Here is a 57,671-nt window from a genome sequence, read left to right on the forward strand (position 1 = left end):
GAAGACCCGGCCGGACCCTGCGCCACCGGCGACGGACTGCTCGGCGCGCCGGCCACCGTGCCGGTGCCCGCGGTCACGCTCGGACTCGGCGACGGGGCTGCCGGTGCGCTCGTGCTGCTCGTCGGCGTCGGGTCGGACGACGGCGTGACCTGCGGCTGCGAAGGCTGGACGACCGGATTGCTCGCGCTGCCCCCGGTCGGCGCCGCGGCGCTCTTGCTCGCGGACGGCTTGGCGGACGCGGACGCGCTCGCCTTGCCGGGGCCCTTGGACGCTCCGGGCGCGCTCGCGCTCGCGCCGGGAGACGGCGTCGTACCGTCGCTCGCCGTCGGGATGTTCCCCGGCGCCACGCTGTCAGCCGCGCCGGACGGCTGCCCCGACCGGGCCGGCAGCGGCGAGGTGTCGACCTTGCCCGCGGGCGGGTCGTGCCGCTGGCCCGGCACCAGGAGCCAGGGCGCGTCGGAACTGCCGGACAGCAGGGTGATCACGATGACGACGGCGTAGACCGCGCAGGCGATACCGATGGCCATGCCGATCCGGCGGTACCTACGGCTCCGGCGGCCGGACTCGTCGACGAAGACGGGCCCGTCGGAGCCGTCGCCCTTCTTCCCTGGATCGTCCAACTCCTCGGCGGAACCGTCGAGTTGGACGGTCACCTCGTCGGGGTCGGTCCCCGCGGACGCGCCCCAGGGGTCGGCCAGGGCGCCGGACGGACCGGTGAGCGATGCATCAGGCAGCGGTGCACCGGTGAGCGGTCCCGCCGGTTCCGTACGTATTTCCTTGGCCGCGACGGGCCAGGACGACCCGGGCGGCTCGGACCGTATGCGGCCGGCATGGCCGCCGTGGCGACCGCCCTCCAAGATCTCCGATCCGCCGGTCGCGCCGTTCACTCCGGTCTCCGGGAACGCCTGGGCCTCTCCGCCTACGACCGGTACGTCTCTGGTCGCGGATGCGGCTTGGGGCCATTCCGGTTGGGCGTCTTCTCGCCACTTTTCCATGCGCACGCACATCCCCCCACAGGACTGTTCCGGGCGCGCGGACGACTCTGAGCACACGCCGTCGAACCGGGCCCCCACCCGGTCCACGCGCCCCCTTACCACACTGCGCTCAGGCCCTGAAGGTAGCGCAGCGGGTACTCACATGTGGTGGGATGCGCCATTTTTACTCCTTTAGCATGTCCACGTCGATGGCTGGAATCCATCCATCGACAGGCCTACGGAGCCATCCCTCGGCGGTGGCGATCTCCACCGCAGCCCGTCGAAGCGCATCGAATCCGGTGTGCACCAGCCCCTTTCGCCACACGAGCGACACGGGGGACAACGGCACCGGATCCACCAGGGGCCGCAACACCGTCCGAGGCATGGCCGGAAAATCCACCACGGCGAGGATCGGGTTCCGCGTCTTCGCCATGACCCGCTCGAACTCCTCTTCGCCTACGGCCATGGGTGCGGGCGCCGCGACCTCGATGCCACGCCCCGCGAACAGCCGGCGCGCGAGATCCGTCCACTCCGGGGTACGCGGATTCCCGGCGCCCGCGTACACCGTCTCGCCCGCCAGCGCGTCCACCGGCACCTCCGCGAGCGACGCCAGCCGGTGGTCCTCGGGCAGCACGACCGCCATCGGCTCGTACCGCACGAGGTGGTGGTCGAGCCCGGCCCGCAGCGCCGGATCAAGACCGGCGAACCGCCCGAACGACACGTCGAGCCGGCCCGCAAGCAACTCCCCCGCGGCCCAGGTCAGTCCACTCTCGTAGCGGGCCATCAGCTCCTGTTCCGGGGCGAGTTCGCGCGCCCGGCGCAGCACCCGGCGCCCGGTGCCCAGGCCCGGCGAGTTGAGGTCCACGAGCAGGGGCCGGGCCTGCCGGAACGCGGCGAGCAGCTCGTCCTGCGCGGCCAGCACCCGCCGGGCGTACGGCAACAGCCGCTCGCCGTCCGGGGTCAGCGTCACCTGCCGGGTGGTCCGCACGAACAACTCGGCGCCCAACTCCCGCTCCAGGCGCCGCACATCACGGCTGAGCGCCTGCTGGGCGACGTACAGACGGGCGGCGGCGCGGGTGAAGTGCAGTTCCTCGGCGACGAGGACGAAGGCGCGCAGGAGACGGGGGTCGAGATGCGGGAGGTGTGGTTGGTGTGGTTGGAGAGGGGCGGGCATCCGGTGAACCTACAACGCGGGTGCGTGAATCGGCGCTGAGCAGGTGTTGGACCCCTTGATCGTCCCGGGGCGACGGTGGGGGCATGCCCCGACACACCGGCTATCGCCGCCTCTTCGCCCTCCCCGGCACCCGCGCCTTCACCGCCGGGAACCTTCTCGCCCGGCTCCCCGCGGGCATGTTCAGCGTGAGCGCGGTCGTGATGATCGCCGGTTCGCGGGGTTCGTACGCCCTCGCCGGCGCGGTCACCGCGACCGGCCTCGCGGCGACCGCACTCGCCGGCCCGTGGCTGGCACGCCTGACCGACCGTCACGGCCAGGCCCGAACAGCCGTACCGGCAACGGTGGTTGCGGTCCTGGGCTCGGTCGCCCTGCTCCTCTGCGTGCGCTACGGCGCCCCCGACTGGACCCTGTTCGCCGCGTACGCGGCCACCGCGACGACCCCCAACACCGGCGGCATGTCCCGGGCCCGCTGGGCCCATCTGCTCGACGGCGACGCCGAGGCGCTGCACACCGCGAACTCCTTCGAGCAGGCGGCCGACGAGCTGTGCTTCATGCTGGGCCCGGCGCTGGCGGGCTTCCTGTGCGGCACGTTCTTCCCGGAGGCGGGGACGCTGGCCGGGGCGGTGCTGCTGCTGACCGGGATCCTGGTCTTCACCGCCCAGCGGTCGACGGAACCGCCGCCGAGCCCGGCGCCGCAGAGCGGGCCGCCCCTGCGCGTGCCCGGCATCCCGCCCCTCCTCGCCGGATTCGTGGCCACCGGCGCGGTCTTCGGCTCACTGGAGGTCGTCACGCTCGCGTACGCGAACGCGGCGGGCCACCGCGCGGCGGGCGGTGCGGTGCTGGCGCTCCAGGCTGCCGGTTCGTGCGGGGCGGGTCTGCTCTACGGCAGGCTGAAACCGGCGACCGCACCCGAACACCGCCTGCGGGGCTGCCTGTTGGCGATGACGGCCCTGATGACTCTGCCACTGCTGGCGGCCGTCACACTCGGTTCCCTGCCCGCGCTGGCGGCGGCCTTGCTGCTGGCGGGCATGGCAACGGCCCCGACGATGGTCACCGCGATGACCCTGCTCCAACACCGCACGCCCGAGGGCCGGTTGAACGAGGGCATGAGCCTGGCGGTGACGGGCCTGCTGCTGGGGATCGCGTGCGGCTCGGCGGCGGGCGGCTGGACCACTGACCACACATCACCGACGACGGGCTTCGCGGTACCGCTCGCGGCGGCGTGTGCGGCGGGTTCGCTCTCCATGCTCGGCAATTTCGCCCGGTGCGGCCCTATTTGAAGGCCGCCAGGTTGCGGGCGACCCACTCGCCGAAGGGGCGGGCCGGGCGTCCGAGGACCTTCTCCACGTCCGGGCTGACCTGCTGCTCCACCGGAAGCGGGGCACCGAGGACGTCAAGGGTGCCGGCGGCGACGTCTTCCGGCATGAACCGCGCCATGACGGCGTGCGCGTCCTCGCGGGGCAGCTCCACGAAGGTCACGTCCTCGCCCAGCACCTCGGAGAGCATCTCGGTCTGCCGCCGGGGTCCGACGGCCTCGGGGCCGGTCAGTACGTACGTCTGCCCGGCGTGACCGTCCTCGCGCAGCGCCGCCGCCGCGACCTCGGCGATGTCCGCCGGGTCGACGACGGGCAGCGCCACGTCGCCGAAGGGCGAGAAGACCGTACGGTTCGTGCGCACCGACTCGGCCCACGCGTGGGCGTTGGAGGCGAAACCGCTCGGGCGCAGGATCGTGTGGTCGAGGCCCGAGCCGCGGACGGCGGCCTCGAACTCGCGCAGCCGGTGGTGCGAGACGGTGTCCGTGCGCGTGCCGGCGAGCTGGGAGGAGACGAGGACGACGCGCTTGACGCCGGCGGCCCTGGCGATGTCCAGGAGGTTCGTCGCCGCCTCGCCGGGGCCGTTGAGCTCACCGGCCAGCAGGATGAAGAAGGCGTCGGCCCCTTCGAGGACCGGCTTGAGGCCGGCGAAGTTCCCGAGGCCGGCCCGGGCCACGCGGACACCGTCCGGAAGACCCGCGGGCTCCGCGTTGCGCGACACGGCCACTACCTCCTCCCCCGCCTCGACGAGCGCGGTGACCAGCGGACGGCCGATGTTGCCGGTCGCTCCGGTGACAACAATCATGAACAGCTCCTGATTCAAAGGGGGTTGGGCGAGATCACCGCTGCTGAGCGGCTGGCCGAACCGGCCGGACGACGCTCCCCGCCGTCACGTCCCGGACGCTAGCATCGGGAACATAGTAGGTACCTATAGGAAAGTGACTTCCCGAAAGGTGACTGCCGTGCAGGAGAACCCCGCGGACCCGCCCCACGCCACCGCTTCCGTGGCGCCGCGCATCCGCGCGGACCAGGCGTGCCCGATCGCCCCGGTCGTGGACATCGTCTTCAGCCGCTGGACGACACCGATCCTGTGGACGCTGAACGAGTACGGCGTCCAGCGCTTCGTCGAGCTGCAACGCAGCATCGGCAACATCACGCCCAAGGTGCTGACGCAACGGCTGCGCCAGTTGGAGCGGGACGGTCTGGTCGTGCGCACCTACCACCCGGAGGTGCCGCCCCGGGTGGAGTACGAGATCAGCGAACTGGGCAGGAGCCTGGCCCCGTTGTTCGCCTCGCTCGCCGTGTGGGCGCGCGAACATCTGCCCGCCGTGGAAGAGGCGCGGAAGACGTTCGACACGGTCGAGACCACGGTCACCGCCCGCTGACGTACGCCAGTCGAACCGCTTGCCCCAATCTCCGCCAAACCCATTGACGCCCTCACAGCCCCTGCATACCTTCCTCCGTCGAAGCGCTTCGACGGAGCTCGTCGAATCGGTTCGACATCCCATCCGACTCCCCTGGAGGCACTGGATGTTGACGGCACGAAGGCGAGCGGCGGCCGCCGCGCTGATCCTGAGCGGATCCCTGCTCCTGTCCGCCTGCGGTGGCTCGGACGGCGGCGGCTCCTCCGACGGCAAGACGCTCAAGCTCTGGCACTACGAGGGCGCCGACAGCGCGATGGGTGTGGCCTGGAACGAGGCGATCAAGGAGTTCGAGGCCCAACACCCGGGCGTGAAGGTGAAGTTCGAGGAGAAGGGCTTCGAGCAGATCCAGAAGACGGCCCCGATGGTCCTCAACTCCTCGGACGCGCCGGACATCATGGAGTACAACAAGGGCAACGCGACAGCGGGCCTGCTCTCCAAACAAGGCCTGCTCACCGACCTCACCGCCGAGGCGACCAAGCGCGGCTGGGACAAGAAGATCCCCGGGAGCGTCGGCACGACGGACATGTACGACGCCAACGGCGTGATGGGCTCCGGCAAGTGGTACGGCGTCACCGACTACGGCGAGTACACGATGGTCTACTACAACAAGGACCTCTTCAAGAAGTACAAGATCGCCGAGCCGAAGACGTTCGACGAACTCACCGCCGCCATGGACCAGTTCGCGGCGAAGGGCGTCACCCCGCTGGCGAACGCGGGCGCCGAGTACCCGGCCCAGCAGTACCTCTACCAGCTCGCGTTGTCGAAGGCCGACCGCACCTGGGTCGACAAGTACGAGCTGTACAAGGGCAAGACGGACTTCCACGACCCGGCCTGGACCTACGCGGCGACCACCTTCGCCGACTGGGTGAAGAAGGGCTACATCGCGAAGACCTCCAGCTCCACCAAGGCCGAGGACGCCGGTGTCTCCTGGATCCAGGGCAAGGCGCCGATCCTGTTCTCCGGCAGTTGGTGGTACGGCCGCTTCCAGACCGAGGCCAAGTTCGACTGGGACACGACTCTTTGGCCGGGCTCGAACCTCACCCTCGGCTCCGGCGGCAACATCTGGGTCGTCCCCAAGGGCGCCAAGAACAAGGAACTCGCCTACGACTTCATCGACATCACCCTGTCGAAGAAGATCCAGAACCTGATGGGCAACAAGGGCGGCATCCCGGTCGCGGCCGACACCTCCGCGATCACCGACCCCAAGTCCAAGGAACTCATCGCCAACTTCAACACCGTCTCCGGCCGTGACGGCCTGGCCTTCTACCCGGACTGGCCGGTCCCCGGCTTCTACGACGTCCTCGTCTCCGAGACCCAGAAGCTGATCACGAACAGCGAGAAACCGGACGCCTATCTCAGCAACCTGCAGAAGGCGTACGACAAGGGTGTCCCGTCGACATGACGGTCACCGTCGAGAAGGGCGCGCGGGCCGCCGGCAAGCACCAGCCACCCGGCCCGCGCCACCCTCGCCCCCGCGACTCCTACGCCCTCTTCCTGCTGCCCGGCGCCCTCGCCGCGCTGGCCGTGATCGTCGTCCCGTTCCTGATGAACACGGCCGTGAGCTTCACCGACTGGCAGGGCATCGGCGACCCCAAGTGGTCCGGGCTCGCCAACTACCGTGACCTGCTGGACGATGCGGAGTTCTGGGCGTCCTTCCGGCACAGCCTGTTCATGGTCGTGGCGATGGCGGCGATACCGACGATCGTCGGACTCGTCCTGGCCGCCGCCCTGTTCGACTACATCGGCAAGCACTTCGGCAGCCGTATCGCCGCGATCCTCCGCGCCTGCTTCTACCTTCCTCAGGTCCTGCCCATCGCGGTCGCCGGCATCGTCTGGAGCTGGATCCTCGCCCCGGACAACGGCTCCCTCAACGCCCTGCTGAAAGCGGTCGGGCTGGGCTCCTGGCAGCAGGACTGGCTCGGCGACCCCGACATCGCGCTGTACAGCGTCATGGGCGTCATGGTCTGGGTCCAACTCGGCTTCCCACTCGTGGTGTTCATGGCCGGACTGCAACGCGTCGACCCACAGCTCTACGAGGCCGCCGAGCTGGACGGCGCCGGCTGGTGGCGCCGCTTCTGGCACATCACGCTGCCGCAGATCCGCCCCGAGATCTATGTCGTCCTCACCTGGTGCACGATCGCCGCGCTCAAGGTGTTCGGCGCGGTGTACGTACTGACGAAGGGCGGCCCGGGCGGCGCGACCGACGTGCCCTCCTACTTCTCCTTCTCCACCTTCTTCGAGAAGACCCAGGTCGGCTACGGCGCCGCGATCTCCACGGTGCTGACCGTGATCATCCTGGTGCTGTCCCTCGCCCTCCTGAAGCTACAGACCAACTCCGAGGAGGGTGAGGGCACATGACGACCGCCCTGCGCCGCTACCCGGTACTGATCGCCCTGTGCCTCGCCGCGCTCTTCATGGTGATCCCGTTCCTGATCGTCCTGGTCAACGCCGTGAAGTCACCGGCCGAGTACTCCGAACACGGCCCGCTCAGCCTCCCCAAAGGCCTCTATCTGGACGGCCTCAAGGACTTCTGGCAGCGCGTCGACTACGGCCAGAAACTCTTCAACTCGGTGCTGATCAGCGGCTCGGTGGCCGTCCTCGCCGCCGTCCTCTCGGTCCTCAACGCGTACGCGATCGGCATCGGCCGTATCCGGGGCCGCACATGGGTCCTGGCCTTCTTCGTCCTCGCCAACATGCTGCCGCAGGAGGCGCTGGTCTACCCGATCTACTACCTGAGCAAGCAGGCCGGCCTCTACGACACCCGGCTCAGCGTCATCATCGTGTTCACGGTGATCCAGGCGGCGTTCGGCACGTACCTCCTCTCGTCCGTGCTCGGCCAGTTCCCCCGCGAGATCATCGAGGCGGCCCGGATCGACGGCGCGAACAAGTGGCAGGTGCTGTGGCGGATCGTGGTCCCGGTCAGCCGCCCCACGATCGGCGTCCTGCTGGTCTTCTTCTTCATCTGGACCTGGAACGAGTTCCTGCTCCCCCTGGTCATGCTGATCTCCAACGACAACCAGACCGTGTCGGTGGCCCTCGGCGTCCTCCAGGGCCAGCGCCTGATGGACGCCACGATGACCAACGCGGCTGCCCTGCTGGGTGTGTTGCCCGCCATCGTCTTCTTCCTCGTCTTCCAGCGGACCCTCACGCGCGGCATCGCCGTGGGTGCCGTCAAGTAGTAAGGGGACCCCCCACGTGAAGTTCACCGACGGCTACTGGCTGCTGCGCGAGGGCGTCACCGCCGCCCACCCGGTCGAAGTCCTCGATGTCACCGCCCCCGACGGCGCCTTGGAGATCCACGCGCCGACCGTGCCCATCCGCCACCGCGGCGACCTGCTGAAGGGACCGGTCGTGACGATCAGCGCCCACGCCCCGATGCCCGACGTCATCGGCGTCACCTTCACCCACTTCGAGGGCGAACAGCCACGAGGCCCCCAATTCGACGTGAGGACGCAGGAGTTCGAAAGGCTGACGTCCTACGACGACGAACACGCGACCCTCACCTCCGGCGCCCTGTCGGTCCAGGTCGCCCGCACCGGCCCCTGGCACGTCGACTTCCTCGCCCACGGCCGGGTCCTCACCGGCAGCGGCCCCAAGGGCATGGGCATCATGCGGGACGCGACCGGCGCCCACTATCTGCGCGAGCAACTCGGCCTCCAAGTGGGCACCTCCGTCTACGGACTCGGCGAACGCTTCGGCCCGCTCGTCAAGAACGGCCAGGTCGTCGACATGTGGAACGCCGACGGCGGCACCGCCACCGAACAGGCCTACAAGAACGTCCCGTTCTATCTGACCGACTCGGGCTACGGCGTCTTCGTCGACCACCCCGGCCGGGTCTCCTTCGAGGTCGGCTCGGAGGCGGTCTCGCGCGTCCAATTCAGCGTGGAGAGCCAGCAGTTGACGTACTACGTCATCTACGGCCCGACCCCGAAGGACATCCTCCGCAAGTACTCCGCCCTCACCGGCCGTCCGGCGCTCCCGCCCGCCTGGTCGTTCGGGCTGTGGCTGTCGACGTCCTTCACCACCTCCTACGACGAGGAGACGGTGACGTCGTTCATCGAGGGCATGCGCGAGCGTGAACTCCCGCTCTCCGTCTTCCACTTCGACTGTTTCTGGATGCGCGAGTTCAACTGGTGCGACTTCCAGTGGGACCCGCGGGTCTTCCCCGACCCGGAGGGCATGCTCGCCCGGCTGAAGGACCGGGGCCTGCACATCTGCGTCTGGATCAACCCGTACATCGCCCAGCGCTCACCGCTCTTCGCCGAGGGCAAAACACTCGGGCACCTGCTGCGCCGGCCGGACGGCAGCGTCTGGCAGTGGGACCTGTGGCAACCCGGCATGGCCCTGGTCGACTTCACCAGCCCGGCCGCCCGCGACTGGTACGCCGCGAAGCTGGAGGCGCTGCTCGCACAGGGCGTCGACTGCTTCAAGACCGACTTCGGCGAACGGGTCCCCGTCGACGTCGCCTACGCGGACGGCGCCGACCCGGAGCGGATGCACAACTACTACACCTACCTCTACAACCGCACGGTCTTCGACGTCCTGCGCAAACACCGGGGCGAGGGCGAAGCGGTCGTCTTCGCCCGCTCGGCGACAACTGGCAGCCAGAAGTACCCCGTTCACTGGGGCGGCGACTGCGAGGCGACCTACGAGTCGATGGCCGAGTCGCTGCGCGGCGGGCTCTCCCTCGGCCTGTCCGGCTTCGGCTACTGGAGCCACGACATCGGCGGCTTCGAGGGCACCCCGACCCCCGCCCTCTTCAAACGCTGGCTCGCCTTCGGCCTGTTGTCGTCCCACAGCCGCCTCCACGGCAGCTCGTCCTACCGGGTCCCGTGGCTCTTCGACGAGGAATCCGTGGACGTACTACGGCAGTTCACCCGCCTGAAGCTGAGCCTCATGCCGTACCTCTACGAGACCGCGCGCACCGCCTCCGCCGAGGGTGTGCCGATGATGCGGGCGATGGTGCTGGAGTTCCCGGACGACCCCGGGTGCGCGCATCTGGAACGGCAGTACATGCTCGGCGGCGATCTGCTGGTCGCGCCGGTGTTCAGCGACGACGGGGACGTCTCGTACTACGTCCCCGAGGGCACCTGGACCCACTACCTCACCGGCCGCACGGTCACCGGCCCGCGCTGGGTGCGCGAGAGGCACGCCTTCGACAGCGTCCCCCTGCTGGTGCGCCCCGGCGCGGTGATCCCCGTCGGCGCGGTGGCCGACCGGCCCGACTACGACTTCGCCGACGGGGTCACCCTGCGGGCGTACGGCCTGGAGCGGGGCGCGCAGGTGACGGTGCCGATCGGCGACGTGACCTTCACCGTCGTACGGGAAGGGGACACGCTCCGGGCGTCCTGCAGTGACGCCTCGCTCTCCTGGGCGCTGGCCGCCGGGGAGCGGACGAAGTCGGGCAGCGGGTTCCTGACCCTGGAGCTGGGCTGATGGTGAAGATCACCGATGTGGCCCGGCACGCCGGGGTCTCCCCCAGTACCGTGTCGTACGCGCTGAGCGGCAAGCGCCCGATCTCCGAGGAGACCCGGCAGCGCGTCGAGGCGTCCATCCGCGAGTTGGGCTACCGGCCGCACGCCGGTGCCCGCGCCCTGGCCAGCAGCCGGTCCAACGTACTGGCGCTGGTGATCCCCTTACGGACCGGCATCCATGTCCCCGTGGTCATGCGGTTCGCGGTCTCCGTGGTCACCACCGCCCGCCGCCACGACCACGACGTGCTGCTGCTCACCCAGGAGGAGGGCGAGGAGGGCCTGCGACGGGTCGCGGACACAGCACTCGTGGACGCGATGATCGTGATGGACGTCCAACTGAACGATCCCCGGCTGCCGTTGCTCCGTTCCCTGGACCGGCCGTCCGTGATGATCGGCTTCCCGGCCGACGCGGACGGACTGACCTGCATCGACCTCGACTTCAAGGCGGCCGGCGAGCTGTGCGTGGAACGGCTCGCGGGGCTCGGGCACCGCGTCGTCGCCCTCGTCGGGTCACCGCCCGAGGTGTACGTCCGCAAAACCGCCTTCGCCCAGCGGGTCGTCCAGGGCTTCACGGCCGCCGCCGACCGCAACGGACTCGCCTCCTCCGTCCACCCGTGCGAGGCGGAACCCGGCGCGGCAACGGCGGTGGCGGAACAACTCCTCCGCGAACAGCCCGCGTTGACCGGGGTCGTCGTCCACAACGAGCCACTCCTGGAACCCCTCGTCGACGCCTTCGAGCAACTCGGCCTGCGCGTCCCCGGCGATCTGTCGATCACCGCGATCTGCCCCGACGAACTCGCCGAGTCCGTACGGGTCCCGGTCACCTCGGTCGCGCTGCCCGCCGACGAACTCGGGTCCAGGGCCGTCGAGTTGCTGATGAAACAACTCGACGGCAAGACCGTGCCCGCCGCGACGCTGCTCGCCCCCCGGCTGACGGAACGCGCGAGCACCGCACCACGCAACGCGCCCTGACCTCACCACCGTTGACGCAAGGCCCTAACCGAAGGAGCCGTGACATGAAAGGCAAGAGAAGAAGACACAGAACCACGCTCGTCGTGGCGTTCGCCCTGATCGCCGCCCTCGGAGCGACGATCCCGGCCACGGCCGAGACCCCGTACCCCTTCCGCGACCCAAGTCTCCCCGTGAGTCAGCGCGTCGACGACCTCCTGGGCCGACTGACCCTCGACGAGAAGATCTCCCTCCTCCACCAGTACGAGCCCGCGATCCCGCGCCTCGGCATCCAGTCCTTCCGTACCGGCACCGAGGCCCTGCACGGCGTCGCCTGGCTCGGCAAGACCACTGTCTTCCCACAGGCCATCGGACTCGCCTCGACCTGGGACCCGACCCTGATGCAGCAGGTCGGCTCGGCGGTCGGCGACGAGGCCCGCGGCTTCCAGCAACAACGCCCGGACGGCTGGGGGTTGAACCTCTGGGCACCGGTGGTGAACCTCCTCCGCGACCCACGCTGGGGCCGCAACGAGGAGGGCTACAGCGAGGACCCCGAACTGACCGGCGCCCTGTCCACCGCCTACGGCTTGGGCCTCACCGGCGGCGACCCGAACCACCTCAAGACGGCCCCCACACTGAAGCACTACCTCGCCTACAACAACGAGGTCGACCGCGCGACCACCTCCTCCGACCTGCGCCCACGGGTCGAGAAGGAGTACGACGAGGCCGCCTTCAAGCCGGCGATCGCGGCGGACGCGGCCACGGGCGTGATGACCTCCTACAACCTGGTCAACGGCCGCCCCGCCACGGTGAATCCGGACCTGGACGACGTCGTAGCGAAGTGGACCGACCAGCGCCTGCTGAACGTCACCGACGCCTTCGCCCCCGGCAACCTCGTCACGCCCCAGCAGTACTACCCGACGATCACCGAGGGCGACGCGGCGGCACTCAAGGCGGGAGTCGACAGCTTCACGGACAACAGCGCGGACCCGGCCCCGACAACGACGGCGATCAACTCGGCCTTGCAGCAAGGCCTATTGAAGGTGTCGGACATCGACAAGGCGGTGACGGACATCCTCTCCGTCCGCGTCCGGCTCGGTGAATTCGACCCGGGCGGCGGGAAGTTCGGCTCGATCGACGCGTCGGTGATCAACAGCCCGGCGCACCAGAAGCTTGCGCGTAAGGCGGCGGCCGAAGGCGCCGTACTCCTGAAGAACAACGGCGCGCTGCCGCTGGGGAGTTCGGCGAAGAACGTCGCCGTGGTCGGCCCTCTCGCCGACACCCTCTACACCGACTGGTACTCGGGCACCCTCCCCTACGCCGTGACCCCCGCGAAGGGCATCGCCTCCAAACTCGGCACCGGTGTGGCCACCAGCGAGGGAGTGGACCGCATCGCGCTGCGCGACACGGCCACCGGCAAGTACGTCACGGCCGGCACCGGCGACGCGGGCGCGCCCCTCACGGAGACCACGAACACGGACACCACCGCCCAGTTCGACACCTTCGACTGGGGCTCGGGCATCGTCACCCTGCGCTCGGCCGCCAACGGCAGATACGTCGGCTACAACTGGTCGAACTTCGTCAACGACCAGACGCAGCCCAACGGTTGGTACGTCCAGCAGCAGTTCAAGCTGGAACAGCAGGACGACGGCACGTACTTGCTGAAGTACGCGGGCTACGAGACGTCCGAGTCCTGGTGGTCGAGCCCGGTCTACCTCGGCCCGACCGACGCGAACGGCACCCTCGGCCTGGTCACCAAGGACCAGGCCGCGCACTACACGAAGGACGTGGTCCGCAGCGGTGTCGCCGACGCGGTGGCGGCGGTGAAGGGCAAGGACACGGCGGTCGTCGTCATCGGCTCCATGCCGTCGATCAACGGCCGCGAGGCCCACGACCGCACCGACATGGCCCTGGCCCCCTCGCAGGAGGCCCTGGTCAAGGCGGTCCACCAGGCCAACCCGAAGACGGTGGTCGTGGTCGAGAACAGCTACCCCACCACACTGGGGGCTGTGCAAAAGGAGGTCCCGGCCGTCCTGTGGACCTCCCACGCCGGCCAGGAGACGGGCAACGCCCTCGCCGACGTCCTCTACGGCGGCGTCAACCCCTCCGGCCGCCTCACCCAGACCTGGTACCGCTCGGACGCCGACCTCCCGCCGATCCTCGACTACGACATCATCAAGTCCGACCGCACCTACCAGTACTTCCAGGGCACACCGCTCTATCCCTTCGGCTACGGCCTCTCGTACACGACCTTCCGCTACGGCACCCTGAAGCCGGTCGCGGGCGGCTACGAGGTCGCGGTCACGAACACGGGGAAACGGGCGGGCGACGAGGTCGTCCAGCTCTACACCCACCAGCGCACATCCCGCGACAAGGAGCCGCTGAAGCAGCTCAAGGCCTTTCAACGGGTCTCGCTCAAGCCCGGGGAGACAAAGACGGTCCACCTGAAGATCCAGCGGAAGGACCTCGCCCACTGGGACGTCACCCGCTCGAAGTGGACGGTGGAGAGCGGTACGTACGACGTGATGGCCGGAGCGTCCTCCACGGACATCCGCGCCCGTACGACCTGGCAGGTCCACGGGGAGACCATCCCACCCCGCGACCTGTCGCGAACGACCCGCGCGGAGAACTTCGACGACTACTCCGGCATCCATCTCGTCGACGAGTCCAAGGCGAGCGGTACGGCGGTGGGCGCGGCGGCGGACGGCGCGTGGCTGAAGTTCGCGGACAGCCAACTGGGCACGAAGGCGACGAAGTTCACGGCCCGGGTGGCGGGGACGGCCGCCGGCACGATCGAGGTCCGGCTGGGCTCCCCGACGGGCAGACTCGTGGGTACGGCACACACGGACGGGACGGCATCGTCGTACGACTACGAGACGGCGACCGCCGACCTGTCGGGCGCGGCGAAAGGCCGTAGCGACGTGTATCTGGTGCTGAGCGACGGCTTGCGACTGTCGACGTTCAGCATTCACTGAACCGCATGACAAAGGCCCCGCCACTCGAAAGTGGCGGGGCCTTGACAAACATGGGATGAGTGGAGATGGCGGGAATCGAACCCGCGTCCACCGGTGCAGAATCAGGGCTTCTCCGTGTGCAGTTCGCTGTGATTTTCTCGGCCCCGGCGATCACGCGAACAAGTCGCCGACGGGCCCAGTCACTGTTTGATTTCCCATCGAACCCCGTGACCGGGCTCGATGGTTTAGTTCCCTAGATTATGCCAGGATCCGGGTCGGGAACACCCCCGGGCTGACACCCTTTTAGGGTCCTTCAGTCGCTGTTATTAGGCAGCGAGGGCGAAGGACTGGGAATCGCTCTTGGAATTGGCGATTATTGGTTGCGACATATGGTTAACGAGATCATTGCCGCTTCCTCGACACGCTTCACCTGCTTCAACAGCCGCTGTCGAAACCGATCATCCCCATGTTTATTTTTCAAGCCTCTCCGTACTTCTCCAAGAGAAGAGGCACACACCTGCTGTGAGGTGCGGTGTCCATCGTACGTGAACAACGCACGTCGATGCCACCGTATTCCTCGCGGCTACTGGCCCCGCTGGCGCCGCTTCGCCGCAGCGATCGCGCGGTCCGACTCCCGCCGGTCCTGCTTCTCGCGCAGGGTCTGGCGCTTGTCGTACTCCTTCTTGCCTCGGGCGAGGGCGATCTCGGCCTTGGCCCGGCCGTCCTTGAAGTACAGGGCGAGGGGCACGATCGTGTGACCCGTCTCCTCCGCCTTGGACCCCAGCTTGTCGATCTCCTCGCGGTGCAGCAGCAGCTTGCGCTTGCGGCGGACCGTGTGGTTCGTCCAGGTGCCCTGGCTGTACTCGGGGATGTGGGCGTTGTGCAGCCACGCCTCACCCCCGTCGATCTGGACGAAGCCGTCCGTCAGCGAGGCGCGCCCCTGGCGCAGCGACTTGACCTCGGTGCCGGTCAGGACGAGCCCGGCCTCGTAGGTGTCGACGATCGCGTAGTCGTGCCGGGCCTTCTTGTTCTGCGCGACGATCTTGCGCTTGCCGTCCTTGGCCTTCGCGGCCCCGCCGCCCTGCTTGGGCTGGGACTCCTTGGGTACGTACATTCCCTTGCTCATAGTGCTGCCCATTTTCGCACTACGAGGGGGTCCGAGGGAAAGGCGATTACCGAGAGCGGAACGGACGGCTAGGACGCGTCCCCGAGACCGCTCAGTACCGTCTCGGCCCGTTCCACGGCGGCCTGCCCCTGTGCGGTGACATCGAGGTCGGGGGTGATGCCCCGGCCGTCGACGGTGTGGCCGGAGGGGGTGCGGTAGTGGCCGACGGTGAGTTCGGCGACGGCGCCGTCGGGCAGTTGGCTCGGCATCTGGACGGAGCCCTTGCCGAAGGTCCTGGAGCCCACGACGACCGCGCGGCCGCGGTCCTGGAGGGCACCGGTGAGCATCTCGGCCGCGCTCATCGTGCCGCCGTCGACGAGCGCGACCAGGGGTCTGGTGGTGTCGCCGCCCGCGTCGGCGTGCAGGGCGTGCTGCCGGCCGTCGACGTCGTAGGTGGCGACGAGGCCGCCGTCGAGGAAGGCGGAGGCGGTGGTCACGGCCTCGGTGACCAGGCCGCCGGAGTTGCCGCGCAGGTCGAGGATGAAGGCGGAGTCGGCGGGAGCCTGTCGTACGGCGGTGCGGACGATGTCGCCGACGCCCTTGGTGAACGCGGCGATCCTGATGACGGTGACCCCGTCGGCCGGTCTGGTGACCGTCACGGAGTCGGTGGAGAGGCGGGCGCGGCGTACGGTCTCGCTCCACGCGTGCGTGCCGCGCTCCAGGCCGAGGGTGACGGCGGTGCCGGCGGCGGCGTCCTGGGCATCGCCGCGCAGTAAGGAGACGACCTCAGTGACCGGCTGTCCGTCCACGCTCTCGCCGTCGACGCTGCGCAGCCGGTCGCCCTTACGGACCCCGGCGGTGGCCGCGGGCGACCCGGACTGCACCTTGGTCACCTCGATCCGGCCGTCGCGTTCCCGGCGGGCCCAGAGCCCGACGCCGGTGTACTGGCCGTCGAGGGCCTCCTCGAACTCCTCGTACTCCCCTTGGGAGTACACGGCACCCCATCGGTCCCCGCTGCGGCTGACGGCCCGCTCCGCGGCCTCCATGGGCGACTTGCCGTCGGCCTTGGCCTCGGCGGCGGCCTTCGCGACGTCCTCGTGCGCGACAGGCGCCGAACGGGCCGCGCCGGCCGCCGCTTTCCGCTCGGCCCGGTCGGGTTCGTCGAACGACCCGGTCGCCGCACCGGCCACCAGCACACTCGCGAACACCAATGTCAGGGCGGCCCCGCGGCGGATGCGGCGGGGCTGACAGAACAGGTCACGACCTGACATGGCGGTGAGTCTAGGACAACGCGAAGGGCCGCACGGGCGGTTGCCCGTACGGCCCTCTTGGCATGCGTCACACCTTGAGGTACTTGCGCAGCGCGAAAAACGCTGCCAGCGCCGGCATCAGGAGGCTCGTCGCGAGGATGAGGGGGAGCTTGGTGAGGACGGCGTCCCAGCCGATGAAGTTGATCAGGTTCAGCTTGTGGGCCAGGTCCAGGCCGTGGTCGATGATGAAGTACCGGGCGATGACCAGGAATCCGCAGGCGACGGTGCCGCCGATCAGTCCGGCGACCGCGGCCTCCATGATGAACGGCGCCTGGATGTAGAAGCCGGACGCGCCGACCAGGCGCATGATGCCGGTCTCACGGCGACGGCTGAACGCCGAGACGCGCACGGTGTTGACGATCAGCATCAGGGCGACCACCAGCATCAGCGCCATGACCGCGCGGGCGGCCCAGTTCATGCCGTTCAGCAGCCCGAAGAGGTTGTCCAGGATGCCCTTCTGGTCCTGCACCGACTGGACGCCGTCACGGCCGTCGAAGGCGGTCGCGATGACCTGGTACTTCTCCGGGTCCTTGAGCTTGATGCGGTACGACTCCTGCATCTGGTCCGGCGTGAGGGAACTGGCCAGCGGGGAGTCGCCGAACTGCTCCTTGTAGTGCTTGTACGCCTCGTCCTGCGACTCGTACGTGACCTTCTGGACGACCGACATCTTGTCGAGGTCGGACTTGATCTGTGTCTTCTGGTCGTCGGTGACCGCGCCCTTGGCGCAGTTGGGGTCGGACTCGGCGTCGCTCTTGTTGCAGAGGAAGATCGAGACGTTGACCTTGTCGTACCAGTAGCCCTTCATCGTGGTGACCTGGTCGCTCATCAGGAGCGAGCCGCCGAAGAGGGCCAGGGACAGGGCTACGGAGACGACGACCGCGAAGGTCATCGTCAGGTTGCGGCGGAGACCGACACCGATCTCGGAGAGTACGAACTGGGCGCGCATGGCGGCTTCTTCAGGCCTTTCCGTGGACGGACATCAGACGGCGGTCGATCGGCTGTCAGTGCTGGTAGCCGTAGACGCCACGCGCCTGGTCACGGACGAGGCGGCCGCCCTCCAGCTCGATGACGCGCTTGCGCATCTGGTCCACGATGTTCTGGTCGTGCGTCGCCATCACCACGGTGGTGCCCGTCCGGTTGATCCGGTCGAGCAGCTTCATGATGCCGACGGAGGTCTGCGGGTCGAGGTTGCCGGTGGGCTCGTCCGCGATGAGGAGCTTGGGCCGGTTCACGAAGGCTCTCGCGATGGCCACGCGCTGCTGCTCACCACCGGAGAGTTCACCGGGCCTGCGGTCCTCCTTGCCGCCGAGCCCGACGAGGTCGAGCACCTGGGGCACCGACTTGCGGATCTCGCCCTTGGACTTGCCGATGACCTCCTGCGCGAAGGCCACGTTCTCGGCGACCGTCTTGTTGGGCAGCAGGCGGAAGTCCTGGAAGACGGTCCCCAACTGGCGGCGCATCTGCGGCACCTTCCAGTTGGAGATGCGGGCGAGGTCCTTGCCCAGCACGTGCACCTGGCCCTGACTGCACCGCTCCTCGCGGAGGACCAGCCTCAGGAAGGTGGACTTTCCGGAGCCGGAGGACCCCACGAGGAACACGAACTCGCCCTTCTCCACTTCCAGGGAGACGTCCCTGAGAGCGGGGCGGGTCTGCTTGGGGTAGACCTTGGAGACACTGTCGAATCGGATCACGGGTGCACCACGGGTAGCCGGGGGTAGGTGAGCGTGACCATACGCGACCCGGGTGTGCCCGCGCAGTCGGCGTCCGGGGTTGTGCGAGGCTTGCACGTTTTGTCGCGGATTTGAAGGGCTGGAACGCACAGGGTCGGGGCAGGATAAGGCGAGCCGCGCCGAATCCCGCGGAACCTGGCACAGTGGAGGGGGAACGGGGAACGTTCTCGTCTACCGAGGCGTTGAGTCAGTGGAAGCCGGTGCTAGGAGGGCGAGCGCATGACGTACGACCGGTTGGTGTGCGCGAACTGCGCGGCGCCCGTGAACGAGGGCCGCTGCCCCGTCTGCCGCGCGAACCGCGAGCGGCTGCAGCAGGAGAACCCCTGGGGCAATCTCAACCCCATGGCGCTGATCGCCCTGCTCGCGGTGCTGATCGCGGCGCTGGCGCTGGTGGCGCACCAGACCGCGTAGGCGGCCGACAGGAGCACACACGAAGGGCCCGGAGCGAGCGCTCCGGGCCCTTCGTCGTACGACGTGCGTACGTTCCGTACGGGGGCGGCTACCGTCAGGCAGCCGCTCCGCCGCGGCCGCCCGCGAGGCGCGGGAGCACGCGGAAGCCGATGCCGCCGGCGATCATCGTCGCGGCACCGATCAGCAGGAACGCGGTCTGACCGGCACCGGTCTCGGCGAGCTGGTCGCCGCTGCCCTGGGCGCCCTGGGCGGCCGTGTCGGAGCCGGTGTCGGTGAGGGCGGAGGTGCCCGCCTCCTGGGCGGAGGAGCCGCCGTCGGGGTTGGTGTTGTTACCGCCCGTGGAGCCGGAGCCGCTGGTACTGGTGTCCGTGGGGCTGGCCATGGTCGGCCCGTCCGTGGGCTCGGTGGGGTTGCCGGTGGGCTCGGTCGGGTCGCCCGGGGTGGGCGGCACCGACGTCGGCGGCACCGAGGTCGGAACACCTGTCGGGATGCCGGTGGGCACAGTCGCCGTCGGCGTCGGCGTCGGCGTCGGCGTCGGCGTCGGCGTCGGAGACGGCGACCCGTCCTGGGCACAGATGAACCCGAGCACGCAGCTGTCCGCCTCGGCGGCGGATGCGGCACCGGCCGCGGCGATCGAGGCGCCGGCGGCGATCACGGCACCGGCCGCTATCCGCGCGACACGGATCCGCGTCTTGTTGGTCATTAGGTTGCTACCCCCATGTAGCTCGTCGTCAGTGGTGCATCGGTGTCCGGGGCCGTGATCGACGGGGTCGGCAGCTGGCGAAAGCTCAACTCCCCCGGTTCACATGCGCCCCAGAGACACGCATGCCACGCTTCACCCTTCCCATTTTTCAAAGCAACGTCAAGGGCGTTGCGAGCGCAATGTCCAAGTACGGGTTCTTTACTGCGGGTTGGAACCTGTGAGTGTGATGTAAAACCCAGACATCACGGTGTACGCGGGGAACACAAAAGGCAACTGCCGCCCGGTGGACGGCAGTTGCCTTGTCGACAGAGACACGCGCAGGCTTACTTCTCCTGCTGCTTGCGCCAGCGAATTCCGGCCTCCAGGAAGCCGTCGATCTCTCCGTTGAACACGGCCTCGGGGTTGCCCACTTCGTACTCGGTGCGCAGGTCCTTGACCATCTGGTACGGGTGCAGGACGTACGAACGCATCTGGTTGCCCCAGGAGTTGCCGCCGTCGCCCTTGAGGGCGTCCATCGCGGCCTGCTCCTCCTGGCGGCGGCGCTCAAGCAGCTTGGCCTGGAGCACGTTCATCGCGCTGGCCTTGTTCTGGATCTGCGAGCGCTCGTTCTGGCAGGAGACGACGATGCCGGTGGGGAGGTGGGTGAGGCGGACCGCGGAGTCGGTGGTGTTGACGCCCTGGCCGCCGGGACCCGAGGAGCGGTACACGTCGACGCGCAGCTCGGACTCGTCGATCTCGATGTGGTCGGTCTGCTCGACGACCGGCAGGATCTCGACACCGGCGAAGGAGGTCTGGCGGCGGCCCTGGTTGTCGAAGGGCGAGATCCGCACCAGCCGGTGGGTGCCCTGCTCGACGGAGAGCGTGCCGTAGGCGTACGGCACGTGCACGGCGAAGGTGGTCGACTTGATGCCGGCCTCTTCGGCGTACGACGTCTCGTACAGCTCCGTCTTGTAGCCGTGGCGCTCGGCCCAGCGCAGGTACATGCGCTGGAGCTTCTCGGCGAAGTCGGAGGCGTCGACGCCGCCGGCCTCGGCGCGGATGGTGACGACGGCCTCGCGGGAGTCGTACTCGCCGGAGAGGAGGGTGCGGACCTCCATCTCGTCCAGCGCCTTCCTGACGGCCGTGAGTTCGTTCTCGGCCTCGGCGCGGGTGTCCGGGTCGTCCTCCTCCTCGGCCATCTCGAAGAGGACCGAGAGGTCGTCGATCCGGCCGCGCAGGGCCTCGGTCTTGCGGATCTCGGCCTGGAGGTGGCTCAGCTTGCTGGTGACCTTCTGCGCCGCTTCCGGGTCGTCCCACAGGGAGGGCGCTGCCGCCTGCTCCTCAAGGACGACGACATCTGCCCTCAGCTTGTCCAGGTCCAGGACGGCCTCGATCGACTCCATGGTCGAGGAGAGGGACTTCAGCTCTTCGGATACATCGACGACTGCCACGCCCCCAGCGTAACGGCTCCGCCAAGCGGGGTGTGCGCGTGGTGGAGGAGCGAGGTCAGGGCGAGGCCGGTGCCGAGTTGTTCGTGTCCGGGGAGTTCGCGCCGGAGTCGTCGCCCGAGGTGGCCGCCCAGGTGCCGACGCCCACCGCCGCGATCAGCAGCACCGCCGCCGCCCCCAGCGTCAGCCGCCTGCGCCGGGTCGTCGCGCGGTGCCGGGCCGAGCCGGGGCGCGGTGCGCCGGCCGGGCGGGGTGCCCGTGCCGTCCCGCGCGGGCCGCCGGCCAGCTCGTCCGGTGCGGGGACCCGCATCGAGGTGTGGGTGTCCCGGTTGGAGTCGGCGGGCTTGGCGCCCGGCACCAGGGGTACGGCTCCGCGCCGTACCCGCTCCCCGCGCGCGGGGGTGGTCACCGGGTCCTCCTCCAGTTCCGCCTGCTCTTCCTCGGTGTCGGGCTCGTCCACGTCCAGCGGGGGCATCCCGGCCAGTATGGGGAGCTGTTCGCGCAGGCGGGCGCCGAGTTCGGAGGCCCGCAGCCGGGAGGCCGGGGCCTTCGCCAGGCACTGCACCATGAGCTGCCAGAGCTCGTCGGGGATCCCGGGCAGCGGTACGACGGTCTCGGTCACATGGCGGCGCAGCACCGCGCCGGGGTGGCCGCCGCCGAAGGGGGTGAAGCCGGCGAGGAGTTCGTACAGGACGGTCGCGAGGGCGTAGATGTCGACGGCCGCGCGCGGGGGCAGGCCCTCGACGATCTCGGGGGCGAGGTAGTCGGGGGTGCCGATGATCTTCGTGGCGCGGGTGCGGCGCGGGGAGTCGATGAGTTTGGCGACCCCGAAGTCCGTCAGCAGCGCGGGGTGCGCGCCGCCGGGGCCGAGCGGTCCCTGCATGTCGAGGAGCACGTTCTCCGGCTTGACGTCCCGGTGCACCACCCCGGCCGCGTGGGCGGCGGCCAGTCCGTCCGCGATGTCGGCGACGATCGCCACCGCCGCCTCGGGGGCGAGCCGGCGTTCCCGGTCCAGGCGGGTGCGCAGGTCGGTGCCGCGGACGAGGTCCATGACGAGGGCGAGGTCGTTGCCGTCGACGACCATGTCCCGTACGGACACGATGTTCGGGTGCTCCAGGCCGAGCAGGGCGGTGCGCTCCTGGACGAAGCGTCCGACCAGCTCCTGGTCGGACGCGAGGTCCTCGCGCAGCAGCTTGACGGCGACGGGCCCCTCGGGACCCTCACCCAGCCACACCGTGCCGGCGCTGCCCCGCCCCAGGATCTGGTTGGCGGTGTACCGGCTGCCGATCTTCCGTGCCAAGACTGCTCCTACCAGACGCGCGTGTTGTCGTTAAAACTACGCGTCGGATGGGCCAACCTTCACCGCGGCGACGGAAATCACCCACTGGGTGTCGACAAATCACCAAGCTCGCCGCTCAGTTGCCGCTACTCAGCTTCCCCATCCACCCGCTCACGGTGTCGTACATGTGGGTCAACTGCTGCCAGTAACCCCTGGTCGTGTGGAGCCAGTCCTGCAACGGGGTCAACTCCCAGACCAGCCAGCCCGCGACGAAGAGCAGGACGATCGTGAACAGGCAGCCCTTCAGGCAGCCGAGTCCGGGGATCTTCATCGGGTTGGCGCTGCGCTGCCGCGACTGGCGGGGCTCACGCGCCGGCTCCTGCGGCCGCTGCTGGGGCTGCCGCGGCGGGGCGTACTGCTGCGGCTGGTGCTGCTGCGGGTGGCCGTAGCCCTGCTGCTGCTGTTGCGGGCGCTGCGAGGGCCGCTGCTGCGGGCGCTGCGGGGCGGCCTGGCGGGGCTGCTGCTGTTGCTGCTGCGGGCGCGAGACCTGGCGCTGGGGGCGGCGGCGCAGCGGGTCCTCGCCCGGGTCGACGTAGGGCTGGTACTGCGTCTGTTCGTTGCGGTCGCGGGCCGCGCGGAGCTGGTTCTGCCAGGGGTGCGGCTGCTCGGGGCCGCCGCCGGACTGGTTCTGTTGTCCCTGTTGTCCCTGCTGGCCGTACTGGTTCTGCGGCATGACCGTGGTCGGGTCGGCCGCGCCGCGGTGGGGCATCACGGTGGTCGGGTCGGCGGCACCCGCGGGGCCGCCGGTGTGCGGAAGCACGCTGGTCGCCGCGTTCGGGTCGTACGCGCCCGCGCCGTGCGACAGGACCTGCGTCGGGTCCGCCGCGCCGGGCACGCCCGGTACGGCGGCGGGCGCGGGGTCGGGGGCGAGGAGCATCCCGACGCTCTCGGCGGCGGCGATCTGCGCGGAGTTCGCGTGCACGCCGACGCCCTCGGCGACGACGCGCAGGCCCCGGGCGAGGTTCTCGGCGCTGGGCCGTTCCTCCGGGTTCTTGCGCAGGCAGCGCTCGATGACCGTCCACAGGGGGTCGGGGACCGTCGAGGGGCGGCGCGGTTCGGCGCTCAGGTGCTGGTGGAGGACTTCGAGGGCGGAGCCGCCGGAGAACGGCGGGTGGCCGGTGACCAGCTCGTACATCAGGATGCCGGCGCCGTAGATGTCCACGGCGGAGGTCTGCGGGCGGCCCTCGGCGGACTCGGGGGCGATGTACGCGGGCGTGCCGACGAACTCCTGGGTGCGGGTCAGCCCCGGGGAGTCGGCGAGGCGGGCGATGCCGAAGTCGGTGAGCAGCGGGTGCATCTGGCCGCCGCCCTGCTTGAGCAGGACGTTCGCCGGCTTCAGGTCGCGGTGCACGACGCCGTCGGCGTGGCTGGCGGCCAGCGCGTCGGCGACCTGGGCGGTGAGCAGGGCGGCGCCGACCGGGCTGAAGGGGCCGTTCTCGCGCAGGTAGTGGTGCAGGTCGGGGCCCTCGACGAGGTCCATGACGAGCGCCAGCAGATCGCCCTCGACGACCAGGTCGCGGACCCGGACGATGTTCGGGTGGGTCAGGCGCAGCAGCACCGACCGCTCGCGCAGGAACCGCATCACGATGTCGGGATCGTTCGCGAGCTCTTCCTTCAGGACCTTGATCGCGACGGTCTCGCCGGGCTGGCCCTGGACGGCCGCCTCGGCACCAGCGGTCTCGCGCTGGCGGGCCCGCCACACGGTGCCCGTGGCGCCGCGTCCGATCGGCTCCTCAAGCAAGTATTTGCTGCCTACCGGCCGCACGACTGCGCTCCCTGCTGCTTGCCTGTGTTCCGGTCCACTGTAGTGCCGCCCCTCTTGGGGCTATCTACGTAAGCATCGGCGTACATGTTCGGCATGCTCGCCTTACATGTTCGAAGGAAAGACGCTTACCCCGGTCTTGTGGTTGCCGAAGCCGGACATGACCGGTCTCACTCGATCACCGGTGCGGCACTGGTCAGGCACTTTTGGGGACAGAGCTGACCAATCAAGATCACTTGCTGCCGGGCCCCGGGCGCGTTGTCAGTGGCAGGTGCGAGGATGCGTGCAGTACTGGCCGATGTGCTCGTGTGGGGGCGGGGAGAAATCCGTGCCCGGGCAGAAGGGACCGCTGACGGCGATGCAGATCCGGCTGACCGTCGTAGACCCGCTGGGGCCGCCCGCGCAGCCGCGGGGCCGCTCCGCGAGCTGCGATGTGCTGGTCACCGCGCCCGCCGGCACAGCCCTGGCCGCGGTGGCCTCGGCGCTGGCCTCGGCGGTCTCCGCCGACGCGGCCGCCGCACAGCCCGAGCGGAGCCGAGAGCCCGGCGGCCCGATCGTGCTGTACGCGGGCGTGGAGCGCCTGGACACCCAGCGCTGCACACTCGGCGAGCCCCCGCTGACGGACGGCGCGGTGCTGTCCCTGGGCGCCCCCGCCGAGCCCGAGGCCCATCCCGAGCTGGACGACGCCCCGACCCAGCTCCATGTGATCGCCGGTCCGGACGCGGGCGGGGTGCACCTCCTCCATGGCGGCCAGATCCACATCGGCCGCTCCGCCGACGCCGACGTCCCGCTGGACGACCCGGACGTCTCCCGGCTGCACTGCGCGGTGACGGTCGACCCCGGCGGCCGCGTCTCGGTCGCCGACCTCGGCTCGACGAACGGCACGACACTGGCGGGCACGCGCGTGGGCACCCGCCCCGTGCGCTTCGCCCCGGGCGCGCTGCTGCGCATCGGCGAGTCGGCCCTGCGGCTGACCCCGTCCGGCGGCCCGGGAGCGCGCGCCGAGACGGCCCCCGACGGCGAGGGGCACGTGCGCGTGTCCCCCGGCACCCCCGCGGCCTCACGCGGCGAACCGCTCGTGGTGCCCGGCCAGGGCAGCGCCCCGAGCATCGAGCACCGTGTCGTCCAGGACGGCGGGGACACCCACGCGGGCCGCTTCGGGGTCTTCGGCGAAACCCCCGGGGACCTGAGCCCCGAAGAGCGGTTCGCCGCTCCTACGACGACCACCCGCCTCCCCACCGGCGACGACTCCGGCGACCACGGCGGACGCAAGGGCACACCGCTCCGGGGCACCGATGTGCCGCCGGGTGTGCGCAGGCGCGGCGGGATCGGCAAGTGGGCGCGCCGTCTGACGGGCGGCCGCGACGAGCCGACGGCCGAGGACACCGATGCCCCTTACGAGGCCTACGACGAGGAGGGCACCGACGAGAGCGCGTCGCCGCCGCCCGTCGTCCTCCAGCAACCGGACACCTGGCCCGACCCGGCGGCCCTGCTGCTGACGGCCCTGGGCCCGGGGCCCCGCCTGTGGGAGCGCGCCCCCGGTCACCCGGAGGCGCTCACCGTGCGGCTCGGCACCGCGGACCGGGCGACCCCGGACGGCTCGGCGCTGCTGCCCGCGGTGCCGGTGACCTCCGGACTCCGCGAGGTCGGCGCACTGGGCCTGGCCGGTCCGCGCGCGCGGCTCTCGGGGCTGGCCCGCGCGGTGGTGGCCCAGCTCGCCGCCCTGCACTCGCCGGACGCCCTGGAGATCGTGCTGATCAGCACGGACCGCGCGCGGTCGGTGGCCGAGCGCACCGCCGAGTGGTCCTGGCTCGGCTGGCTGCCGCATCTGCGCCCCGGGCACGGCCAGGACTGCCGTCTCCTCCTGGCCTACGACCGCGAACAGGCCACGGCCCGCACCGACGAGCTCCTCCGCCGTCTGGAGGACCACGCCATGGACACGCGCGGCGCGGGCCGGCCGAACGTCGTCCCCGGCACCGCCTTCGCCTCCGGCCGTCGCACACCGGGCATCGGCGCACAACGCGGTTCCATGGAAGGGCAGTCGGGGACCCCCTCGCCCGTCCCCGCACAACACGGCTCGGCGGACGGCCGGTCGGGGACCGACTCCGCACCGCACGCGGGCGAGGACCGACACCGGCACGGCGTGTCAGGTGCGGCCACCAGGTACAGCACCAGCGACGACGCCCACCACCACCGGTCCGGCACCCCCGACCCGTCGGGTGCCGCCCGGCAGCGCCCGTCCGACACCGAGCCCGCCGATGCGGTCCGCGGCTCCGCCCACCGCCCTTCGTGGGCCCGCGCCGACGACGGTGACGGTCCGGCGGACGGTTTCGTGGGGCCGTACACCGTGCTCGTGGTGGACGGTGATCCCGGTGGGGCCGATGTGCGCGAGGCGGTGGCGCGGCTGGCGCAGGACGGGCCCCGGGCCGGTATCCATGTCGTGTGCCTCGCCGAGACGGAGCCGGCCTCGCCCGCCTCGCCGGTGACGGAGACGTACGAGGCGGCGTGCACGGCGGCGCCGACGTTCCGGGAGTGCGGCGCGGTCGCCCTGCTCAGCGGTGATGTCGCCACGGCGCTGCGGCTGCTGCGGGTCGCCCGCGACTCCGGGGGCCCAGGTCCCGTAGGCCATGGCACCGTCGCCGCGGTGGACGCCGTCTCGCTCGCGTGGGCCGAGCGGTTCGCGCGGGCCCTGGCACCACTCCGGGCGGACGGTCCCGGCGGCGAGCGGCACACACGCGTGTCGGCACCACTGCCCCAATCCGCGCGCCTACTCGACGAGTTGGGCCTTGCCCGGGCCACCCCGGCGTCCCTGCTGGCGCGCTGGGCGGACGCGGGCGACGACAAGGAGGCGCTCGGCGGGCGGGCCTGGGCGGTGCTCGGAGCCGGACCGCGCGGGCCGGTCCACGCGGACCTCGCCACCGAGGGACCCCATCTGCTGATCGAAGGGCCGCCGGGCAGCGGCCGTACGGAGCTGCTGCGGGCGGTGGTCGCCTCGCTCGCCGCCGCCGAGCGCCCCGACCGGCTCGGCATCGTGCTGATCGACGGCCGGGACAGTGTCGGCGCGAGCGGCGGCCATGGCGAGGGCCTGCGGGTCTGCACGGACGTTCCGCATGTCACCACCCATCTCACCGCCAACGACCCTGTGCGCATGCGGGAGTTCGCGCAGTCCCTGAGCGCGGAGCTGAAGCGGCGGGCCGAGTTGCTGGGCCGGGTCGGCTTCGCCGAGTGGCACTCGCGGCACGAGGTGTCGGGCCGGATCATCGCCCAGCGCGGCGCGTCCGGCGCCGGGGATCTGGAGAGCCCGCCCAGTTCGACGATCCGGCTGCGCCCCTCGGCGGCGGCTCGTCAACAGACCGAGGCGGCACCGCCGTTGCCCCGGCTGGTCGTGGTGGTCGACGACCTGGACGCACTGGTGAAACCCCCGCTCGGCTCCCCGGGCCGCCCTGCCGCGGGTTCGGTGATACGCGCGCTGGAGGCGGTGGCCCGCGAGGGCGAGCGGCTCGGCGTGCACCTGGTGGCGGCGGCCGCCGTCGAGGCCCGTACCGCCGAAGCGGAACCCGCCCGGCACGCCACGCTCCGCGTCACCCTCGACCCGGTGACCCAGGGTCCGGACGAACCGGCCCCGGGGCGCGGCCACTTGACCGTCCCGGACGGCCGGACCACCCCCTTCCAGGGCGGTCGCGTCACGGGCCGTATCCCGCGTACGGCGACGCTGCGCCCCACGGTCGTCCCGCTGGAGTGGCAGCGCATGGGCGACCCCCCGGCCCGCCGCCCGGTCCGCGAACTGGGCAACGGACCGACGGACCTGGCCCTCCTCGCCAGCGCCCTGGAGAGGGCCACGCGTTCGGTGTCGGCGGCGGAGGTCCCGTCGCTTCTGTGAATCGGCTCCCCGTGCAACCCCACGTCACGACCCAATCACGATCGCGGTCTTGACAGCGGACGCCATCTTGCCGCCTTCAAGTACCGGGCGTAGACCAGTGCGCACGGAAGCGTTCGAGCGTTCGACGAGGAACGAAGAACGGGGCAGTGATGCGCAGCACGAGCAGCACACACCGGACACGCACCACCGTACGCACAGCGGCGGTTGTCGCCGCGGGAGCGCTGACGCTCTCGCTCACCGCCTGCGGAGGCAGCGACAACAAGAGCGACGACAGCACATCCAGCAGTCCCTCCCAGACCGCCGGCACGGTCACCCTCCCCAAGCTGAACGGCGCGAGCCTCGAAGTGGCCGCCGTGTGGACGGGTGCCGAGCAGAAGAACTTCAAGGCGGTCCTGGCGGAGTTCGAGAAGCGGACGGGCGCCAAGGTCACCTTCGTGCCCGCCCAGGACCCGATCATCAACTTCCTCGGCTCGAAGGTCGCGGGCGGCCAGCCCCCGGACATCGCGATGCTGCCGCAGCCCGGCGCCATCAAGCAGGCCGTCGACAAGAAGTGGGCCAAGCCCCTCGGCGCCGACGCGATCAAGGAACTGCAGAAGAACTACTCGCAGGGCTGGCAGGACATCGGCAAGGTCGGCGGCAAGCAGTACGGCGTGTACTACAAGGCCGCCAACAAGTCGCTGATCTGGTACAACGCCAAGGTCTTCGAGAACGCGGGCGCCAAGGAGCCCAAGACCTGGCAGGAGTTGCTGTCCACCGCGCAGACGGTCTACGACTCCGGGGTCACCCCGTTCTCGGTCGCGGGCGCGGACGGCTGGCCGCTCACCGACTGGTTCGAGAACGTGTATCTGTCGCAGGCGGGCCCGGAGAAGTACGACCAGCTCGCCCAGCACAAGATCAAGTGGACGGATCCCTCCGTGAAGGAGGCCCTCACCACGCTCGCCCAGATCTGGGGCAAGAAGGCGTATGTCGCGGGCGGTCAGAACGGCGCGCTGCAGACGGAGTTCCCCGCGTCCGTGACGCAGACGTTCACGGGCGGGGACCAGCCGAAGGCCGCCATGGTCTACGAGGGCGACTTCGTGCAGGTCAACATCGGTGAGACCAAGGCGAAGGTGGGCACCGACGCGAAGGTGTTCCCGTTCCCGGCGGTGGGCTCCAGCGCGCCCGTGGTCTCCGGCGGCGACGCGGCCGTCATCCTGAAGGACTCCAAGGCGTCCCAGGCGCTGGCCACGTTCCTGGCCTCGCCGGACGCGGCGACGATCCAGGCGAAGCTCGGCGGTTATCTGTCCCCGAACAAGAACGTGCCGGACTCGGCGTATCCGAACGCGGTGCAGCAGAAGATCGCCAAGTCCCTGATCGCCTCGGGCGACGACTTCCGCTTCGACATGTCGGACCAGGCCCCGCAGGCGTTCGGCGGCACCCCCGGCAAGGGTGAGTGGAAGGACCTCCAGGACTTCCTGAAGAACCCGACGGACATCGCGGGCACGCAGGCGCAGTTGGAGAAGGACGCGGCGGCGGCGTACGCGAGCGGGAGCTGAGCCCGGCATGGCATCGGCAGCGGCGGAGGCCCCCGGGGCCTCCGGCCCCCATCGCCCGCGCCCGCGCAAGAGCGTGACCGGCACCCGCAGGACCGTGGCAGTGCTGTTCCTGCTGCCCGCCCTGGTGCTGCTCGGCGCGCTCGTGGTCTACCCGATCGGGTACTCGCTGGTCCGCAGCTTCGGCAACCAGGCCGGCGACGGCTTCGCCGGATTCGACAACTACAAGGCCCTGTTCACCGACGACGGCATCCGCACCGCCCTGAAGAACAACGTCATCTGGGTGGTGTTCGCGCCGACGGTCGCCACCGCCCTCGGTCTGATCTTCGCGGTGCTGACAGAACGGGTGCGCTGGGGAACGGCGTTCAAGCTGGTCGTCTTCATGCCGATGGCGATCTCCATGCTGGCCGCCGGCATCATCTTCCGCCTCGTCTACGACCAGGACCCGCACAAGGGGGTCGCCAACGCGGTCTGGGTCGGCATCCACGACACTTTCGCCTCGTCGTCGGCGTTCCCCAACGCCCACCCGGGCCGCGAGTCGCCGCTCAAGGCCGACCACGGCGGCTTCATCACCAGTACGACGGTGCACACCGGCCAGACCGTCACGCTCCCGCTGGTCGGGGTCGCCCCCGACCAGATGCCCGACAGCGCGAAGAAGGCCGCGGCGGCGAAGGCGGAACCCGGAAAGATCACCGGCACCACCTGGCAGGACTTCACCCGCGGCAAGGGCGTCGGAAAGCTCGGCGCGGTCGACCCGTCCGAACTGGGCTACGGCGGGATGCGGATCGAGGCGGTAAAGGGCGGCAAGGTGGTCGCCTCGACCAAGGCCTCCGGCGACGGCACCTTCACGCTGCCCGCCAAGGCCGACGGGGCCCAACTCCGGCTTCCCGCAGGCAACTTCAAGCAGCCGTACAACGGTGTGGAGTGGCTGGGCCCGTCGCTGGTCACGCCCGCCATCATCGGCTCGTACGTGTGGATGTGGGCCGGGTTCGCGATGGTCCTGATCGCGGCCGGGCTCGCGGGGGTACCGCGTGAACTGCTGGAGGCGGCACGGGTCGACGGCGCCAACGAGTGGCAGGTGTTCCGCAGAGTCACGGTGCCGCTGCTGGCGCCGGTGCTCGCGGTCGTCGTCGTCACGCTGATGATCAATGTGCTGAAGATCTTCGACCTGGTCTTCATCATCGCCCCCGGCTCCTCGCAGGACGACGCCAACGTGCTGGCCCTGGAGCTGTACCGGAAGGGCTTCTCGGAGGACCAGCCCGGTATCGCCAGCGCGATCTCGGTGTTCCTGCTGCTGCTGGTGATTCCGGTGATGCTCTTCAATGTGCGGCGGCTGCGGCGGGAGGTACGGCGATGACGACCCATGCCGGAAGTCTCGGTCAGACAGGGCCGGTTGAGGTCGTCAAGGCGCGGGAGTCGCTCGGCGGGCGGCTCGCGGGGGCGGTGAGCGGCGGGCTGGTCCGGGTGTTCCTGATCGTCGTCGGCCTGTTCTGGCTGGTGCCGACGATCGGACTGCTGCTGTCCTCGCTGCGCTCGCCGGAGGACATGAACGCGAGCGGCTGGTGGAAGGTCTTCAGCCAGCCCTCTCAACTCACCTTCCACAGCTACAAGACGCTTCTGGAGAACAGCGACATCACCAACTCGCTGTGGAACACCGTCCTGATCACGGTCCCGGCGACGGTCCTGGTCGTGGTGATCGGCGCGCTCGCGGGCTACGCGTTCGCGTGGATGGAGTTCCCGGGCCGCGACTGGTGGTTCCTGGGCGTGGTCAGCCTGTTGGTCGTGCCGGTGCAGGTCGCGCTGATCCCGATCGCCGAACTCTTCGGAAAGATCGGCCTGTTCGGGACCATCTTCGGGGTGATCCTGTTCCATGTCGGCTACGGGCTGCCGTTCGCGGTGTTCCTGCTGCGGAACTTCTTCGCGGAGATCCCCCGCGAACTCCTGGAGGCGGCCCGCCTGGACGGAGCCGGTGAACTGCGCCTGTTCGCCCGCGTCGTGATGCCGCTCGGCGGGCCCGCGATCGCGAGCCTGGGCATCTTCCAGTTCCTGTGGGTGTGGAACGACATGCTGGTCGCGCTGGTGTTCACCAAGTCGAGCACCCAGCCGATCACGGTCGCACTGCAGACCCAGGTACGCCAGTTCGGCAACAACATCGACGTGCTGGCACCCGGTGCGTTCATCTCCATGGTGATCCCGCTGGCCGTGTTCTTCGCGTTCCAGCGGCAGTTCGTGTCCGGAGTGATGGCGGGCGCGGTCAAATAGTCATAAACCGCACGCAGTTCGAGGGGTGGGCCCGTCATCGGCCCGCCCCTCTCTGTTCACCGTGCGTCCCCCGTATGCCGTACGCGCCGTAACCAAGTCACTCCATCGGCCGTTCCCGGGCAGAACGCCCGCGCCGACCGACCCATGGATGTCCCTTGCCCAGGTTCAGTGTCATTGTCCCCGCGTACATGGTCCAGGCGTATCTGCACGAATGCCTGGAATCGGTGCTCTCCCAGTCGTATCCCGATCTGGAGCTGATCGCGGTCGACGACTGCTCGCCGGACGCCTGCGGCGCGATCATCGACGAGTTCGCGGCCCGCGACGCCCGCGTACGGGCCGTCCACCTCCCCGAGAACCAGGGCCTCGGGCGCGCCCGCAACGCCGGGCTGGAACAGGCGACCGGCGACTACCTGATCTTCCTCGACAGCGACGACACGCTCACGCCCGACGCGCTGCGCTCGATCGCCGACCGCGTCAAGGAGACCGGCGAACCGGACGTCCTGGTCTTCGACTACGCCCGCACCTACTGGTCGGGGGAGGTCCAACGCAACAAGGTGGCCGCCCAGTTGACCGAACAGGGCCCGGCCCCCTTCCGGCTGGAGGACCGCCCCGGGCTGCTCCGGGTCATCATGGTGGCCTGGAACAAGGCGTACCGGCGGGAGTTCGTCGAGCGCGAGGGCTTCGCCTTCCCGCCCGGCTACTACGAGGACACCCCGTGGACCTACCCGGTGCTGATGGCGGCGGAGACGATCGCGACCCTCGACCGGGTCTGCGTCCACTACCGCCAGCGACGCCAGGGCAACATCCTCGGCACCACCAGCCGTCGGCACTTCGACGTGTTCGACCAGTACGACCGGGTCTTCGCGTTCGTCGACGCGCGTCCCGAACTCGCCCAGTGGCGGCCGGTGTTGTTCCGCCGCATGGTCGACCATCTGGCGACGGTGTTCACCAAGCCGGACCGGCTGCCGCGCGGCACCCGCGCCGAGTTCCTGCGCAAGGCCCGCGCCCACTACCGGCGTTACCGCATTCCCGGCACCGCGGTCCCGCTGCGCACCCGGCTGCGGCACACGTTCGTGCACTTCGGCGTGCACCGCACGTTCCGGGCCGTGCAGCGGGCGATGAGCTGGCGGCGCAGGGCGGTCAAGCTCACCACCAAGCTGCTGCGCACGCTCAGGGCGGCCGTCCTCCAACTGCACTACCGGGTCCAACTCCGGCTCCCACTACGGGATCGCGCGGTGTTCGCCGCCTACTGGGGGCGCGGCCACAGCTGCAACCCGGGCGCGCTGGAGACCGCGTTCCGCACCCACGCCCCGCACATCCGCACCGCGTGGATCGCCCGCCCCGAGCACCACCACACGATCCCGGCCGCCACCCGCCGGCTGCGCCCGAACACCGCCGCCTACTGGACGGCGCTGGCCCGCTCCAAGTACCTCGTCAACAACGTCAACTTCGACCGCAGGCTGGTCAAGCGCCCCGGTCAGACCCTGATCCAGACCCAACACGGCACCCCGCTCAAGCACATGGGCCTCGACCTCCAGGAACGCCCGGCAGCCGCACGGGACATGGACTTCGGCGAACTCCTCAAGGGCGTCGACAAGTGGGACCACGTCCTGTCCCCCAACCGCCACACCACCCTGACCTGGGAGCGCGTCTACCCCGGCAGCTACACCACGCTCGCCTACGGCTATCCCCGCAACGACGTGTTCCAGCAGGCGACTTCGGCCGATGTCGCCCGGCTGCGCGAGTCCCTCGGCATTCCGCCCGACACGATCGCCCTCCTCTACGCCCCGACCCACCGCGACTACCGCCGCACCCAGCGCGCCCACCTCGACCTCGACCGCGTGCTGCGCCGACTCGGCCCGCGCTTCGTCGTACTGGCCCGCGCCCACTACTGGCACGGGGGCCCGCTGGGTCCGGTCGAGAAAATCCTCGCCTCCGGCCGGATCATCGACGTCACCGACCACCCGAGCGTCGAATCGCTCTGCCTGGCCTCGGACGCCCTGGTCACCGACTACTCGTCCCTGATGTTCGACTACGCCAACCTCGACCGGCCGATCGTCATCCACGCCGACGACTGGGAGGCCTATGAGGCGGCTCGCGGCACCTACTTCGACCTGCGGGCCTTCCCGCCGGGCGCGGTCGCGCGCAGCGAGGACGAACTGATCGACATCTTCGCCACCGACCACTGGCGCGGCTCCCGCTCGGCACAGCTCCGCGCCGCGTTCCGCGAGCGCTTCTGCCCCTACGACGACGGTCGCGCCGCCGAACGGGTCGTACGCCATGTGGTGTTGGGCGAAACGGACCTCCCGCCGGTCGTCCCGCTCGCCGACCGGCACCCAGTCCCCTCGGCCGCCGCGAGCCTCACCCGCTCCCCGCTCGCCACCGTGCCGCAGCCCACGACATCCCTGCCGATCACCGACCGCCTCTGAACGCCGTTCCCACACCGGGGAGTTCGCATGCCCTCAAGCCCCTCCCGGCCGACACCGACCCGGCCGTCCACCTGGCGTCCGCACGGGCGGCCCGGCCGTCGCGCGCACTGAACCGGATCTGAACCGGAGTTGATCCGGACCACTGGAGAAAGAGCAGAATGCCCCGCTTCAGCATCATCGTCCCGTCCCACGGAGTGGCCGGCCGGCTGTCCCAGGCCCTGGACTCGGTCCTCGCGCAGTCCTACGGCGACTTCGAGCTGATCCCGGTCTGTGACGCCCCCGGCTCCCCGGCCGCCGACGTCGCCGCCGGTCACGCCGGGCGGGACTCCCGGGTGGCCCCGGTGCACTCACCACCGTCCGCCGGTCTGAGCGGCGCCCGCAACACCGGCCTGCGGGCGGCGACCGGCAGCTACGTCCTGTTCCTGGACGGCGACGACACGCTCGCCCCAGGTGCACTGGCCGCGCTGGACGCCCGGCTGGCGGAGACGGGCGACACCGAAGTCGACGTCGACGTCCTGTACTTCGAGCACGAGCGGACCCCGTGGTGGGAGGGCGAGCCCACCAACCCGGCCGCTCCGCTGCTGGCGAAGACCCCGGCCGGTGCCTTCTCCCCCGCACAGGCACCGCAGTTGACGGGCATTCAGCTCCCGGCGTGGAGCGCGGCCTACCGCCGCGCCTTCCTCAACGAACACCAACTCGATTTCCCCGAGGGCCCGTTCACGGACCTCGGCTGGGGCGGCCTGGTCACCGTCGCCGCCGAGCGGGTCGCGGTGCTGCGCTCGGTGGTCGTACGGCATCTGCTGCGCAGGCAGGGCAGCCGGCTCAACCTGCCGGGCGCGCACCACCACCAACTCCTCGACCAGGTCGACCTGGTGCTCGGCGCGGCCCACGACCTGGCTCCAGAGCGCCTGCACGCGCTCTTCGAGCAGCTCTTCGCGGTCGTACTGAAGACGGCTTCCCGGCCCGAGCGCCTCCCCTCCGGTCACCGCGCCTTCTTCCGCCGGGCCGGTCGGCTGTACCGCGCGCACCGGCCCGCCGGTTTCCGCACGCCGGGCGGGAGTCTGGGAGTGCAGCACCGGCTGCTGGCGTCGGGGGCGTACTCCGCGTTCCGGGCCCTGCGCGGCGCCAACCGGTCGGCCTCGGAGGCCGCCGAGCGGGTCCCCCGTCCCCGGATGCTTCGCACCCGGCTGCGCTACGCCCGCGACCTGCGCCGTCCGCTCGACCCCAACCTGGCTGTCTACTGCGCCTATTGGGGCCGGGGTTACGCGTGCAGCCCGGCCGCGATCCACGCCAAGGCGGCCGAACTCGCCCCGCACATCCGCTCGGTGTTCCTGGTCGAGCCGGACGCGGTGGACGCCGTACCGAAGGGCGTCGAGCACGCCGTCATCGGCAGCCGGAAGTACTGGGAGGTGCTCGCTCGCGCCAAGTACCTGGTGAACAACGCCAACTTCGCGGAGGGCGTCGTCAAACGGCCCGGGAGCGTGCACGTCCAGACCCAGCACGGGACCCCGCTGAAGAAGATGGGCGTCGACCAGTCCACGTACCCGGTGGTGGCCGCCGCGACCGGCAGCTTCGCCAAGTTGCTGGGCCGGGTGGACCGTTGGGACTACAACATCTCCTCGAACCGGCACTCCACCCAGATGTGGGAGCGCGCCTTCCCGGGCCAGTACGAGGCGTTGGAGTACGGCTATCCGCGCAACGACGTCTACTACACGGCGACCGCCGACGAAGTGTCCCGCATCCGACGGGAGTTGGGTGTTCCGGAGGGCAAGACGGCCGTCCTGTACGCGCCCACCCACCGCGACTACCAAACCGGTTTCGACACCGGCCTCGACCTGGAGGCCTTCTGCGCGGCGGCCGGCGATGACGTGGTGGTGCTGCTGCGCGCCCACTACTTCTACGACCAGGGACGGGCGAGGAGCAGCGGCCGGATCATCGACGTGACCGGGCACCGCTCCTCCGAGGACGTGTGCCTGGCAGCCGACGCGCTGGTCACGGACTACTCCTCGATCATGTTCGACTACGCCAACCTCGACCGGCCGATCGTCGTGTACGCCGACGACTGGGACGTCTACCGGGAGACGCGGGGCGTCTACTTCGACCTCATGGAGTCTCCGCCCGGCCCGGTCGCCCGCACGCCCGAGGAACTGGCCCAGGTGTTCCGCGACGGCTCGTACGCGGGAGCCGCTTCCACCGCGCTGCGGGCCGAATTCCGGTCCCGCTTCTGCGAGTTCGACGACGGACTGGCCGCCGAGCGGGTCGTACGCCGGGTGTTCCTCGGTGAGCCGCCGGAGGCGATCCCGCCCGTGGTCCCGCTCGCGGAGCGCGTCCCGGCCCCCGCCGCCACCCTCGTAAGGAGCTGAACCCGAAGTGCCCCGCTTCAGCGTCATCGTCCCCGTTTTCAAGGTGCAGGGCTTTCTGCGCGAGTGCCTCGACTCGGTCCTGGAGCAGTCCTACCGGGACATCGAGGTGATCGCCGTTGACGACCGCTCGCCGGACGGCTGCGGCGCGATCCTCGACGAGTACGCGGCCCGCGACCCGCGCGTGAGCGTGCTGCACCTGCCGGAGAACGTGGGCCTCGGCCGCGCCCGCAACGCCGGACTGCCCCTGGCCACCGGCGACTTCCTGTTCTTCCTCGACAGCGACGACACCCTCACCCCGGGCGCCCTGCGCGCGATGGCCGACCGGATCGACGCGACCGGTGACCCGGACGTCCTGGTCTTCGACTACGCGCGCACCTACTGGTGGGGCGGCACCCGGCGCAACGTCCTGGCGCACGTCCTCACCGAGGTCGACGACACCTTCACGGTCGCCGAACACCCGGAGATCCTGGACCTGTTGATGGTCGTGTGGAACAAGGTGTACCGCCGCGAGTTCGTGCAGAAGCACGCCTTCGAGTTCCCCCCGGGCTACTACGAGGACACACCCTGGACGTTCCCGGTGCTGCTCAGCGCCGAGCGGATCGCCACCCTGGACCGGATCTGCCTCAACTACCGGCAGCGGCGGCAGGGCAACATCCTCTCCACCACCAGTCGCAAGCACTTCGACATCCACGACCAGTACGAGCGGGTCTTCGCGTTCGTCGACTCCCGCCCCGAGCTGGCGAGTTGGCGGCCCTACCTGCACCGCAAGATGGGCGAGCACTGTCTCGACATCCTCGGCAAGCCGGACCGGCTGCCCCCCTCCGACAAGGCCGAGTTCTTCCGCCGTACGGCCGAACTGTTCGCCAAGCACAAGCCCGCGGGCGTGCCCGTGGACGCCGAAGTCCGTGCCCTGGAGGGCAGTTACACGCTGTACCGCGTCAAGCGGCAGTCGGGCCGGGCCGGTCGGCTGCTCGAAGGACGGGCGCTGCAAGCACGCAAGTCGGCGGCGGGGCGGGTCAAGGGCGGCTGGGCCGCGCTGCACGCCCGCCGGTCGCTGGATCCCAACCTCGTTGTCTACTCGGCCTTTTCGCATCTCGGGGTCCTCGGCGACCCGGCCGCCGTCTACCACAAGGCGAAGGAGATCGCCCCGCACCTGAGGGGCGTGTGGGTGGTCCGCGACGCCGAACAGGCCGCGCTGCTGCCACCGGACGTCGAACACGTCCTCCTCGACACCCCGCGGTACCACCAACTCACCGCGCGCGCCAAGTACTTCGTCAACAACGTCAATTGGCCCGGCACCCTCACCAAGCGCCCCGGCAGCGTCCACATCCACACCCACCAGGGCACCCCGCTCAAGTACATGGCGTCCGACCTGCTGGACAAGCCCGGCGCCCGGTACGGCGTCGACGTCCCGCAGATGCTGCGCCGCGCCGACCGCTGGGACCACAGCCTGGTCGCCAACCGGCACTCGGAACTGGTGTGGGAGCGGGCGTATCCCTGTCACTTCACCTCGGCGCGGACGGGCAGCCCGCGCAACGACGTCCTGGTCGGAGCAACACCGGGAGCGGGGGCGGAAGTTCGGGAGCGACTGGGCATCCCCGCCGGGCACACGGTCGTGCTGTACGCGCCGACCCGCCGCGAGTACATCCGGGGCGGACACGTCGACCGTCTCGACCTGGCCCGGTTCGCCGAGGACCTCGGCCCGGAGCACACCCTCGTCGTACGCCTGCACCCGTCCCTCGCGACCGGTCCCGCGCGCGGCCTCGGCCTCGCGGACCTGCACCGGCGCGGTGTCCTGGTCGACGCGACCGACGAACCGTCCGTGGAGGACGTCATGCTGGCCTCGGACGCGCTGGTCACCGACTACTCGGCCCTGATGTTCGACTACGCCAACCTCGACCGGCCGATCGTTCTGCACGCCGACGACCGAGAGGCGTACGAGGCCAGCAGGGGCACCTACTTCGACGTCACCGCCGCGCCACCGGGTCATGTGTCGGGTTCCTACCGGGAGTTGGCATGGCTGTTCGCGTCGGGCGCCTGGCGGGACGAGGACGCGGCGCGGCTGCGGGCCGGATTCCGGTCGCGCTACTGCGAGTTCGACGACGGGAGGGCCGCCGAGAGGGTCGTACGCACATTGTTGCTCGGCGAGGACAACTGGCGGCCGGAACCCGGATCCGCCGCGCGGGTCCCCTCCCCCGCCGCCGGTCACGACCAGTTGGCGTCCTCATGAGGCCCCGTACGTGGGTGCTGGTGCTGGCCGCCGTGTTCGCGGTGCTCCAACTCGCCAACGTCACCGGGCGGGACACCCCCGACACCAAGAACTACCTGTCGTACGCGCTGAGTCTGCGCGGTGAGAGCAAGCGCGAGGCGGCGACCGTCACCATCGACTACTACTGCGCGAGCAAGGGGGAGACCGCGCGGCGCAACCAGTCCGTGAACGTGCGGAACTTCCACGGCAAGGACCCGGCGGCGCGGGTCGCGAAGAAGTGCCGGGCCGCCCAGTGGCGGGTGGTGGAGGCGCAGCAACGGGCCGGGAACAAGGGCGGGTTCATCACGCCGTTCATGTCCGAGCGGTTCATGCGGATCTTCGAAGTGCGGCCCGGATACCCGGTGTTCCTGGTGCCGTTCGTCACGCTGCTCGGCCCGGTCTGGGGGCTGTGGTCGGCGAGTGTCGTCCTCACCGTCGCGGGCGGCATCCTCGCGTTCCTGATCTTGCGCACCCTGTCCGTGTCGGTCCCGCTCGCGCTGACCGGGCAGGCCCTCTACTACGTCCTGCCGTGCGGGACGACCGCGATGCGCCCCATGACCGAGGGCCTGATGATGGCGCTGACCCTGGCGGCGGTGTGGGGCTGCGCGCTGGTGTCACAGGGACGCCGTACACGCGCCGGACTCGCCCTGATCGGCGGCTCCTTGCTCCTGCTCTTCACGGTCAAGCACTCGCAGGCCCTGTTCCTCGGGCTGTGCCTGGCCGGTGCGGGCGCCCTGGTCGCCGTAAGACGGCGTCGGCGGGCGTGGTGGGCGGTCGCCGCGCTCGGCGGGGCGGCCGCCGTAGGAACGCTGTTGCTGGCGAGTCTTCTGCACTACCCGTCGCAGACCGACAGCCTCCAGGACCTGCTCACCGATCACTACGCCTACCCCGACCGCACCCGGCTGTGGCCCGAATTCCTGCACCTGGAGGCGGACTTCTGGCTGGAGTGGACGCGGCAGCAGTTGTGGCAGCCGGTGCTCGTGGCGGCGTTGGGCGCCGGTGCGTGGGGTGCGCTGCGGCGGCCGGTGTTCGGGGTGTTCCTGATCGGGGCCGCGTTCACCGGCATCCTCACGCAGGCCGCCCACCCCGACATCAGTGTGTGGGGCGGGCGGTTGATCGTGCTGGTGTGGCTGCTGCCGGCGGTCGGGGTGCCGTTGCTCCTGGAGACCGTCGTCCGCGCGAAGGCGGTCGTGCCGGTGCCGGTCCAGGCGCAAGGGCAGGAGCTCGACGGGCAGGCTCACTCGATGCGGTGAGGTGACTACTCGATGACGAGGTCGACCTCTATGTTGCCGCGGGTCGCGTTCGAGTAGGGGCAGACCTGGTGGGCGGTCTCGACCAGCTTGCGGCCGGTCGCCTCGTCCAGGGTGTCGGGCAGCTCGACGCGCAGGGTCACCTTGAGGCCGAAGCCCTCGCCCTGCTTGCCGATGCCGACCTCGGCGGTCACGGCGGCGTCGGTCACGTCGACCTTCGCCTGCCGGCCGACGAGGCCGAGGGCGCTGCCGAAACAGGCGGCGTAACCGGCGGCGAAGAGCTGCTCGGGGTTGGTGCCCTGGCCGTTGCCGCCCATCTCCACCGGAATGCCGAGCTGAAGGTCGATCTTGCCGTCGTTGCTGACCGCGCGGCCGTCACGGCCGTGGGTGGCGGTGGCTACGGCGGTGTAGATCGCGTCCATGGAAACCATCCCTCTCGGAACTTACGGAACTTACGGAACTTCGGAAGTCTTGACGGAGGTGCCCGGCCCGGGGGTCCGGGCCGCCTCACGGCGATAATTAGAGCACACAATTCAATTGCCCACAACTAAATGGCTCGCTGGCGCTATCCTGGAACCATGACCACCACTCCCACCACCGACTGGCTCCGCCTCGACCAGCAGATCTGCTTCTCCCTGAACGCCGCGTCCCGCGCGTTCGGCGGTGTCTACCGCGTGATCCTCAAGGACCTCGGGCTCACGTACCCGCAGTACCTGGTGATGCTGGTGCTGTGGGAGCACGGCGAGCTGCCCGTCAAGAAGCTCGGCGAACACCTGCGACTGGACTCCGGCACCCTGTCCCCGCTGCTCAAGCGGCTGGAGACGGCCGGTCTGGTACGGCGTGAGCGCAGCGCCCGCGACGAGCGCTCGGTGGAGGTACGGCTCACCGACGAGGGCGTCGCCCTGCGCGAGCGCGCCCTTGAGGTACCGCGCCGCATCGTGGGCGCGACCGGCTTCGACGTCGAGGAGATCCGCGCCCTGCGCGAACGCCTCGACGAACTCACCGGCGCGCTGGACGCGGCGACGCTGGAGCAGCCGTAGACGACACCGGGTCCACCGACCCCGGTGGCATCCGGCGGATGTAGAGGGCGAGCTTCACGCGTCCGCTCACATACTCCCGCCCACGCGCGAACTCCCCGTCCACGACGTCGAGTTTGACCCGGTCGGTGGGGTCACCGGGCACCCACCTGGACGGCAGCAGATTCGACTGCGCGACGATCCACACCCGGTCCACCCCGGCGAGCCGCGCCCGCAACTCCCTCGGCGCCACCTCCCGCCCGCTCAACGTCCCGGACCCGGCCCCCGGCTCCGCCAGCGCCAGGTCCCGCGCACCGACGAACGGTCCCGGATACGCGGACGTCGTCACCCGCCAGAACGACGGCAGGAACAGCACGGGGTCACCGGGCCGCAGCTCACGACCGGCAATCGCGGAGATGGCGGCGAGGTTCTCGGGGCGGCGGGCCGCGTCACGGTCGTTCCGGTAGGCGGGGAGACCGTGAAGGAAGGGGACGGTTACGGCGAGGATGCCGGCGAGGGTGATGAGGGGGGTGCGGTGGAGGGGGGTGCGGTGGAGGGGGTGGCGAGTGAGGTGGGAGGGGGTGCGGTGGGCTTCCGGTGATGCGGGGGCGGTGGATCCGGGTGTGCGGTCAACTCCGGTCAGTGGAAGGCGTCTTGGAGATTCGACTCCAGCTCCGGCTCCGACTCCGACTCCAGCTCCGGCTCCGACTCCGACTCCAGTTCCGGCTCCGGCTCCGGCTCCGACGCGGTGACCGCTGGAGGCCCGCGCGCCGACCAACTGGGGGCGACTCTCAGCACCGGCCGCCTCGGCCGCTCGGGCCCGCGCACGGTCGGCTTCCGGTCGTGGGAGAGCGCCGGGTCGCAGTCGGCCCGCCAGCTCCAGCAGGCGGTCCGCCCCCGCCGCCACCAGCAGCGGCGCCCCCGCGAGCGCGTAGAGCACATACCGCTCGTGGAACAGCGGCCGGAACTGCGACACCGTCAGCAGGATCACCGGCGGCACCACCAGCAACGGCAGCGCGACCGACGCGAGCCGCCGTGTGCCGAGTCCCACCAGGATCAGCAGGACCGAGGTCCACAGGACGACCCCGGTCGGGGTGACGGCGAGGAACTCCCGGGCCAGCCGCTCCGTCGTGTCCCGGTCCGGCACCCTCAGCCAGGCCACCTGGCCGGACTGCCGCTGGGACACCCAGGCCAGGGGCAGCAGGACGGCCACCGCCACCCCCGCCGCACGGGTCCAGCCGGCCCACACCGCCCTGGGCACCCGCGCCGCCGCCAGTGTCAGCGCGTGCGCGCAGAGCACCAGGACCGCGAACTCGTGCAGCAGAAAGGTCACGGCGAGGACAGCGCCGTACGGCCACCACGACCGTCCGTCGAGGGCCCGCACCAGGAGCAGCGTCGCGCCCGCCACGCCGGCCGCGACGAGGGCGTAGGAACGGCCCTCCTGGGCGTAGTGGCCGATCAGCGGGGTGATCGCGTAGAGCAGGCCGGCCCAGAGGCCGACGCGGGGGCGGGCCAGGCGTGTGCCGAGGGCCGCGACCAGGCCCGCCGTCGCGGCGGCTCCGCAGACGGACGGCAGGCGGAGGGCCACCTCGCCGGGGTGGACGGCGAGGACGGCGTGCATGAGGAGGTAGTACAGGCCGTGCACCGCGTCCACACCGTGCAGCAGCCGCCAGATCTGCGGCACCGTGCGCCGCCCGACCAGGAAGGTGACGGCCTCGTCGCCCCACATGCCGCCGCGATCGAGGCCCCACAGCCCCAGCGCGAGCATGACGGCCACCGGCACGACCACGGCCACGACCTCCGCGCGCGTCCACCGCGCACGCCCGTACTCACCCTCACCTTGGCTGTCCACCTGGCTGATTTTGTACTGTTGGCAAGCTCTTACCGTCGATTGACGGTGTATCAGCATTCCTGCGGCATTCACCCGGCTTACGATCCGCGATGATGAACGCCGTCCGCGGACACCGCCGCCTCGCCCTCACCCTCGCCTGGCTCGCCACCCGCGCGGGCATGCTGCTCCTCCTCGCCCTCGGCGGCCTCCCGCTGCTCGGCGGGGGCGAGGTCGCGCGGGAGGTGTGGGAGCTGTACCACCACTGGTACGGCGTCCTGTCGCACGGCGCGTTCCCGGCGCACGACCCGATGTGGCAGTACCCGCCGGGCGCCGGCCCCGTCCTGCTGGCCCCCGCGCTGCTGCCGGGCCTGACGTACTTCCAGGCGTTCGTCGCCCTCACCCTCGCCACCGACGCCCTGATCACCCTGACCCTGGTCCGCGCGGGCGCCCGTCCCGGGCACGGCCTGCGCGGCGCCGCGTACTGGATCTGCGGCCTCCCCCTCCTCCTGCACATCCCGTTCGTCCGCTACGACGTGCAGGTCACGGCGTTCGCCGTCATCTCCCTGTTGACGTTGTCGCGCTCCACGCGTGCGTGCGGCACGTTCGCGGCGCTGGGCGCGTTGGTGAAGGTGTGGCCGGGACTGGTGCTGCTGGGGATGCCGAGGGGGCGGGCGACGCGGTCGGTGTGGTCGTGGGCGGTGGGGACGGGGGCCTTGTCGCTCATGATGCTCGTGGCCTTGTTCAACAATCCTTTCGCCTTCTTGCGCCAACAGGGCGGCCGGGGCGTACAGATCGAGTCACTCGGTGGCACGGCCCTCGGCCTGGCGACCCACGCCGGCTGGCCGGGCCGGGTGCGCTACCGGTACGGCGCGATGGAGTTCACGGGACCGTATGTCTCCGCCGTCGCCGACGCCTCCCTCGCGCTCACGGCGGTCGCCTTCGCGCTGCTGCTCCTGTGGCGGCTCCGGGCCCGCCGCTGGACCGCCGCGACGCCGTACGACGCCGCGCTGAGCGCCGTCCTGCTGTTCACCGTGACCAGCCGGGTGATCAGCCCCCAGTACATGATCTGGCTGCTCGGCCTGGCCGCCGTCTGCCTGACCTCACGGCACACCACTCAACGCCCGGTGGCCTGGCTGATCGCGGCGGCCACCGCGGTCAGCGCCGTCGAGTTCCCCGTCCTGTACGACGACGTCATCCACAGCACCTGGACGGGCTGCGCCCTGATGGCCGTACGCAACGGTCTGCTGGCCGCCACGGCCGTCCTCTCCTTCGTCCGCCTGTGGCGGTCGTCGAGGCCGCTCCCCGCGACGACGCACACGCGCGTGCGGCCCTCCTCCCCGTACGGGGAGTCCGAGCAGCTGTCCGCGGCACACTCCGGCGCCTGATTGACTGAGGACGCAAGCGCGTGACATCGAGCGAGGGAGGGGACGGCCGCACATGACCTGGCTGATCACCGGCGGCGCCGGATACATCGGGGCGCACGTCGTGAGGGCGATGACCGAGGCGGGCGAACAGGCGGTCGTCTACGACGACCTGTCCACCGGTATCGCCGAACGCGTGCCCGACGGTGTGCCCCTGGTGGTGGGCTCGACCCTGGACGCGGAACGGGTGGCCCGCACCCTCGCCGACCAGGACGTCACCGGAGTCGTCCATCTGGCGGCGAAGAAGCAGGTCGGCGAGTCGGTGGACCTGCCGTTGCACTACTACCGGGAGAACGTCGAGGGCCTGCGCGTCCTCCTGGAGGCGGTCACCACGGCCGGCGTCCCGTCCTTCGTGTTCTCGTCCTCGGCCGCCGTCTACGGCATGCCGGACGTGGAGCTGGTGACCGAGGAGACGCCGTGCCTGCCCATGTCGCCCTACGGCGAGACCAAGCTCGCCGGTGAGTGGCTGGTCCGCGCGACAGGCCGGGCGACCGGCCTCTCCACAGCCTCCCTGCGCTACTTCAACGTGGCCGGAGCCGCCGCCCCCGAACTCGCCGACGTCGGCGTCTTCAACATCGTCCCCATGGTCTTCGAGAAGCTCACCGAGAACGCGCCCCCGCGCATCTTCGGCGACGACTACGTCACCCCGGACGGCACCTGCGTCCGCGACTACATCCACGTCGTGGACCTGGCCGAGGCCCACGTCGCCGCGGCCCGCGCCCTCCAGGCCTCCCCTGGCCGCGCCCTCACCCTCAACATCGGCCGCGGGGAAGGCGTTTCGGTCCGCGAGATGATCGACCACATCAACGCGATCACCGGCTACGACCGCCCCCCGACCGTCCACCCGCGCCGCCCCGGAGACCCGGCCCGCGTCGTCGCCTCCGCCGACCGCATCGCCACCGAACTGGGCTGGAAGGCCAAGCTCGACGTCCAGGACATGATCTCGTCGGCGTGGGAGGGCTGGGTGCGGTTGCACCCTGGGGCCGCACGGTCCTGAAGGGCCGGGATCTGATGGGCAGTTGCTCAAGAGTGGAACGCGCCGTAGGCGCCGTCCTCGGCTCCGCCGTCGGCGACGCTCTCGGCGCGCCCTTCGAGTTCGGGCCCGAAGGCGCCTTCTCAGCCCGGTTTCCGGCGCCGGGTCACGGCGGCGAGATGTGCGGGGGCGGCGGCTGGGACCCGGGCGAGGCCACCGACGACACGCAGATGGCGGTACTGGTCGCGGAGTCGCTGATGGAATGCGGGGGCCTCCAACTCCCCGACGTGTTCAGGCGGTTCAGGCAGTGGGCGGCCTCCGAACCGAAGGACATCGGCCTGCAGACCGAGGCCGTGCTGACCAGCGGCGACCCCTGGGACCTGGCCGCCGCCCTGCACTTCCGGACAAGCCAACGGGGCGCCGGGAACGGCTCGTTGATGCGCGCCGCTCCCTCCGCCGTGTACTTCGCGCGCGAGGGACGCGACGCCACGATGGACGCCGCCCGCCGCATCGCCGCGCTCACTCACGGAGACCGCGCCGCATGGGAAGGCACCGCCGTCTTCCACGAGTTGACCCGCATCGCCCTGGCCGGCGACGACCCCCTCGACGCCGTCGAGGAGACACTCCGATCCGTCCACCCCGACCACCGCGAGCGCTACGCCGTCGCCCTCTCCCCCGACTGGCACCCCGACCTCGCGACGGAGTTCAACGGCGCCGTCTGGCCCTGCCTCGCCTCCGCCCTCTGGGCCCTACGAACCACGTCCTCCTACGAGAACGCCCTGCGCGCCGCCATCGACCTCGGCGGCGACACGGACACCGTCGCCGCCGTGACGGGCGGCCTCGCGGGGGCGGTGTACGGCAGCGCGGCGATCCCTGAACGCTGGACCGAGGCCCTGCATGTACCCCTGCCGGGGTTCGGTGGGCGGGTGCTGGGGGCCGCTGAACTCGGGGAACTGGCGCGGGGGTTGGAGAAGGCGCGGGGCTAGGGCCTGTGCGGCGGACGGGTCGCGGGGATGAGGCGGCGACTGATCAGCGCTGGTGGGCGGGGCGCGTTGCGTACGGCGGCGAGGCGAGGGCGGGGGTGCTGCGGGTTGCTGAACTCGGCGCACTGGCACGGCGGTTGGGCCGGCGGCGGGGCTAGATCCTGTCCAGCGGATCAGGTCGCGGGAAAGCGGCGGCGCCCGATCAGCGCTAGTGAGCGGGGCTCAGCGCGTGCGACTGCGAGGCGGGGGCGAGGTGGAGCGTCTGCGGCCGACGGCAGCTCCGCAGATGCGTGCGCCGGGCCCCGCGCGACTGCGGCATGATCACCGGACGGGCCCCAGCCCTACAGCGCCTTGAGCCCCTCCGTGGTCGCCCGGGCGAGCGCCCCCAGGTATCCCTTCGGCAGCTTCGGGCTGCGGATCACCACGGCACGCCAGTACAGGGGGCCGGAGATCAGGTCCAGGGCCAGGTCCTCGTCCATGCCGGGGCGGATCTCACCACGCCGTTCCGCCGCCGCCAGGATCTTGCTGGCCACCCCCTCCTGGCCCTCGCGCAACGCCTTCTGCATGGCGTCGGCGATCTCCGGGTTGCGGGCCGCCTCCGCCTGAAGGTCCGGGATGATCTGCGAGGCCACGGGGTGGCGCAGGGCCCGTGACGTCACCTCGTACAGCATCCGAAGGTCACCCTCCAGCGAACCGGTGTCCGGCGTCGGCAGCCCCATCACCGCGATCGCCGACACGACGTCCAGCACCAGGTGCAGCTTCGAACGCCACCGGCGGTACACCGCCGTCTTGCCCACCCCGGCGCGACGCGCGATCCCCTCGATCGACATCCGGGCATACCCGACCGCCGCCAGCTCCTCGAAGACCGCTCCCCGAATGGCTTCGGTCACATCCTCGCGGAGTACGGCCGCCCCTGCGGGGGTGCGGCGGCGCTGACGTGTCTGGGGCTCGTCGGCGTTTGTCGTCATAGTCCAAGCATAGGGGCGTTGCGACGAAACGGTTGCGTTCCGACGCGGGGTGCGCGTGGCGCAGGGGGCACGCGGGGCGGGGGCCGCGTTGCGACGAAACGGTCGCGCCGCAGCGCGGACGGGGGCGGCTCGTCGCGACGCAACCGGCTCGTCGCCGCGACGGACCGGCGCCGTCCTCGCGACGGACCGGTGCCGTCCTCGCGACGCTCCCGCAGCGTCCGCACGACGCAACGGGTCCGTCCGCACGACGCGACCGTCCCGTCACGTCACGTCCCATCCCGTCCGCACACCACCCCCACCCAGAGCGTAACGACGCAACAGCCCCGTCCCGACCCAAACCTAACGGCCCCATCACATCCGTCACGACGAAACGGTTGCGTTCCGACGCCGAATCGGCCTACGCTCACGTTGCGACGATACGGTCCCGTCCCGACGTAAGAGAACGTAAAGAGAAGCGTAAGGAAACGCCGGGCAACGGGACACGGCAGCCGGACGCACGCACCCCCTCCCCCCGAGCGAAAGCAGCGGATGTGAGCCAGGTCCTCCACACACCGCCCCATTCGCCGGCCCCGGCCGACGAAGACGACCTCGCGGCGCTCGCCGCACGCCACGGCCTCACGGTCAGTGGCGCCCGCCCCTCCCTGGCCGAGTATGTCCGCCAGTTGTGGGAGCGACGCCACTTCATCACCGCGTTCGCCACCGCCAAGCTGACCGCGCAGTACAGCCAGGCGAAGCTGGGCCAGATCTGGCAGGTGATGACACCGCTGTTGAACGCGGCGGTGTACTACTTCATCTTCGGCATCCTGCTGGGCACCAAGCGCGGCGTGCCGGACTACATCCCGTTCCTGGTGACGGGCGTGTTCATCTGGACGTTCACGCAGAGCTCGATCATGGCGGGCACCCGGGCGATCTCCGGCAACCTCGGCCTCGTACGGGCCCTGCACTTCCCGCGGGCCGCGCTGCCGATCTCGTTCGCGTTGCAGCAGCTCCAGCAGCTGTTGTTCTCGATGGCCGCCCTGGTCGTGATCCTGCTCTGCTTCGGTGTACCGATCAGCTTCTCCTGGGTGCTGGCGATCCCGGTACTGGTGCTGCAGTTCACGTTCAACGCGGGCGTCTCGATGATCATGGCCCGGATGGGGGCGAAGACGCCGGACATCGCGCAGCTGATGCCGTTCATCCTGCGCACCTGGATGTACGTCTCCGGTGTCATGTGGAGCATCGACAAGCTGACCAGCAAGGACCACCTGCCGCACTTCGTGACGCTCGCCCTGGAGACCAACCCGGCGGCCGTCTACATCGACCTCATGCGGTACGCGCTGATCGACAGCTTCCACTCCAGCCAGCTCCCCCCGCACGTGTGGCCTGCCGCGACCGGCTGGGCACTGATCGCCGGCGTCGGCGGCTTCATCTACTTCTGGAAGGCTGAGGAGACGTACGGCCGTGGCTGAGCAGACCATCGAGTACAGCACCGAGCGGACCCCCGTGGCCGCGGACAGTACGATCCCCACCGTCGTCTGCGACGGCGTCGACATCATCTACCGGGTCAACGGAACCGGCGCCGGACGCGGCACCGCGACCGCCGCCCTCAACCGCATGATGCGCCGCAAGCAGAGCGAGAAGGCCTCGGGCGTGCGCACCGTGCACGCGGTCAAGAAGGTGTCCTTCGTCGCCTACAAGGGCGAGGCGGTCGGCCTGATCGGCACCAACGGTTCCGGCAAGTCCACGCTGCTCAAGGCGGTCGCGGGCCTGCTCCCGGTGGAGAACGGCCGCATCTACACCCACGGCCAGCCCTCCCTCCTCGGCGTCAACGCGGCCCTGATGGGCGATCTGACCGGCGAGCGCAACGTCTATCTCGGCGGCCTCGCCATGGGCATGTCCCGGGAGCAGATCAAGGAGCGCTACCAGGACATCGTCGACTTCTCCGGGATCAACGAGAAGGGCGACTTCATCACCCTCCCCATGCGGACGTACTCCTCCGGCATGGGCGCCCGGCTGCGTTTCTCCATCGCCGCCGCCAAGGACCACGACGTACTCCTGATCGACGAGGCGCTGGCGACGGGCGACCGGTCGTTCCAGCGGCGCTCCGAGGAGCGGATCCGCGAGCTGCGGAAGCACGCGGGCACGGTCTTCCTCGTCAGCCACAACAACAAGTCGATCCGCGACACCTGCGACCGCGTGCTGTGGCTGGAGCGCGGCGAGCTGCGGATGGACGGGCCGACGGAAGAGGTCCTGGAGGCGTACGAGGCCTTCACGGGCGGTGCCGACAAGCCCAAGGCCAACTAGCACCAGCGTCACCAGTCGGCGAACGAGGGCGCCCCGAGCCATCACGGCCCGGGGCGCCCTCGTTGTCGTAGGAACTACGAAGTCGGACTACGAAGTCGTAGGGGCTACGAATGCGTAGGGACTACGAATGCGTGCGCAGCAGTGTCCTCATCGTGCGCATCGCCACCGACAGGTTGGCCAGGTCGAACATCTCCGAGCCCTGGATCTCGTCCAGGGTCGTGCGTGCCCGGCCCAGGATCGCCGCGTTCTTCTCCTCCCAGGCCGTGAAGCGCTGTGCGGGGGTCGAGGTGCCGTTGCCCGCCGCGAGGATGTCGGCGGTCAGGGCCGCGTGGGCCGCGTACAGGTCCTCGCGGATGGAGGCGCGGGCCATGGACTGCCAGCGGTCGGCGCGGGGCAACTCGATGATGCGGTCCATGAGTTGGGTGATGTGGAGGCGGTCGGCGAGGTCGTAGTAGACCTCGGCGACGTCCATCGGGTCCTTGCCCGTGCGGTCGGCCACCGAGACGATGTCGAGCGCCGGGAAGGCGGAGGAGAACCCGGCCACGCGGGTGGCGAGTTCGGCGGGGACGCCGGCGCCGGACAGCTCGTCGTAGATCTGCTGGTACCACTCCAGGTCAGCGCCGCGCAGCAGCTTGGGGAGCTGGGACCAGACCTGTTCGACGCGGTCACCGAAGAACTCGACGGTCTCGGCGAGTTGGAGCGGCTGCGGCCGGTTGTTGAGCAGCCAGCGGGTGCCGCGCTCGCACAGGCGGCGCGAGTGCAGGCGGATGCGGGTCTGGACGGGCGCCTCGACGGTGTTGTCGAGTGCCTCGACGCCGTCCCACACCTCGGCGGCGTGGAAGATCGCGCGGGCCGCGGTCTGCGCCCGGACGATCTCCTCCAGGGAGGCCCCGGTCTCCTCGCGGAGGCGGTGCAGGAAGCTCGTACCGCCGGTGTTGACCGTGTCGTTGACGAGGACCGTGGTGACGATCTCGCGGTGCAGCGCGTGGGTGTCGATCTGCTCGGCGAACTTCTCGCGCAGCGCGGTCGGGAAGTAGGCGTGCAGCAGGGTGCGCAGATACGGGTCGTCGGGCAGCGAGGTGTGCAGCAGCTCGTCGGAGACCGTGATCTTCGTGTACGCCAGCAGGACGGCCGTCTCGGGACCGGTCAACCCCTGTCCCTGGGCGAGGCGTTCGCGGATCTGGCGGTCGGTGGGCAGGAACTCCAGCGCCCGGTCGAGGTGGCCCTCGCGGACCAGGGTGCGCATGAAGCGCTGCTGAGCGTGGAGCATGTCCTTGGACTGGGCGAGCGCGTTGGCGATCGCGGTGTTCTGCGCGTAGTTGTTGCGCAGGACGAGGGCGCCGACCTCGTCGGTCATCTCGGCGAGGATCTTGTTGCGCTGCTTGACGGTCATGTCGCCGTCTGTGACCAGGCCGTTGAGCAGGATCTTGATGTTCACCTCGTGGTCGGAGGTGTCCACGCCCGCGCTGTTGTCGATCGCGTCCGTGTTGATCTTGCCGCCCCGCTGGGCGAACTCGATCCGGCCGAGCTGGGTCAGGCCCAGGTTGCCGCCCTCGCCGACGACCTTGACGCGCAGGTCGGCGCCGTCGACACGGATCGCGTCGTTGGCCTTGTCGCCGACGTCCGCGTGGGACTCGGTGCTCGCCTTGACGTAGGTGCCGATGCCGCCGTTCCACAGCAGGTCGACCCGTGACTTGAGGATCGCCTTCATCAGGTCGGCGGGCGTCATCTTGGAGACCTTGTCCTCGATGCCGAGGGCCTCGCGGATGTGTCCGTTGACGGGGATCGCCTTGGCCGTGCGGGGGAAGACGCCGCCGCCGGCCGACAGCAGCTCCGTGTTGTAGTCGGCCCAACTGGAGCGCGGGAGCTCGAACATGCGGCGCCGCTCGGCGTACGAGACGGCCGCGTCCGGGTTCGGGTCGAGGAAGATGTGCCGGTGGTCGAAGGCGGCGACCAGGCGGATGTGCTCGCTGAGCAGCATGCCGTTGCCGAACACGTCTCCGGACATGTCGCCGACGCCGACGACCGTGAAGTCCTCGCTCTGGGTATCGACGCCCAGCTCCCGGAAGTGCCGCTTGACGGATTCCCAGGCACCGCGCGCGGTGATGCCCATCTTCTTGTGGTCGTAGCCGGCGCTGCCGCCGGAGGCGAAGGCGTCGCCGAGCCAGAAGTTGTAGCTCTCGGCGACCCCGTTGGCGATGTCCGAGAAGGTCGCGGTGCCCTTGTCGGCGGCGACGACGAGGTAGGTGTCGTCCTCGTCGTGCCGGACGACGTCCGCCGGGGGCACGACCTCGCCGGCCACCAGGTTGTCGGTGATGTCGAGCAGGGCCGAGATGAACATCTTGTAGCTGGCGATGCCCTCGGCGAGCCACGCGTCCCGGTCGACGCTCGGGTCCGGCAGCTGCTTGGCGACGAAGCCGCCCTTGGCGCCGACCGGCACGATGACGGTGTTCTTCACCATCTGCGCCTTGACCAGGCCGAGGATCTCGGTACGGAAGTCCTCCCGCCGGTCCGACCAGCGCAGACCGCCGCGCGCGACCTTGCCGAACCGCAGGTGCACGCCCTCCACGCGCGGCGAGTACACCCAGATCTCGTACGCCGGCCGCGGCGCCGGCAGGTCCGGGATGGCCTGTGGGTCGAACTTCATCGACACGTACGCGTGCGGCTTGCCGCCGACCGCTTCCTGGAAGAAGTTCGTGCGCAGCGTCGCCTTGATGACGGTCAGGAAGGACCGCAGGATCCGGTCCTCGTCGAGGCTCGCCACCTGGTCGAGGGCCGCGTCGAGCTCCTCCAGGAGGGCGTCGACGATCTCGTGCCCGGCGCGCTGCCGGTCCGGCGACATCCGCGCCTCGAACAGGGAGACGAGCAGCCGGGTGGTGTGGACGTTGTTGCGGAGGGTGTCCTCCATGTAGTCCTGGCTGAAGGTGGAACCGGCCTGCCTCAGGTACTTGGCGTACGCCCGCAGCACCATCGCCTGCCGCCAGTCGATCCCGGCGCTCAGCACCAGCGCGTTGAACCCGTCGTTCTCGGCCTGCCCGGTCCAGGTGGCGGCGAACGCCTCCTGGAACCGCTCGCGGCCGTCGTCGCCGAGGTAGTCCCCGTTGCCGCTCTGCGACTTGGGCATGCGCAGCCCGAAGTCGTAGATCCACGCGGTCGTACGGTCCGAGCAGCGCAGTTCGTACGGCCGCTCGTCCACGACCTCGACGCCGAGGCGGCTGAGGACCGGCAGCACGGCGGAGAGGGAGACCGAGGCGCCCTTGCGGTAGATCTTGAAGCGGCGCTCTTCGGGGGCGGCGCCCACCGGTTCGTAGAGGCTGAGCGCGAAGCCCTGTTCCTCGGTGAGCTGTTCCAGGTGGACCAGGTCGGCGACGGCGGCGCGCGGGTTGTGGTCCGCCTTGTAGCCCTCGGGGAAGGCGTTGCCGTAGCGGCGTACGAGTTCGGCCGCGCGCTCCTCGCCGCACTCGGCGTTCAGTGCCTCGCCGAAGCCGTCGGCCCAGGAGCGGGCGGCCTCGACCAGGCGGGCCTCGATGCGGTCCTTGTCGTTGTCGGACAGCTCGGGCAGTTCGGTGCCCGGCTCGACGCGGACCACGAAGTGCAGCCGGGAGAGGATCGACTCGGTGTTCCAGGCGGTGAAGTCGACGCTGGTGCCGTCGAGTTCCTCCTTCAGGATGTCGATGATCCTGAGGCGCACGCCGGTGGTGTAGCGGTCGCGCGGGAGGTAGACGAGGGCCGAGTAGTAGCGGCCGTACTCGTCCTGGCGGAGGTAGAGCCGCAGCCGCCGGCGTTCCTGGAGGTAGAGCACGGAGGTGACGATCGAGCGGAGTTCGTCGACCGGGGTCTGGAACAGCTCGTCGCGCGGGTACGTCTCCAGGATCTGGAGCAGGTCACGTCCGTCGTGGCTGTTGGGCGAGAAGCCGGCGCCCTCCAGCACCTCGTCGACCGTGCGCCGGATGACCGGGACCCGGCGGACGGACTCGGTGTAGGCGGCGGAGGAGAACAGTCCGAGGAAGCGGCGCTCGCCGACGACCTCGCCCTTCTCGTCGAACTTCTTCACGCCCACGTAGTCGAGGTACGACGGGCGGTGCACCGTGGACCGGCTGTTGGCCTTCGTCAGGACGAGGAGCTTGTGCTCGCGGGCCTTGGCGCGGGCGTCGGCCGGGAGCCGCTCGAAGGACGGGCTCACCGGGTGGCTGTCCTCGCCGGTGTGCTGCGGGTCGGAGCGCAGGATGCCGAGGCCGGTGCCGGGGACGGCGGCGAGGGAGTCGTCCTCGCGGAGCTGGTACTCGCGGTAGCCGAGGAAGGTGAAGTGGTCGGCGGCCAGCCAGCGCAGCAGCTCGCGGGCCTCGCCGACCTCGCTGGAGGGCAGGTCGGAGGCGGTCGGCTCGGCGGGCAGTTCGTCGGCCATCCGCAGGGCCGCGTCCCGCATCTTCTCCCAGTCCTCGACGGCCTCGCGGACGTCGGACAGGACGCGCAGCAGGTCGGCGTTGATCTGCTTCAGGTCGGCGCGGTCGGTCTCGCGGTCGATCTGGACGTGGATCCAGGACTCGGTGTGCGCGTCGTGCGGCAGCTCGTCGGCGGGCGGGGTGGTGAGCACCTCGATGAGCTTGCCGGTGAGGTCGCGGCGGACGACGATCTGCGGGTGGATGACGACGTGGATGCCCCGGCCCTGGCGGGTCAGTTCGTTGGTCACCGAGTCGACGAGGAAGGGCATGTCGTCGGTGACGACCTCGACGACGGTGTGGCTGCACGTCCAGCCGTTCTCTTCGACCGTCGGGGTGTGCACCCGTACGTTGGCCGTGCCCTGGGGTCGGGTCTCGGCCAGTCGGTAGTGGGAGAAGGCGGCGCCGAAGATGTCGACCGGGTCGCGGTCGGCGAGGTCCTCCGGGGCGGTGTGCAGGTAGTAGCGCTGGAGGAACGCGAGCACGGTGTCCCGGTCAGGGGTGCTCTCGTCCGTCGTCCCGGTCGGTAGATGCCCCCCGACCGGGCTGTTCTCAGCTACCCGGGCAGCCCGTTCGAGCAGCTCGGCCTTGGCTTCGTCCAGCTTGGTCTGCATTGTCCTCTGGCTCCTGTCGCGCGCCGTTGCGTGACGTAGAAGGAAGTTCGGTGTCTTCCCCTGCGGCTCGACGCCACGGCCCGGGGTGTCCGGTCTGCTCAGACGCTATGCCGCAGGGTGAGATGAGCGGTGGGTTATCGGCCATTTTCGGCACGCCCGAAGGGTGTGACGCTGATCTCTGCGGCGCCGGTACCCGGGGTGTGCGCGGCGTCCTGGGAGCCCTGTGGGCTCCGTCCCGCCCGCGAAAGTCTGTTGGACAGACCCTGGGACCAGCGACCGCCGCCCGGTCACGGATGTAGTCCGTGGTCGCCGGGCGCGGAGCAGGGGCGACGATGCCCCCGCGAAATATCGCGCTGATCACGCCACAAGGCTATCGCTCCTCACCGGGGGCTCGTCATGAGCCGGTTGTGTACAAAACCGAGGGTGGAACTTTGACGTTATGCACAGGGGCGCGGAGAGTGAAATCGTCGTATTCACGGGCAGTCGGGACGGTGCCGGGGTCCGCGCCGCGCGGCCCCTTGGCAAGTGCCCCGGCGCGCGGCACGTTGCCCATGAGCCCATGAGCCCTTGAGCCCATGGCGCCCGGCCAGGACGCATGCCACGGCCACGGAGGAGCGCACCGACATGACAGCGAAGATCCTCATCGTCACCGGCGACGCAGCGGAGTCGCTGGAAGTCCTCTACCCCTACCAGCGCCTGCGCGAGGAGGGCTACGAGGTGCACATCGCGGCTCCCGAGCGCAAGAAGCTCCGGTTCGTCGTCCATGACTTCGAACCCGGCTTCGACACCTACACCGAGAAACCCGGCTACACCTGGCCCGCCGATCTCGCCTTCTCCGAGGTCGATCCCGGCCAGTACGCGGCCCTCGTCATCCCCGGCGGCCGGGCCCCCGAGTACCTCCGCAACGATCCCGAACTCCGCAAGATCCTCAAGTCCTTCTTCGACACGGACAAGCCCGTGGCCCAGATCTGCCACGGCCCCCTGCTCACCGCCGCGATCGACGGCCTGCGCGGCCGGCGCGTCACGGCCTATCCGGCGCTCGAACTCGACATGCAGTCCGCCAGAGCGACCTTCCAGGACACCGAGACGGTGGTCGACGGCACCCTGGTCTCCGCCCGCGCGTGGCCGGATCACTCCCGCTGGATGCGGGAGTTCCTCACGGTGCTGCGGGCGAAGGCGCCGGTGACGTGAGGCCGCGGTGCGGCGTCTCCTGAGTCGCCGCACCCCCGGTCACGCGGCCAGCCGCTCCGCCTCCGCGACGGCTTCGGCCAGCGAGTCCACCACGGGCACGCCGACGACTTCGAGGCTGGCCCGGCTGTGCGAACCGCCGGTGTAGAGCACGGCCCGCGCGCCCACGTGCAGCGCGGCCACCGCGTCGTCGGCGGCATCGCCGATCACCACGGTGCGCGCGGGGTCCACGCCGGTCAGCGCCTCGAGGTGACGCACCATGTGCTCGGCCTTGCTGCCGCCGGAGGGTCCGGTGCGCCCGTCGACCCGTATGAAGTGCGGCTCTATCCCGAACTCACGCACCAGCGGGACGAGTTCGTCATGGACGTACATGCTGAGGATCGACTGACTGCGACCCCCGGTCCGCCACCCCGCGAGCAGCTCGACCGCGCCCTCGGTGAGCCCGCAGACGACGCGGTGCTCGGCGTAGTAGCGGTGGAAGGCCTCGTCCATGACCTCCCACTCGGCGTCGGTGGGCAGCCGTCCCAGCAGCCGCTCGTAGAACTTCGGCACCGGCACGCAGTACAGCGCCCGGTACTCCTCCATCGTGATCGCCTTGAGCCCCAGCTCGGCGAAGGCCGCGTTCGTCGCCCCGATGATCGCGTCATTGTCGTGGAACAGCGTGCCGTTCCAGTCCCAGACGATGTGCGCGTTCGTTTGCATCCCCATGCCAAAAACGTACCCGCCGCCACTGACAATCAAGAGAACCGCAGGTCAACTGGCATCTTCAGCCGTCTGGCCGCCGCCGAACAGGCTCAGTCGCCCAGCCCGACGAGGTTCGGGATCTCCTGCGTCGCGTACCAGAGCAGCTCGTGGTCCTCGGCCCCGTCCACGACGAACTGCGCGTCGTCGTCCCCGCGGTCCGCCGCCGCGAGCGCGTCGGCGGCGGCGCCGACATCGCCCTCCGCGTCACCCATGTCCACGTGGACGGCCGCCGCCTTGGCCAGCGCCACGGTTCCGCTCACCCGCACCTCGCCGAGCGCCGCCGGGTCGAGTCCGCGGTCGGGGTCGCCGTGCGCCGCGCCGTCGGGTACGTCGACGGCGACCACGACGCGCCGCCGCGGCGCGTCGGCGTCGGCCGCCAGCAGCCGCAGCGAGGCCAGCGCGGCCCGGTTCAGCGCCGCGTACTCCAACTCCTCGATGTCGTCGGAGAGATACCACTCGCGCAGCGCGGGCGTGACGGCGTACGCGACGAAGGGTCCGGTCCCCAGCTCACCCGTCTTGTACGCCTCGGCGAGACCGGAGAGGGTCAGGGGGACGTAGACGCGCATGGCTGGTCGCTTTCGTAGTCGGAGAGGGCCTCGCGGAGGACGGTGCCACGCCTCCGGGAGGTCCTCCAGGATACGTGCGCGTGTCCCCCATCGAGTCCCCACCCGCACCGTCGGGGGCGTCCACCCCACACCGCAGATTCACCCGGCGCGCCCCTGCGGCCACCGCCTCCAGCGCTTCCCGATCACTCGGATAAGTGAACGTTCCGGCTCTTCCGACCCGCCCCGCCACGTCCTTGCAGCCCCCACCCACGGCCCCGTACAAGATCCCCAACCACAAAGTTACTTCCCGGTACATCCCGGGCCGATCCAACGGGGACCCCCATGCACAAGGTCATGACCAGGACCGCCCAGCACACCCCGACCCGCCCTCCGACCCGCCGCGACCCTCGGCGGCCCGGTACGGGGGCGCCGCGCGGGCAGGGCGGGGGCATGTCCCGTACCACGGCTGCGGGTGCGGCGACCGCGGCAGAACGGGCCGAGGCCTGTACGCCCCCCACACAGGCGCCGAGCCACGGCACAGCCCCGGCGACTTCAACTCCCGTGACAGGCCGCCCCGCACACCGCGCCGAACCCTCCACCGTGCCCGCCCAGGCCGCCCCCGGCCGCGCCCCCCAGCCGCGCCCCACCGACCTC

General features: G+C 70.3%; 40 protein-coding genes, 1 other RNA gene and 2 pseudogenes (1 of these 43 cut by a window edge). 25 read left to right on the forward strand and 18 right to left on the reverse strand.

The window, feature by feature from the left end:
• Positions 1-887 (reverse strand): annotated as a pseudogene (locus AB0M63_RS35105) (hypothetical protein); the annotation flags it as partial.
• A gap of 271 nt (positions 888-1,158) precedes the next feature.
• Positions 1,159-2,148: a LysR family transcriptional regulator gene (locus AB0M63_RS35110; protein WP_366022170.1), complete on the reverse strand. Its 990-nt coding sequence runs from the start codon at positions 2,146-2,148 to the stop codon at positions 1,159-1,161.
• An 83-nt stretch (positions 2,149-2,231) separates the two neighbouring features.
• On the opposite strand from AB0M63_RS35110, the gene AB0M63_RS35115 reads away from it, so the two are divergent.
• Complete coding sequence (locus AB0M63_RS35115; RefSeq protein ID WP_366022171.1) at positions 2,232-3,428, forward strand: MFS transporter; 1,197 nt, start codon at positions 2,232-2,234, stop codon at positions 3,426-3,428.
• Here AB0M63_RS35115 and AB0M63_RS35120 read toward each other — a convergent pair.
• Positions 3,421-4,266, reverse strand: coding sequence for an NAD(P)H-binding protein (locus AB0M63_RS35120; RefSeq protein ID WP_366022172.1), 846 nt, complete (start codon positions 4,264-4,266; stop codon positions 3,421-3,423). The genes AB0M63_RS35115 and AB0M63_RS35120 overlap by 8 nt on opposite strands.
• Positions 4,267-4,465: 199 nt before the next feature.
• Between AB0M63_RS35120 and AB0M63_RS35125 the strand changes: the two genes are divergently transcribed.
• The 7 genes and pseudogenes from AB0M63_RS35125 to AB0M63_RS35155 all read left to right on the forward strand — a co-directional run bounded on the left by AB0M63_RS35125 (position 4,466) and on the right by AB0M63_RS35155 (position 14,282).
• Positions 4,466-4,846 carry a helix-turn-helix domain-containing protein gene (locus AB0M63_RS35125; RefSeq protein WP_355920437.1) on the forward strand — a complete coding sequence of 127 codons (381 nt, stop codon included), beginning with the start codon at positions 4,466-4,468 and terminating at the stop codon, positions 4,844-4,846.
• Between the two features lie 145 nt (positions 4,847-4,991).
• Positions 4,992-6,287, forward strand: a complete 1,296-nt coding sequence (locus AB0M63_RS35130; RefSeq protein ID WP_366022173.1) for an extracellular solute-binding protein — start codon at positions 4,992-4,994, stop codon at positions 6,285-6,287.
• Complete coding sequence (locus AB0M63_RS35135; protein ID WP_366022174.1) at positions 6,284-7,243, forward strand: sugar ABC transporter permease; 960 nt, start codon at positions 6,284-6,286, stop codon at positions 7,241-7,243. The genes AB0M63_RS35130 and AB0M63_RS35135 overlap by 4 nt, the downstream gene beginning before the upstream one ends.
• Complete coding sequence (locus tag AB0M63_RS35140; RefSeq protein ID WP_355920318.1) at positions 7,240-8,064, forward strand: carbohydrate ABC transporter permease; 825 nt, start codon at positions 7,240-7,242, stop codon at positions 8,062-8,064. Before AB0M63_RS35135 ends, AB0M63_RS35140 begins: the two co-directional genes overlap by 4 nt.
• A 16-nt stretch (positions 8,065-8,080) precedes the next feature.
• Positions 8,081-10,318 (forward strand): annotated as a pseudogene (yicI, locus tag AB0M63_RS35145) (alpha-xylosidase); the annotation flags it as partial.
• A gap of 2 nt (positions 10,319-10,320) precedes the next feature.
• Positions 10,321-11,331: a LacI family DNA-binding transcriptional regulator gene (locus tag AB0M63_RS35150; RefSeq protein WP_366022175.1), complete on the forward strand. Its 1,011-nt coding sequence runs from the start codon at positions 10,321-10,323 to the stop codon at positions 11,329-11,331.
• A gap of 44 nt (positions 11,332-11,375) precedes the next feature.
• Positions 11,376-14,282 (forward strand): glycoside hydrolase family 3 C-terminal domain-containing protein, encoded by a 2,907-nt coding sequence (locus AB0M63_RS35155; protein ID WP_366022176.1) that lies wholly within the window; start codon positions 11,376-11,378, stop codon positions 14,280-14,282.
• 57 nt (positions 14,283-14,339) lie between these two features.
• On the opposite strand, the gene ssrA is transcribed toward AB0M63_RS35155, so the two are convergent.
• The 5 genes from ssrA to ftsE form a co-directional block, all read right to left on the reverse strand.
• Positions 14,340-14,727: a transfer-messenger RNA gene (gene ssrA / locus AB0M63_RS35160) on the reverse strand.
• A 117-nt stretch (positions 14,728-14,844) separates the two neighbouring features.
• Positions 14,845-15,375, reverse strand: coding sequence for an SsrA-binding protein SmpB (gene smpB / locus AB0M63_RS35165; protein ID WP_355920440.1), 531 nt, complete (start codon positions 15,373-15,375; stop codon positions 14,845-14,847).
• Positions 15,376-15,455: 80 nt separating this feature from the next.
• On the reverse strand, positions 15,456-16,637 hold the full coding sequence (locus AB0M63_RS35170) for a S41 family peptidase (protein WP_366022177.1): 1,182 nt from the start codon (positions 16,635-16,637) through the stop codon (positions 15,456-15,458).
• Between the two features lie 67 nt (positions 16,638-16,704).
• Positions 16,705-17,622: a permease-like cell division protein FtsX gene (ftsX, locus tag AB0M63_RS35175; RefSeq protein WP_355920329.1), complete on the reverse strand. Its 918-nt coding sequence runs from the start codon at positions 17,620-17,622 to the stop codon at positions 16,705-16,707.
• 55 nt (positions 17,623-17,677) lie between these two features.
• Positions 17,678-18,367 carry a cell division ATP-binding protein FtsE gene (gene ftsE, locus AB0M63_RS35180; protein ID WP_019065989.1) on the reverse strand — a complete coding sequence of 230 codons (690 nt, stop codon included), beginning with the start codon at positions 18,365-18,367 and terminating at the stop codon, positions 17,678-17,680.
• Positions 18,368-18,625: 258 nt separating this feature from the next.
• Between ftsE and AB0M63_RS35185 the strand changes: the two genes are divergently transcribed.
• Positions 18,626-18,817 carry a hypothetical protein gene (locus tag AB0M63_RS35185; RefSeq protein WP_043679302.1) on the forward strand — a complete coding sequence of 64 codons (192 nt, stop codon included), beginning with the start codon at positions 18,626-18,628 and terminating at the stop codon, positions 18,815-18,817.
• Positions 18,818-18,911: 94 nt separating this feature from the next.
• Here AB0M63_RS35185 and AB0M63_RS35190 read toward each other — a convergent pair whose 3' ends face one another.
• The 4 genes from AB0M63_RS35190 to AB0M63_RS35205 form a co-directional block, all read right to left on the reverse strand.
• On the reverse strand, positions 18,912-19,520 hold the full coding sequence (locus AB0M63_RS35190) for an LPXTG cell wall anchor domain-containing protein (protein ID WP_366022178.1): 609 nt from the start codon (positions 19,518-19,520) through the stop codon (positions 18,912-18,914).
• A 323-nt stretch (positions 19,521-19,843) separates the two neighbouring features.
• Complete coding sequence (prfB, locus tag AB0M63_RS35195; protein WP_355920336.1) at positions 19,844-20,950, reverse strand: peptide chain release factor 2; 1,107 nt, start codon at positions 20,948-20,950, stop codon at positions 19,844-19,846.
• A 55-nt stretch (positions 20,951-21,005) separates the two neighbouring features.
• On the reverse strand, positions 21,006-22,247 hold the full coding sequence (locus AB0M63_RS35200) for a serine/threonine-protein kinase (RefSeq protein WP_355920339.1): 1,242 nt from the start codon (positions 22,245-22,247) through the stop codon (positions 21,006-21,008).
• A 115-nt stretch (positions 22,248-22,362) separates the two neighbouring features.
• A complete protein-coding gene (locus AB0M63_RS35205) occupies positions 22,363-24,051 on the reverse strand; it encodes a serine/threonine-protein kinase (protein WP_366022179.1) in 1,689 nt (562 codons plus the stop codon).
• Positions 24,052-24,406: 355 nt separating this feature from the next.
• On the opposite strand from AB0M63_RS35205, the gene AB0M63_RS35210 reads away from it, so the two are divergent.
• The 8 genes from AB0M63_RS35210 to AB0M63_RS35245 all read left to right on the forward strand — a co-directional run bounded on the left by AB0M63_RS35210 (position 24,407) and on the right by AB0M63_RS35245 (position 40,015).
• A complete protein-coding gene (locus tag AB0M63_RS35210; RefSeq protein WP_366022209.1) occupies positions 24,407-27,928 on the forward strand; it encodes an FtsK/SpoIIIE domain-containing protein in 3,522 nt (1,173 codons plus the stop codon).
• A 149-nt stretch (positions 27,929-28,077) separates the two neighbouring features.
• Entirely contained in the window at positions 28,078-29,463 is a 1,386-nt protein-coding gene (locus AB0M63_RS35215; RefSeq protein WP_355920345.1) for a carbohydrate ABC transporter substrate-binding protein, read from the forward strand.
• 73 nt (positions 29,464-29,536) lie between these two features.
• Positions 29,537-30,817 carry a sugar ABC transporter permease gene (locus AB0M63_RS35220; protein ID WP_366022210.1) on the forward strand — a complete coding sequence of 427 codons (1,281 nt, stop codon included), beginning with the start codon at positions 29,537-29,539 and terminating at the stop codon, positions 30,815-30,817.
• A complete protein-coding gene (locus AB0M63_RS35225) occupies positions 30,814-31,722 on the forward strand; it encodes a carbohydrate ABC transporter permease (protein WP_366022180.1) in 909 nt (302 codons plus the stop codon). Before AB0M63_RS35220 ends, AB0M63_RS35225 begins: the two co-directional genes overlap by 4 nt.
• A 155-nt stretch (positions 31,723-31,877) precedes the next feature.
• On the forward strand, positions 31,878-34,151 hold the full coding sequence (locus tag AB0M63_RS35230) for a bifunctional glycosyltransferase family 2 protein/CDP-glycerol:glycerophosphate glycerophosphotransferase (protein ID WP_366022181.1): 2,274 nt from the start codon (positions 31,878-31,880) through the stop codon (positions 34,149-34,151).
• 158 nt (positions 34,152-34,309) lie between these two features.
• Complete coding sequence (locus tag AB0M63_RS35235) at positions 34,310-36,514, forward strand: CDP-glycerol glycerophosphotransferase family protein (protein ID WP_366022182.1); 2,205 nt, start codon at positions 34,310-34,312, stop codon at positions 36,512-36,514.
• 7 nt (positions 36,515-36,521) lie between these two features.
• On the forward strand, positions 36,522-38,744 hold the full coding sequence (locus AB0M63_RS35240) for a CDP-glycerol glycerophosphotransferase family protein (protein ID WP_366022183.1): 2,223 nt from the start codon (positions 36,522-36,524) through the stop codon (positions 38,742-38,744).
• A complete protein-coding gene (locus AB0M63_RS35245; protein WP_366022184.1) occupies positions 38,741-40,015 on the forward strand; it encodes a hypothetical protein in 1,275 nt (424 codons plus the stop codon). The genes AB0M63_RS35240 and AB0M63_RS35245 overlap by 4 nt, the downstream gene beginning before the upstream one ends.
• 5 nt (positions 40,016-40,020) lie before the next feature.
• Here AB0M63_RS35245 and AB0M63_RS35250 read toward each other — a convergent pair whose 3' ends face one another.
• The gene (locus AB0M63_RS35250) at positions 40,021-40,434 is read right to left on the reverse strand and encodes an organic hydroperoxide resistance protein (RefSeq protein WP_355920364.1); all 414 of its coding nucleotides are present in this window, start codon (positions 40,432-40,434) and stop codon (positions 40,021-40,023) included.
• 156 nt (positions 40,435-40,590) lie between these two features.
• Here AB0M63_RS35250 and AB0M63_RS35255 point away from each other — a divergent pair, with 156 nt between their 5' ends.
• Positions 40,591-41,052 carry a MarR family transcriptional regulator gene (locus AB0M63_RS35255; RefSeq protein WP_355920367.1) on the forward strand — a complete coding sequence of 154 codons (462 nt, stop codon included), beginning with the start codon at positions 40,591-40,593 and terminating at the stop codon, positions 41,050-41,052.
• Here AB0M63_RS35255 and AB0M63_RS35260 read toward each other — a convergent pair.
• The gene (locus AB0M63_RS35260; protein WP_366022211.1) at positions 41,012-42,796 is read right to left on the reverse strand and encodes a glycosyltransferase family 39 protein; all 1,785 of its coding nucleotides are present in this window, start codon (positions 42,794-42,796) and stop codon (positions 41,012-41,014) included. The genes AB0M63_RS35255 and AB0M63_RS35260 overlap by 41 nt on opposite strands.
• Positions 42,797-42,972: 176 nt before the next feature.
• On the opposite strand from AB0M63_RS35260, the gene AB0M63_RS35265 reads away from it, so the two are divergent.
• The 3 genes from AB0M63_RS35265 to AB0M63_RS35275 are packed head-to-tail and all read left to right on the forward strand — an operon-like array spanning position 42,973 to position 46,239.
• Positions 42,973-44,244, forward strand: a complete 1,272-nt coding sequence (locus AB0M63_RS35265; RefSeq protein ID WP_366022185.1) for a glycosyltransferase 87 family protein — start codon at positions 42,973-42,975, stop codon at positions 44,242-44,244.
• Between the two features lie 52 nt (positions 44,245-44,296).
• Positions 44,297-45,277: a UDP-glucose 4-epimerase GalE gene (gene galE, locus AB0M63_RS35270; RefSeq protein WP_366022186.1), complete on the forward strand. Its 981-nt coding sequence runs from the start codon at positions 44,297-44,299 to the stop codon at positions 45,275-45,277.
• A gap of 14 nt (positions 45,278-45,291) precedes the next feature.
• Entirely contained in the window at positions 45,292-46,239 is a 948-nt protein-coding gene (locus AB0M63_RS35275; RefSeq protein WP_366022212.1) for an ADP-ribosylglycohydrolase family protein, read from the forward strand.
• A 338-nt stretch (positions 46,240-46,577) separates the two neighbouring features.
• Here the strand turns inward: AB0M63_RS35275 and AB0M63_RS35280 are convergent, their stop codons facing one another.
• Positions 46,578-47,204 carry a TetR/AcrR family transcriptional regulator gene (locus AB0M63_RS35280; RefSeq protein ID WP_355920377.1) on the reverse strand — a complete coding sequence of 209 codons (627 nt, stop codon included), beginning with the start codon at positions 47,202-47,204 and terminating at the stop codon, positions 46,578-46,580.
• 530 nt (positions 47,205-47,734) lie between these two features.
• On the opposite strand from AB0M63_RS35280, the gene AB0M63_RS35285 reads away from it, so the two are divergent.
• Positions 47,735-48,652 (forward strand): ABC transporter permease, encoded by a 918-nt coding sequence (locus AB0M63_RS35285; protein ID WP_355920380.1) that lies wholly within the window; start codon positions 47,735-47,737, stop codon positions 48,650-48,652.
• A complete protein-coding gene (locus tag AB0M63_RS35290; protein WP_355920383.1) occupies positions 48,645-49,487 on the forward strand; it encodes an ABC transporter ATP-binding protein in 843 nt (280 codons plus the stop codon). Before AB0M63_RS35285 ends, AB0M63_RS35290 begins: the two co-directional genes overlap by 8 nt.
• A 121-nt stretch (positions 49,488-49,608) precedes the next feature.
• Here AB0M63_RS35290 and AB0M63_RS35295 read toward each other — a convergent pair whose 3' ends face one another.
• Entirely contained in the window at positions 49,609-54,540 is a 4,932-nt protein-coding gene (locus tag AB0M63_RS35295) for an NAD-glutamate dehydrogenase (RefSeq protein ID WP_366022187.1), read from the reverse strand.
• 624 nt (positions 54,541-55,164) lie between these two features.
• On the opposite strand from AB0M63_RS35295, the gene AB0M63_RS35300 reads away from it, so the two are divergent.
• Positions 55,165-55,731, forward strand: coding sequence for a DJ-1/PfpI family protein (locus AB0M63_RS35300; protein WP_366022188.1), 567 nt, complete (start codon positions 55,165-55,167; stop codon positions 55,729-55,731).
• A 39-nt stretch (positions 55,732-55,770) separates the two neighbouring features.
• On the opposite strand, the gene AB0M63_RS35305 is transcribed toward AB0M63_RS35300, so the two are convergent.
• Positions 55,771-56,436 carry an HAD family hydrolase gene (locus AB0M63_RS35305; protein ID WP_366022189.1) on the reverse strand — a complete coding sequence of 222 codons (666 nt, stop codon included), beginning with the start codon at positions 56,434-56,436 and terminating at the stop codon, positions 55,771-55,773.
• Positions 56,437-56,522: 86 nt separating this feature from the next.
• Positions 56,523-57,038, reverse strand: coding sequence for a hypothetical protein (locus tag AB0M63_RS35310; protein ID WP_355920395.1), 516 nt, complete (start codon positions 57,036-57,038; stop codon positions 56,523-56,525).
• Positions 57,039-57,359: 321 nt separating this feature from the next.
• Between AB0M63_RS35310 and AB0M63_RS35315 the strand changes: the two genes are divergently transcribed.
• On the forward strand, positions 57,360-57,671 hold the 5' end (the start) of the coding sequence (locus AB0M63_RS35315) for an Rv3235 family protein (protein WP_355920397.1). Its footprint extends 324 nt past the window's final position; the window shows 312 of its 636 coding nt (coding positions 1-312); the start codon lies at positions 57,360-57,362; its stop codon lies beyond the right edge, outside the window.

Source organism: Streptomyces sp. NPDC051576 (assembly GCF_040681835.1).
Classification (GTDB): Bacteria; Actinomycetota; Actinomycetes; order Streptomycetales; family Streptomycetaceae; genus Streptomyces.

What these genes read in the sequence shown, in the direction of transcription:
- AB0M63_RS35225 (WP_366022180.1), top strand. Translation starts at nt 30,814, where the DNA reads ATGACGACCCATGCCGGAAGTCTCGGTCAGACAGGGCCGGTTGAGGTC.
- AB0M63_RS35110 (WP_366022170.1), bottom strand. Translation starts at nt 2,148, where the DNA reads ATGCCCGCCCCTCTCCAACCACACCAACCACACCTCCCGCATCTCGAC.
- ftsX (WP_355920329.1), bottom strand. Translation starts at nt 17,622, where the DNA reads ATGCGCGCCCAGTTCGTACTCTCCGAGATCGGTGTCGGTCTCCGCCGC.
- AB0M63_RS35300 (WP_366022188.1), top strand. Translation starts at nt 55,165, where the DNA reads ATGACAGCGAAGATCCTCATCGTCACCGGCGACGCAGCGGAGTCGCTG.
- AB0M63_RS35260 (WP_366022211.1), bottom strand. Translation starts at nt 42,796, where the DNA reads ATGCTCGCGCTGGGGCTGTGGGGCCTCGATCGCGGCGGCATGTGGGGC.
- AB0M63_RS35120 (WP_366022172.1), bottom strand. Translation starts at nt 4,266, where the DNA reads ATGATTGTTGTCACCGGAGCGACCGGCAACATCGGCCGTCCGCTGGTC.
- AB0M63_RS35135 (WP_366022174.1), top strand. Translation starts at nt 6,284, where the DNA reads ATGACGGTCACCGTCGAGAAGGGCGCGCGGGCCGCCGGCAAGCACCAG.
- AB0M63_RS35210 (WP_366022209.1), top strand. Translation starts at nt 24,407, where the DNA reads ATGCAGATCCGGCTGACCGTCGTAGACCCGCTGGGGCCGCCCGCGCAG.
- AB0M63_RS35235 (WP_366022182.1), top strand. Translation starts at nt 34,310, where the DNA reads ATGCCCCGCTTCAGCATCATCGTCCCGTCCCACGGAGTGGCCGGCCGG.
- AB0M63_RS35155 (WP_366022176.1), top strand. Translation starts at nt 11,376, where the DNA reads ATGAAAGGCAAGAGAAGAAGACACAGAACCACGCTCGTCGTGGCGTTC.
- AB0M63_RS35215 (WP_355920345.1), top strand. Translation starts at nt 28,078, where the DNA reads ATGCGCAGCACGAGCAGCACACACCGGACACGCACCACCGTACGCACA.
- AB0M63_RS35305 (WP_366022189.1), bottom strand. Translation starts at nt 56,436, where the DNA reads ATGGGGATGCAAACGAACGCGCACATCGTCTGGGACTGGAACGGCACG.
- galE (WP_366022186.1), top strand. Translation starts at nt 44,297, where the DNA reads ATGACCTGGCTGATCACCGGCGGCGCCGGATACATCGGGGCGCACGTC.
- AB0M63_RS35170 (WP_366022177.1), bottom strand. Translation starts at nt 16,637, where the DNA reads ATGTCAGGTCGTGACCTGTTCTGTCAGCCCCGCCGCATCCGCCGCGGG.
- AB0M63_RS35140 (WP_355920318.1), top strand. Translation starts at nt 7,240, where the DNA reads ATGACGACCGCCCTGCGCCGCTACCCGGTACTGATCGCCCTGTGCCTC.
- AB0M63_RS35185 (WP_043679302.1), top strand. Translation starts at nt 18,626, where the DNA reads ATGACGTACGACCGGTTGGTGTGCGCGAACTGCGCGGCGCCCGTGAAC.
- AB0M63_RS35190 (WP_366022178.1), bottom strand. Translation starts at nt 19,520, where the DNA reads ATGACCAACAAGACGCGGATCCGTGTCGCGCGGATAGCGGCCGGTGCC.
- AB0M63_RS35245 (WP_366022184.1), top strand. Translation starts at nt 38,741, where the DNA reads ATGAGGCCCCGTACGTGGGTGCTGGTGCTGGCCGCCGTGTTCGCGGTG.
- AB0M63_RS35310 (WP_355920395.1), bottom strand. Translation starts at nt 57,038, where the DNA reads ATGCGCGTCTACGTCCCCCTGACCCTCTCCGGTCTCGCCGAGGCGTAC.
- AB0M63_RS35130 (WP_366022173.1), top strand. Translation starts at nt 4,992, where the DNA reads ATGTTGACGGCACGAAGGCGAGCGGCGGCCGCCGCGCTGATCCTGAGC.
- AB0M63_RS35280 (WP_355920377.1), bottom strand. Translation starts at nt 47,204, where the DNA reads ATGACGACAAACGCCGACGAGCCCCAGACACGTCAGCGCCGCCGCACC.
- AB0M63_RS35150 (WP_366022175.1), top strand. Translation starts at nt 10,321, where the DNA reads ATGGTGAAGATCACCGATGTGGCCCGGCACGCCGGGGTCTCCCCCAGT.
- smpB (WP_355920440.1), bottom strand. Translation starts at nt 15,375, where the DNA reads ATGTACGTACCCAAGGAGTCCCAGCCCAAGCAGGGCGGCGGGGCCGCG.
- AB0M63_RS35255 (WP_355920367.1), top strand. Translation starts at nt 40,591, where the DNA reads ATGACCACCACTCCCACCACCGACTGGCTCCGCCTCGACCAGCAGATC.
- AB0M63_RS35250 (WP_355920364.1), bottom strand. Translation starts at nt 40,434, where the DNA reads ATGGACGCGATCTACACCGCCGTAGCCACCGCCACCCACGGCCGTGAC.
- AB0M63_RS35265 (WP_366022185.1), top strand. Translation starts at nt 42,973, where the DNA reads ATGAACGCCGTCCGCGGACACCGCCGCCTCGCCCTCACCCTCGCCTGG.
- AB0M63_RS35295 (WP_366022187.1), bottom strand. Translation starts at nt 54,540, where the DNA reads ATGCAGACCAAGCTGGACGAAGCCAAGGCCGAGCTGCTCGAACGGGCT.
- AB0M63_RS35275 (WP_366022212.1), top strand. Translation starts at nt 45,292, where the DNA reads ATGGGCAGTTGCTCAAGAGTGGAACGCGCCGTAGGCGCCGTCCTCGGC.
- AB0M63_RS35115 (WP_366022171.1), top strand. Translation starts at nt 2,232, where the DNA reads ATGCCCCGACACACCGGCTATCGCCGCCTCTTCGCCCTCCCCGGCACC.